Here is a 57,671-nt window from a genome sequence, read left to right as displayed (position 1 = left end):
CCTGGCGCGCGCGGTCGACGGTGCAGACGTGGTCATCAACCTCGCGGGTAAGTCCGTGAACTGTCGCTACACGGACCGCAATCGCGCCGGCATCCTGAACTCGCGGGTCGAGACGACGCGAGCGCTGCGCGAGGCCATTGCGACGGCGGAGCGACCGCCGCGGGTCTGGATGAATGCCTCCACGGCGACGATCTACCGTCACTCCACCGATCGACCAAACGCCGAGTCGGACGGTGAGATCGGCTCGGGGTTCTCGGTAGATGTCGCAACGTCGTGGGAGCGCGAGCTCTTCGCCGGCTCGCTTCCCGACACACGCCGGGTTGCGCTGCGGATGGCGATCGTCATCGGCGACGGTCCGGCGACCCGGATGCTGCTGAACCTCGCCCGGTGGGGGCTGGGCGGCACGCAGTTCGACGGATGGTGCCCCCCGCACCACCGCTACCGCGGCATCGGTGACCAACCGACCGGCCCGGCGCGGGCGCCCTGGTACCGCACTCGCGGACGCCAGAGATTCAGTTGGGTGCACATCGACGATGTCGTTGCGGCCGTGCGCTTCATCCGTGACGACCCGCGCATGTCGGGTCCCGTGAACGTCGCCTCGCCCCATCCGAGCGACAATCGCACCCTCATGCGAACGCTGCGCAGCGTGGTCGGTGCGCCGGTCGGGCTGCCCGCCCAGCGCTGGATGCTGGAAGCCGCGATGTGGGTGCTGCGCACCGAGCCCGAGCTGGTCCTGAAGAGTCGGTGGGTCGTGCCGCAGGCCCTGAGCGATGCCGGCTTCACATTCGGGCACACCGACCTGCGAGCAGCGCTCGTCGACGCGAAGGAGGCGATCGATGCCAGCTGAGGTTCGACACACGAAGGGTGAGCGCACCCGTGAGCGCATCCGCTCCGCGGCGCTGCGATCATTTCGCGAGAACGGGTACGACGCGACGACGATCCGGGGGCTGGCCGACGAGCTGGGGATGTCGGCGGGGGCGACGAACTACCACTTCGCGTCGAAGAATCACCTCATCCAGGAGCTGTACCTCGACGTGCAGGAGCGGCACCGGGCCGCGGCTCAGCCGCTCCTCGGCGACGCAACCGACCTCATCGAGCGGCTGCGGATCGTGTTCGAGACCGGACTCGATCAGCTCGAGCCGTACCGTGCCCACGCGGGAGAGTTCCTCTCGGCTGCGGTGTCGCCCCGGTCGCCGATCAACCCACTATCGGTCGAATCGGCCCCGGCCTTCGCAATCGTCGAGGGGTTGTTCGCGGAGGCGATCGACGGCGCGGCACCGACGCGGCTCACCGACGACGTGCGGGAGCGGATGCCGGATGCGCTCGTTCTCGCGCACCTTCTGCTCGCGCTGTTCTGGGTCTACGACACCTCAGAGGGCCGCCAGCGCACGAGGCTCCTGCTGGATCGAGCGTTGAGGCTGCTCTCGGCGGTGCTGCCGCTGGCCCGTCTTCCGCTCGTTCGCGGGGCGGTAGCGGAGGTGCTCGCCCTGGTCGGCAGCATCCGCGCCTGAGGGCCGCCCGTCGGCGGTGCGAGCTATCGTGGGAGCGGCCACGAGCAGGAAGAGCGCGCAATGACTGACTTCGCCCGGCGCATGAACGCCATCACGATCGAGCAGCTTCGTGCCACCGGCGCGACGAAGTGGTCGGCAACGGATGGCTCGATCGGGGCCTTCGTAGCCGAGATGGATTTCGGTGTCGACCCGGCCATTACCGCCGCCCTTCATGCGGCGGTCGATGATGGCGCCTTCGGGTACATGCCGCAGCGCATCGCCGCTGATCTGTCGGATGCGACGGCGGGCTTCCTCGAGCGCCGCTACGGCTGGAATGTTCCGGCAAGCGACGTGTGGGGCATCCCAGATGTGATCATGGGCCTCGAACTCGCGATGGAACATTGCTCGGAGCCGGGGTCGAAGATCATCGTCCCCACCCCGTCATACATGCCGTTCCTCATGGTGCCTCCGATGCGCGGTCGCGAGGTCATCGAGATGCCTCTCGCGATTCGCGACGGACGCTACGAATTCGACCTCGACGCGCTGCAGCGGGCGTTCGACGAGGGAGGCAACCTGCTGCTCCTGTGCAACCCGTACAACCCGGTGGGTCGCGTGTTCGCGAGAGACGAACTGATCGGGATCGCCGAGGTCGTCGACCGAAACGGCGGGCGCGTCTTCTCAGACGAGATCTGGGCGCCGCTCGTCTTCTCGGGAGCCACCCACATCCCGTACGCGACAGTGACCCCCGCCGCTGCCGAGCACACCATCACTGCCATGAGCGCCTCGAAAGCCTGGAATCTCCCCGGTCTGAAGTGCGCGGAACTCGTGCTCACGAGCGACCGTGACCGCGAGACGTGGGAGCGCATCGGGCGGTTCTCGGGGCACGGCACGAGCAACCTCGGCGCGATCGCCAACGCCGTCGCTTTCCGCAGCGGGGATGCGTGGCTTGCCGACCTCGTGCCCTACCTCGAGGGCAATCGTGATCGGCTGCTCTCGCTCCTTGCCGAGCATCTTCCGGGGGCATGGATGCCGAAACCGGAAGGCACGTACGTCGGGTGGATCGACTTCCGCGGCGCCGGAATCGACGACCTGCCCGCGGAGTACTTCGCGCGGGAAGCCTCCGTCACTCTCACTGAGGGGACGATGTGCGGCCAAGCCGGGGCAGGGTTCGCGCGCCTCATCTTCGCGACCCCCACGCCCGTGCTCGATGAGATCGTTCGCAGGCTCGCCGCAGCGACGCCAGCGCGCTAGACCGGCTCGGGAGTGACCGCTCCGAGACCCCGATGCTGATCCCGGAGGTACGCCGCATAGCCGCCGGGAGTACGTCCGACGAACCGCCCAGAGGTGATGACCTCGGCCCCGTCGCTGGCGACGACGTGCGCTCCCGCCGCGCGGCAGCGATCGACCAGCATCACGTCTTCGTGCTCCGAGGCATCGCTGAAGCCTCCGGCCGCACGATAGACATCGGCCCGCACACCGAGGTTCGCCCCGTGCACGTGCCGATTCGGACGGCCCGGCTCATGTGTGTCGAGCCACAGCTGCCGGTGCTGCGGGGTGAGGTCGGCGAAGTCCGGCCGCACGGTGCCGATGACCAGGTCGGCACCCTCGCGGGCAAGGTCAAGCTGAAGGGTGAGCCAGTTCGGTGGCACGACCGAGTCCGCGTCGGTGTTGGCGATCCAGGTGTGCCGGTCGATGGCGGGCGCCAGGCTTGTGAGCGCGGCGGTGACCCCGACCGAGCGGGCGGCGCCAACGGAGCCCGCTCCGATCTCGATGACGGCGAACGGATGCCGCCGCGCGACCGCTACCGACCTGTCGGTGCTGGCATCGATCACGACGACGACCGCGCACGGCACGCGGACCCGCGCGACGGCGGCTTCCAGCGCGTGCAGACACCGGGACAGAAGCTGTTCTTCGTTGTGGACCGGGATTACGACGGCAAGTGCGCGGATGCTGGAGCCGATCACGCCAGACCCTCCCGCGCGGCCACCGACTCGACATCCGCGCCGCCGAAGACCTCGAGTACGAAGTCGTCCTCTTCGTGGAGCACGATCCTGCGCCATCCGGGCACCCGTCGCAGCGTGTGGTGCACACGATCGCCGGTGGACGGGTATTCCGCGACCGGATGCCGCCAGTGGCACGCGACGACGATGCCGTCCGCGGTGAGCGCAGCGTCGATTCGACGGATGAGCGTATCCAGATCGGCCGCGTCGAAGTAGTAGCCGACTTCGGAGAGCACGACGGTGTCGAACTCTCCCTCCGGCCACTCTGTCGGCACATGCGCGCGCGAGATCGTCACGTGATCCGCGCCGGCCAACCGGCGGCTCGCGCGATCGACCGCGCGGGCTGACGCGTCAACGGCGATGACCCGGTCGGAGCGAGCCGCAAGCGACGCGGTCAACAGACCCGTGGCGCATCCGATCTCAAGAACACTGCCGAGGTTCGGGGCCGGCAGCGCTGCAAGCAGGACTGCGCGCTTTCGCTCCTCGTACCACCGTGCCTCGAAACCCCACGGGTCGTCGTGACGCGCGTAGAAGTCCTCGAAGAACCCCGACCGGAGAGTTGCCCGGTCACCGGGGTCCTCGGCGAGGAAGACCTCTCGGTCGCGGGTGAAGTGAGCGTGGAATCTCGGCGGCACGATTGCCTCGTCGCCCGGCTCGTTCGAGAGGGCCTTCACCTGAGACGTGTGAGCTCGCAGGGCAGCACCCTTACGTGTCAGTTCGTCCTCGGTCAGCTGCACCGCGAGCGCCAGAGACCAGGGAACATCCTCGGGAGTGCCCCAATGCCACATCCAGATCGGATACCCGAGCTGACGCACACCGCGAACTGACGCGACGTTGCGCACGGCACCGGCAGCTTCCCGGTGATCGCGGTGTCCGTCTCCCGACCAGGGGGCGACGACCAGCGTCTGGGCCGGCGCGGCATCCGTCGCATCCAGCGCCGCCGCGACGGCATCCTCGACGACGCTCGCGTGCGTGCCCACCTCGCCATCGGGGATCGACAGGAACTGCACGCGTGCTCCAGGAGCCAGAAGCGATAGCGCTTCGATGACCTCGAGACGCCGCTTTGCGCGGAGGGAATCGGGGGAGTGCGTTCTCGATCCCGGGTGAGAGCCCTCACCGTCGGTGGCGACGATGACACTCACCCGGCCTCCCTGGCCTGCAACGCGGGATATCAGTCCGCCGGCACCGAGCGTCTCGTCGTCGGGGTGGGCGGCGACAACGACGAGCTCGTCGGGGAGGGACTCCAGCGGCGGCGCGGAGATCAGGCGAGTATCGGCGAGCCACCGTTCCTCGGCGGTGCCATCGTCGAGGTGACTGAAGGTCACCACGCGGCACGCTGCCGAGCTGCTTCGCGACCGATCCGCGCCACATCGCGGAGCCCGTGATGCTGCTGGATGTAGAGGTGAAGGTCGGCGCTTGACCGGGCGAACTGCTCGTCACGGGTGAGGGGGCTCGGACCGAGAGCCTCGGCGGATTCGGTGAGGGTGAGAGCGGCGGCATCGACCACGACGGCGCGCACGCGTTCACTCAACAGTCGCTCGCCCACTCGGGTCGAGCGGCCATCGTCCAGGAGCTCGGCTGCTTCGGTGAGCACGGCGCGGGCCGACCAGAGGGACGCATCGACGCGGCCGAGATGGACGAGTGCGAGCTGGTCGGCATCCGCCGATTGTGCGGGAGTCAGGAGCCGTCGGGCGATGCCGGACGCCGCCCCCCACCAGCACGCCGCTACGGACATCCCGCCCCAGGCGAAGCCCGGGCGCTCCAGATACCAGCCCGGTGGTCCGATGGGGACAGTCGGAGCATCGTCGAAGTCGACGGGTGCGCTCACGACCTGAGTCAGCCCGCGCGCCACCCACGGCCCGTCGTGGGCTCGAACACCATCCGCGCGAAGGTCGACCGCGAACAGTGCGCGTCGCCCGTCGTCGAGGGATGCCGTCACGAGCGCGCGGGACAGGTGTGACGCGAGCGAGCACCACGGCTTAGAGCCCCGCAGGGTCCACCGTGCCCCTGACTCCTCGGCGCGGAGGCGATGATCGGGGCTCTCGGCCGCGAACACTCCCCACGTGTCCTCGGGTCGGACCAGATCTGACCTGTCGGCCTGATTCAGGATGGTCAGTGCGTCCAGGTGCGGCTCCAGAATGCGCGCCGCGCCCACGTCTATCGCAGCGGTGGCAGCAAGAAGCTCCCACAGCTCTGCCGTCCGCCCCTCGCCGACGCGCGGCGCCCACTCCCCGACGTCCACGCACCAGTCGAGAGTCGCGTCGAGGTCCATGCCGAACCCACTGATCTCGGCCGCCGACGCGAGAGCACGACCAACCTGCGCGGTCGTTGCGCTCGGGTGCGGACTGAGAGTCACGTGCCGGACGTCACCCGAGCGCGCGACCGGGTGAGTCGCGATGTCCGAATCGATGATGATGGTCAACCTCCAGCGGGGAGCCTAGACGGGATGCCTGCCCGGCGAACGAGGCTTGACATCGGATGACGCGAACGGAATGTGTTCCGACGAATGCGGTCGGCGACTTCGCGAAGCTCGCGAATGCGACACAGCGACGGGGCCCGTCCGTCTGGACAGGCCCCGTCGGATGTTGGCGCAGAGCGTCAGGACAGTGCATCCTTTGTCTTCTCGCCAGCCTGCTTGACGTCGGCCTTGGCCTGGTCGGCCTTGCCTTCGGCCTCGAGGCTCTCGTTGTCAGTCGCGTCGCCGACGGTCTCCTTGACCTTGCCCTTGGCTTCTTCCGCAGCGTTCTTGATCTTGTCGTCCATACCCATGATGGCTCTCCTCACATAGATTGCTGGGTGGTTGTCGGCAAAGTTAGGCGCATGACGCGAACTCGACAAAGGGGCTTGACGAGTCGCCAGTCGCCTGTCTACTCGGGCTGGTTGAACGGTTCATGCCGCTGAGAGGCCGCGGTCGAGCAATCGACGGTGGTGGCGACGGACGGCCAGCATGTCAGCGAACCCGCCGAATCCAATGAGTCGGGAGCGCGGCACGAGCCCTACGCCGTGCTCGCGTGGCGTCGCCGGCAGCGGGCGCGTGCTCCGCCGGTTCGAGATTGTGGGAAGCGGTTCAGTCTGCGGGAGCGGCTCGTTTGACGGTCTGGCACCGGTAGCAGTGGTCACGTTTTACCTCCAATGTCAGGAGAAATCTCAGGATGTGTCTCAGTTGCTATAAAGCACAGTAGCAAAATAGTACAGCAAGTGTGCAATATGGTGTGTGGCACAGAACGTGTTGGGTATCATGAGACGGAAGCACAATGGAAGTGATCGAGACCTCGTCGGCACTGACGGTGGAAACTCTGGGGACTGCGCGCGCGAACACCGCGGTGTGGTACGAAGTCGACCGGGGATTCTGGGTGGGTAGCGCCGTCGGCGAGTTTCTCGGCACGATCGAGCGACGTGCACGTGACTCGTTCGTTGCCAGGGGCGCCACAGGATCTCACGTCGGGCAATACGAAACGATGGATGCCGCACGGGCCGCCATCACAGGAACAAAGCGCTACGAAGTCATCGGAGGTAGGCATGCCCAGGACGGTGGTTCGCCACGAGGGTGAACACCTCTACGCAACACAGCCGTCGTCCGACGCGGGGAGACGGCTAAGCAGCGCCGTGCTGCACCTTCGTCGAAGCGAGCGAATCCAGGCCGACCGCGCGGTGCGGTCCTCCGGTCTTTCAAGCCTCGACCTTGGCGCGCTGCGATACCTCGTTCAGGCACGGCGCGACGATCGCAAACTCAGCCCCAAAGACCTCATCGTGATGCTCGACACCTCGAGCGCGACAGTGACGAACGTCGTCGAGCGGCTTGTCACACGCGGTTACCTCGTGCGCGAGGAGCATCCGACTGACCGGCGCGCTCACTATCTCGTGCCGACGGATGCAGCCATCGAGAGGGTTGACTCTGCCTACGCCTCCCGGGATGGGGCTGTGGTCAGCGTGATCGACGGTCTGTCCGAGGGCGAGGCTGAGGTGGCAGCCCTCGTCATCGACCGACTCGCGCGGGCTCTCGATGCTCTCGAAGCTGCGAGCCAGGAGCGGTAAAACTCCCCGAGCCCGGTCAGGGCTCGGAGTCTGTCCGGCCCTGCAGGTACTGACAGAGCAGGGAGAGCAACGTCAGATCCGCAGCCAACGCTTCGGTCTGTTCACCGTCGAGATCAAGCCCCTCCTCGCGCGGATCGAAGTGGACCCGCCAGGTAGGAGCACCGTCCTCCACGACCGGTTGAATCGATGTCACGGTGGTCGCCGTGCGCAACTGTACGACGACCAGGCCCGAATCGGGCCCCTCGGCGTAGTACTGATCCACGACGGAGATCTGAGGCGAGACCCCAGGGTGACTGTTCGCGAAGTCCGTCACCCACGACTGAACCTTCGCTTGATCTCGGTATGACATTGTGCTCCGCATCTTCGTGATGCGTGTGCATCTGTGAGGATTCTATCTTCGGCCGGGGCGGATGAGCCGGGCCATCCGCACTCACGGCTATGGCGTAGTCGGTGCAGAGTCAACAGATGACCCGGCCAGCCGCATCCAGGTCTCAACGACCGTGTCGGGGTTCAGGGAGATCGATTCGACACCCTGCGCGAGCAGCCACTCGGCAAGGTCAGGATGATCGCTCGGCCCCTGACCGCAGATGCCGACGTACTTGCCCTGCGCGCGGCACGCCTGAATGGCCATCGACATGAGCTGCAGCACGGCGGGATCGCGCTCGTCGAAGGTGTTGGCGACAAGGCCGCTGTCGCGATCGAGTCCCAGGGTCAGCTGGGTCATGTCGTTCGAGCCGATCGAGAAGCCGTCGAAGAACTCGAGATACTGATCGGCCAGCAGCGCGTTGGTCGGCAGCTCGCACATCATGATGACCTTGAGGTCGTTGACGCCGCGACGCAGGCCATTCTCGGCGAGCATCTCGACGACGGCGTGCCCCTCGCCGACGGTGCGCACGAACGGGATCATGACCTGGACGTTGGTGAAACCCATCTCGTCGCGCACGTACCGCAGCGCCTCGCATTCCATGTCGAAGCAGGCGCGGAAGTCGGGGGAGATGTAGCGGGATGCCCCGCGGTAGCCGAGCATGGGGTTCTCCTCGTGCGGCTCGTAGCGCTCGCCGCCGATGAGGTTGGCGTACTCATTCGACTTGAAATCGCTCATCCGTACGATCACCGGTTCTGGCGCGAACGCTGCAGCGATCATCGAGATCCCCTCCGCGACACGCTGCACGAAGAAGTCACGCGGCGACGGGTAGGCGGCGACCCGCTCGTCGATCTGGGCTTGCAGCTCGGCGGGTAGGTCGCCCTCGAGGAGCGCACGGGGATGGATGCCGATCTGCCGGTTGATGATGAACTCGAGCCGCGCCAGCCCGACCCCCCGGTGGGGAAGGCGCGAGAACGAGAACACCTGGTCGGGCGTGCCGACGTTCATCATGATCTTGACGGGCAGTTCCGGCATCCGATCGAGGTGCGTCTCCTCCTCGGCGAATTCCAGCAGGCCCTCGTAGACGAACCCGGTGTCGCCCTCGGCGCACGAGACTGTGACGTCTTGTCCATCGCTCAGGATGCGGGTGGCATCGCCTGCACCGACGACGGCCGGGATGCCGAGCTCGCGCGCGATGATCGCCGCGTGACAGGTGCGTCCACCGCGGTTGGTGACGATCGCTGCGGCCCTCTTCATGATCGGCTCCCAGTCGGGGTCGGTCATGTCGGCCACCAGAACATCGCCCGCGCGGAACGAGTCCATCTGAGCCAGATCGCTCAGCACCCGCACGGAACCCGAGCCGATGCGCTGGCCGATGGCGCGACCTGCCGCCAGGACCGTCCCCGATTCGTGCAGGCGGAAGCGGCGGATGACCTTCGCCGACGCGCGAGAGACGACAGTCTCGGGCCGGGCCTGCAGGATGTAGAGCCGCCCGTCGACGCCGTCCTTACCCCATTCGATATCCATCGCCCGGCCGTAGTGCTCTTCGATGACGAGAGCCTGCCTGGCCAGTTCCTCGAGTTCGGCATCCGTCAGCGAGAACCTGGCGCGATCGGCGAGTGGAACATCGACGAAGGCCGTGCTCGCGCCCGCGGCACGACTGTCGGTGTAGCGCATCGCCACCGCTTTCTCGCCGACCGACCGCTTTAGCACCGCCGGGCGCCCCGCGCGCAAAGCCGGCTTCGAGACGTAGAACTCGTCGGGGTTTACCGCGCCCTGCACGACTGCTTCACCCAGTCCGTAGGAACTCGTGACGAACACCGCCTGATCGAACCCCGACTCCGTGTCGACGGTGAACATGACGCCGGCGGCACCCACATCCGAGCGCACCATGCGCTGCACGCCGGCAGACAGCGCAACCTCGGTGTGATCGAATCCCTGATGCACGCGGTACGCGATCGCGCGGTCGTTGTAGAGCGAGGCGAAGACCCGACGGATCGCGGTCAGGATGTTCTCGATTCCCCCGATGTTGAGGAACGTCTCCTGCTGCCCCGCGAAGGAGGCGTCGGGCAGGTCCTCGGCCGTCGCCGACGACCGGACCGCCCAGGTCACGGCATCCGGATCGGCGTCGTCGTGCAGCAGCCGGTCGTAGGCGGTGCGGATGTCGATCTCGAGGTCCTCGGGCAGCGGGTGCCGCTCGATGCTGGCGCGGATCTCGCCGCCGACGCGCGTGAGGGCTGCGACGTCGTCGGTGTCGAGATCGCGCAAGAGGGCTGCGATCTGGTCGCCGAGACCGTCGTGGGCCAAGAAGCGGCGGTAGGCGTCGGCTGTGGTGGCAAACCCGCCGGGAACCCGCACGCCGAGCGCTGACAGATGAGAGACCATCTCGCCGAGCGAGGCGTTCTTGCCGCCGACGGCTGGCAGATCGGTCATGCCGATCTCGTCGAACCAGAGGACGTTCTTCATGGGTGCTCCTTTGTGAGGGCCGGGAAGGGCTGGGGTGTCAGGCGCGAAGCTTCAAGGTCTGCAGGATGATTGCCGACATCTCCTCGACGCTCTTGGTCGAGGAGTTCAGGAACGGCACGCGCGTGCGGCGATACAGCTCTTCGGCGCGTCGCAGCTCGAGGGTGCATTGCGCGAGGCTCGCGTAGCGCGAATCCGGGCGTCGCTCGTGGCGCACCTGGCTCAGGCGCAGGGGCGTCGTGGTGAGGCCGAAGCAGCGCTCGGCGTGCGGGGCGACGAGCCGCGGGAGTCCATCGGTGGGAAAGTCCTCGTCGGTGAGCGGGTAATTCGCGACCAGGAGGCCGTACTGCAGCGCGAGGTACATGGTCGTCGGGGTCTTGCCGCAGCGCGAGGGGGCAATGATGATGACGTCGGCGAACTCGAGCGCCCGCGAGCTCTGCCCGTCGTCATGCTCGATGGCGTACTCCACAGCGCGCATCCGCGCGAAGTAGGCCTCGGTGTCACCGAGGGTATGGAATTGCCCGAGCTGTTCGGATGCCGTCGTGCCGAGCGTTCGCTCCAGATCGGTGAGGTGGCCACCGAGAAGGTCGATGCGCGGCGCCGGCGCGGTATCGAGCACGCGTCCGACAGTCGCGTTCTTCATCGTCGAGAAGACAATGGGCGCCAGGCCCGCGGCATCCGCACCGGTGATCGTCTGCACCACCGCCGCTGCCGCTTCGGCGGTGTCGACGAACGGAATCGTGTGGCGATCGAACCGGAATCCGGGAAAGTTCGCCAGGAGCGCGTTGCCCAGGGTTTCGGCAGTGATGCCGGTGCTGTCTGAGACGAAGAACACGGCGCGGCTCGGGAGCGCGTGGTCGCTCAGGGCAGGATGCATGCCTCGAGGTTAGGGAGATTTACCCCTGCTTTTCGCCGAAGAGTGCGTCAAGATTCAGGCTTCTTTACGCATGGGCAAGCATCGTGATGCCGGCCTCGCTCACCCGGCGAGCTGGTCGAGGTCGCGGAGGTGACGGTAGGAACCCTTGAAATAGAGCAGCGGTTCCTCGCGGTGCCACTCGGCCGGACTCATCCCCACAACCGACCCGATGACGATCAGGTGGTCACCGGCCTCGTGCTCTGCCCACGCTTCGCAATCGACCCACATGAGGGTGTCGGCGATGATCGGGTTACCGGAGGCTGCGGGGTTCCAGGCGACGCCCGCCCACTTGTCGGTGCCCCGCCGGGCGAACTGGTTGGCGATCTCGTGCTGGTCGTGGGCCAGGACGTTCACGGCGAACCTGCCGGTGGCGGCTATCCGGGGGTACGTCGTCGAGGTCTTCATGACGCTGAACGAGATCAGTGGCGGCTCGATGGACACCGAGAAGAACGACTGGCACGTGAAGCCGATGGGTTCGCCATCGTCGATGCCCGACACGATCGTGATCCCCGATGCGTAGTGCCCGAGGGTGTCACGGAACTGACGGGGAGAGAAGGGCACATCGGGTGCCGAGTACTGAGACATGGGTTCGCTTTCTCTTCGCCGTCGGTTCAGGATGCCGGGACGCCGGCGCGGAGGGCGCCGGCCAGGGACGCGACCTGTCGGATGTTGGTGGCATACTCGGCGACCGCCGCGTCAAGGACCTCGTCCACGCGCTCCAGTTGGCTGAGGGCCAGATAGAAGCCGCGTCCTGGCACTGTCGCCCCGAGTTCCACCAGGAGGGGAGACAGCGTGAAGGTCGGTCCCATCGAGTGGGTGAAGTCGGCGCCCGTGTGAACCGGGATCGCGGTGACACCGGCGAGCCCGTTGGCCGGATACCGGTCGAGGAAGGCTTTCAGCAGCCCCGTGTAGGTGGCCTTGTAGGTCGGTGACGCGAAGATCGCGAGGTCGCTGTCGGCGACCACGGCGTTCAGCGACCCCATGACCTCCGACGGCCAGGCGAAGATCTCGTTCGTGTAGTCGGCCAGGTCGATCACCTGGGCCTCGTAGGTTCCCTGGTCGAGAAGCTTCTCGACCAGGAGCTCGGCGATCTTGCGGGTGCGCGATGCCGGCTTCGGGTTGCCGACGACAACCGCGACTTTGAGTGACATGACTCTCTCACTTCCATACCGATGAACAGGAAGGGATGAGTCGCCGCACCACACCGCGAGAGGGACGTGGAGCGAACGACATCTCCACACGCCCCGGGGTCTTGTGGCCCAGTGCGCCCGCAACGGCTTACGCTGCACACCCATTGTGCACACGCTCGTGTTTCGGTCGCGTAAACCGCGGCTCAGAGCGCTCGGGTGAGCCGATCCTGGGGCGCCATGAACCACGTCACGGCGTCCGGGAGAACCGGCCCCCCGTCGGAGTGAGCCTGATCACCTCAGAAGGTTGCGGCAGCTTCCTCGACCTTCGCGAACGCGGCGGCCATGATCTCATCCGAGCGGGCCGGGTCGTGGTCCATGCCCTCGGCGGCGATCTCCGTGTAGTCGTCGATGCCGATGAATCCGAGCATCGTGCGCAGGTACTGGCTCGCGGGATCCTGGGAGTTGAACACTCCGCCGGCGGCCTGGATGTGCAGCGCCTTCTTGCCGTGCACGAGGCCGACCGCCTCGCCCTGTTCGTTGTAGCGGAAGGTCTTGCCCGCCACACAGATGCAGTCGATCCACGCCTTCAGTCGGGTGGGTACCTGGAGGTTCCACAGCGGGTTGGCGATCACGATCTTGTCCATGTTGAGGAACTGGGTCGTGTAGCCCTCAAAGAGGGTGAGCTTGCTCTGCTCGGCCTCGTGGAGGCGGACGAACGGCATGCCTTCGCGCAGCTTCCCCCATGCGCTGAACAGATCCAGATCGATCTCGGGGATCGCGATGTTGTACAGGTTCTGGTCGATGACGTCGTCGTCGGGGTGCGTCTCGACGTACGTCTTGAGGAACGCATCCGTGAGTCGCATCGACTTCGAGTTCTCTGAGGTCAGAGGGTGGGCGCGGATAACCAGCAGCTTGGACACGAGGTCCCCTTCTTCATCGTGTCGGAATGTCCGACCCCTCAACTGTGCGCCGGATCCGACCGTCGGCGGCAGGGACCAAAGACCCTCACTGTGGCGGCCGACGGGGCTGACCGCCCGCTGCATCCCGTGCAAGACTGGCCAGTCATGGGCATCCTGGCAACTGTCGTGAACGTCTTCGTCGATGAAGCCGGCGAGCACGGCAATCCGCTCGGAATCGTGTGGGCGTCGACCGCCACTCGCGGGCATGAGCAAGACATCGCCGCTGACCTCGGGTTCAGCGAGACGGTGTTCATCGACGAGGTGGACGGGCGCACTGTTCGGGCGCGGATCTTCACCCCGAAGCAGGAGCTGCGCTTTGCCGGGCATCCCACGGTGGGACTGGCAGCCTGGCTGCGCGCGGCAGGCGACGACATCCGGCATGTCGTCGTGCCGGCGGGCTCGGCCCGGGTCCGTGCCGACGGCGACCTCACGTGGATCAGTGCCGACGTCGATTGGGCCCCGGAGTTCGAACTCGAACGACTCGACTCCCCTGGTGAGGTCGATGCCGTCGATCCGGATGCCTACACCGAGGGTATGCACTACGTCTGGGCCTGGCTCGACGAGGAAGCCGGGCGCGTGCGCACGCGCATGTTCGCGCCGGGCCTCGGGATCCGCACCGATGAGGCGACCGGGTCTGCAGCGATCCGGCTGACCGCCGCGCTCGGTCGTGACCTGCAGATCGAACAGGGAGCAGGGTCGAGGCTGGTCACGCATCGCCGGAACCTCGGCCGGGAGGTTGAGATCGGCGGCCGTACGACCCCGGGGCGCGACGTCGAGCTGGCGTGAGCTTTCAGTACAACTGGAACAGTTGAGACGCGATCGCGCCCAGATCGGTGTTGGCCTGGATGACCGCTTGCACCTCGGTGATCGGTACGTCATTGACGAACACCGCGAAGGCGAGACGCCGCCCGGATGCGGCATCCAGATATCCGGCGAGCGCCTTCGTCTCGAGCACGTAGGGGGTGTCGGTTCCCGGACCGACGAGCGTGCCGGTCTTCGCGTGGGCAGAACCGATCGCGGGGTCACCGTCGGGCAGCACGGTTGCCAGGGACCCGTCCACCCCGAGGATCGGTGTGGATTCGAGGAAGGTCTCGAAGTACGGGGCGTCCGTCAGCGACACCAGGTAGGAGGTCATCGCTGCCGGAGTGATGCGGTTCCCCGGCAGCCCTTGACCATCGGTGATCACGACGTCGTCGGGCCCGAGTCCCGCCGCTTCGAGCACGCTCATCTGTCTCGCCAGCCCGGCGTCGAGGGTTCGCTCACCCGCCTGCGCCGCCAGCAGCAGCGGCAGTTGATTGGCGCCGAGGTTGTGGCTGACCTTGTTGATCAGTCGGGCGGTCTCCGAGAACGGCGGGGAGGTGAACGTGGCGACCGGGATCGCGCCGTCGAGGTCCGCCACCGGCGGCAGCTCGCTCGAGCTCGGCGTCCGCGGGTCCGCCGTGACGGTGACGCCCGCGCGCTCGAGCGCCTCGATGAACAGGATGCGGGCCCACGCTGCCGGATCAGGGACCTGATAGGGCTGCACCACCGGTTCGGCGCCCAGAGGGATCGTTCCGGTGGCGGTGAGGATGCCGCCTTGCTCGGTGATCGTGACGTCGAACCCGCTGTCGGCATCCGCTGTGCTCACCAGATTCTCGACGGTGTACGCCGAGCTCTGCGGCCGCCAGCTCGCGGTCGTGGGGTCGCCGACCGCCGCGCCGGGGGTGATGACGATGTCCACCAGGTTGTCGTTGACCACGATCGGTGAAATCGGTACGCCGTCCAGGACGACGGGATCCCAGAGCCTGTCGTCGACGAGGACGTCCCCGCCCACCGTGTGGATTCCGGATGCGGCGACCTGCTGAGCGAGATCATCGAGGCCGGTCAGCGGATCCTCGGGAGTGAGCGTCGCCAGGCCCGGGAGGACGTTCGCGTCGTAGTGGTCGAAGATCGGCACATCGAGGGTGCCATCGGGCATCGTTCGACCGCCGAGGGTGAGGTCTCCCGAGCCGCGCAGAATGAGATCTCCCTCGAGGGTGCCGTTCGAGACCTCGCCGACGGCGACGACCGGGGTCGTGAACGTCGCATCCGCGCCGAGCAGGTCGAGGGCTGCGGTGACAGAGAGGATCTTCGCCGTGGACCCGGTGAGGAACTGCTCGTCGGGGTTGACGGCGATGAGGGTCTCGCCGCTGTCGATGTCGATCACCGACATCCCCCAGCGGCCGCCCTCGTAGGTGGGCTGGTCCATGATGGCCGCGATCGTGGGTGGCACATCAGTGGGCGGACCGGGCGGGGCGGCGGTGCACGAGATCAATCCCGCTGACGCAGCGATGATCGCTGCAATGGTCACCGGTCGTCGGGTGCGGCGGAGCATGGGACGGAGTCTAGTGAGGCGCCCTCTGTGCCTCGGCCCGCAGGCCGTGCGGGGAAGGTACGATTTACATGTACTAAGACATGGAAAACGTCGGACGGGAGAGCGCGGATGAGCATGGTGCGCGGAGGCTTCGGCGGGGGGCTCACTCGAGGGGCCGACGAACGGACGCAGCGTGAGCGGAACGCGGAGGCGCCCCACATCCCTCACCTCGGGCGCCGCATCGTCGCGCTGTTCTCGCCGTACCGTGGGCGGCTCGCGGTCACCGCGGTTCTCGTCGTCCTGAGCGCGGCGCTCGGCGTCGTGCCCGCGCTGTTGGTCGAGCAGGTCTTCGACCTCGCCCTGTTCCCGGCATCCGGGTCCCCGGACATCCCGCTTCTGATCGAACTCGTCGCGCTGATGATCGGACTGTTCGTGGCATCCGCGGGACTGAACGTGCTCCAGACGTGGCTGACCTCGTCAGTGGGTAACCGTGTCACCGGTGATCTGCGGGTTCGGCTCTTTCGGCACCTCCAGTCGATGGAGCTCGCGTTCTTCACACGCACGAAGACGGGAGTGATCCAGTCCCGCCTCCAGAACGACGTGGGCGGGGTCGCGAGCGTCTTGACCAACACTTTCACCTCGATCCTCGGCAACAGCGTCACCGTCATCGCGTCGCTCGTGGCGATGATCATCATCGACTGGCGACTGACGCTCGTGGCAGTCGTCATGCTGCCGGTGCTCGTGGTCATTCAGCGCCGCGTCGGCCAGGTGCGCGCTCGCATCGCGGCGCAGGCCCAGGAATCACTGTCGACGCTCACCGCTATGACCCAGGAGTCGCTCTCGGTCTCGGGCATCATGCTGACGAGCTCGTTCAATCGCGCGGACTACGAGACCAGCCGCTACGCCGACGAGACCTCGCGTCAGGTCTCTCTGCAGATCCGGCAGGCGATGAGCGGGCAGGGCTTCTTCGCGGTCGTGGGTGTCATCATGTCGGCAGTCCCGGCGGTCATCTACCTTCTCGCGGGTGTGTTCATCGCGGGCGGTGTCGACATCACAGCCGGCGCGATCGTGGCTTTCACCGCCGTGCAGGGGCGCCTGCTCTTCCCGCTGATGGCGCTCATGAGGGTCGCGCTCGACGTTCAGACCTCGATGGCGTTGTTCGCCCGCATCTTCGAGTACCTCGACCTCAAGCCCGCGATCGTCGACGCACCGGATGCGATCGACGTCGGCGTGGCGCCGGGGCCGGTCGGCCGCGTCGAGTTCCGTGACGTCTCGTTCCGCTACCCGGGCGCGGGAGAGGATGCGGCGACCCTGCATGATGTCTCCTTCGTTGCGGAACCCGGTCAGCACATCGCCTTCGTCGGCTTCAGCGGCGCAGGCAAGACGACGATCCTTTACCTCGCGCCGCGGATGTATGAGGCATCATCGGGTGCCGTGCTCTTTGCCGGCGCCGACGTTCGAGACCTCCGCCGTGAGTCCCTGCTCGACAGCGTCGGAATCGTCGCGCAAGAGACCTACCTCTTCCACGCCTCGATCCGCGAGAACCTGCTGTACGCGAAGCCGGATGCCTCTTCCGACGAGATCGAGGAAGCATGCCGCGGCGCGCATATTCACCACGTCATCGAGTCCTTCCCGGACGGCTACGACACGATCGTGGGTGAGCGGGGCTATCGCCTTTCGGGTGGCGAGAAGCAACGAATCGCGATCGCACGGGTACTGCTGAAGAACCCACCGGTCCTGCTCCTGGATGAGGCAACCAGCGCGCTCGACACCGTCTCGGAACGGACAGTGCAGCAGGCGTTGGATGCCGCGGCACAGGGGCGCACGACCCTGACGATCGCGCACCGCATTTCGACGATCGTCGGCGCCGACGTCATTCACGTCGTGGAGGCGGGACGCATCGTCGAAAGCGGCACGCACTCCCAGCTCCTCGCGGCGGGCGGTGCGTATGCGGGACTGGTCGCGCACCAGCAGGAGAGCGCCCTTTCAGCGATCTGACGGTTGCTGCCGACCTCCCGCGCTGGGAAGCTGAGAGCACGCGCGTTTGGGTGCGCGCCTCGCCGATGGAGGAACACACGATGGCTGGCAAGTTCGATCTGAACACGACCACTCTCGGGCAGTTGCTCGACGACCCGGAGGCGCGGGCGATCATCGACGAGTTGGTTCCCGAGCTTCCGACCCATCCCATGGTTGGAATGGCGAAGGGCATGCCTGTCAACACGGTGCTCACCTTCGCGGGTGGACAGGTCGACCCTGAGATCGTGGCGCAACTGAAAGCGCGCATCGGCGCACTCTGACCGCCCCGACGCTCGTCGTCGCTGGGCCCAGCGCAGCAGTACGCTGAGGGCCCATGAGCGATGTCACCCGTCCGGCGCGTCCTGCCGGGGTGCGCGAGGTCGCCCGCCTGGCGGGGGTGTCGACCCAGACGGTGTCGCGGGTCATCAACAACTATCCGAACATCCGACCCGAGACACGGATGCGTGTGCTCGAGGCCATGCGAGCGCTCGACTACCGGGTCAACAACGCCGCACGAGCGCTCGGCACGGCATCCACGCGCACCATCGGTGTCATCGCGACGGATGCCACCCTCTACGGCCCCACGGTCGGAATCGCGGCCCTCGCTGAAGCCGCGCGGGAGGCGGGCCTGTGGATCGCGACTGCTTACGCGGATGCCGGCGATCCGGCCGCGATCGACGGATCGATAGCCCACGTTCTCGCACAAGGCATCGACGGGCTGGTGCTCGTCGCACCGCACGCCCGCACGATCGAACGGGTCCGGCAGAGCGCGGCGGATGTTCCCGTCGCATCGCTGCACGCCGATGAGGGGGCCGAAGCCCAGCGCGCCGGGGCCGCCCTGGCCGTCGCGCACGTGATCGAACGCGGGCACACCCGTATCGCCCGACTCGCGGGACCCGAGGACTGGCTCGAAGAAGCCGCGCGCGCCGAGGGCACGACGCGCGCGCTGACGGCTGCGGGGCTGCAGGAGACGCGGCGGTGGCGTGGTGACTGGTCTGCCCGATCCGGCTACGCCGCTGCGGCGGAGATCGCCGCGGCGGTCCGCGCCGGTGAGGTCACGGCGATCCTCGCGGCCAACGACCAGATGGCCCTGGGGTTGATGGCGGGGCTCGATGCCGCCGCCATCCGTGTCCCCGATGACCTCGTCGTCGTCGGTTTTGATGACAACCCCGACGCAGCCTTTTATGCCCCGGCGCTGACGAGTGTGCGCGTGGACGTCCTCGGCGATGCCCGGAGGTGCGTGGCAGCCGTGGTCGGGGCGCCATCCTCCGCGGATGCTGCGGTGGGGGCCTCCGCTCCGCAGATCATCGTGCGGGCGTCTTCCCAGCCGGCTTCTGCCTAGGGCGGGAGCTTCTCACCCGCCGCCCTGCGTCGGATCGATCGGGTCGAAGTCGTCGTACACGCGCAACGCCAGGGCGATCTGCAGCGCGTCCCCGCGGAACCCCGCCCGGTCGTTCTCGAGTTTCGCGATGCGTTGACGCACGGTGTTGCGGTGAAGCCCCAGCGCTTCCGCCGTACGCACCGCGTTCTCGCCCTGGGCGTAGTAGGTCGCGAGCGTCTCGCGGGCGATGCGGTTCTGCTCGCCCGCGTCGGCCAGCGGGCCGAGCACCTCCCGGATCCAGATCCGGGTCGCGGCGGCATCCTTCAGCAGGAGGGCGACGAGGGCGATGTGCGGGTCGGCGTGGGACACCACTGCTGTGCCACGGTAGCGAGGGGAAGTCAAGGCCACCAGGCGGGCGGTGACAGCCTGCTCGTGCGAGCGCCGGAACCCGTCCCAGCCCGCACCGGTGTCGCCCAGGGCGAGGCGCACCCCGGGATGGGAGGCCACCAGGGCCGCGATATCGGCGTATGACTGCTCCGTCATGACCGGAGCGGCGACCCACGCCCAGGCGGTGGATCGGTCGGCGGCGGCGACCAGCGGCGGCGCCGAGGAGTGGAGCAGCGCCGCGACCTTGCGGAGCAGCTGGTCGATTCCGCGCTGCTGATCCTGGTCGTCGGAGGAACTGTCGGTCCAAGCGACCAGGGCGACGTGCGTCTGCGTGAGGCTGTACCCGGTCTCCGACTCGAAACCACGCGCGGGGAGCGTGTCCCCGCGCAGCACCTTGAGGATGATGCCGGCGTTCAGGCTGGCGCGGTTGTTCCACCAGCGCCGCCGCTCCTGATCGTGGACGCTCGTCACGAACTGCAGAATCCAGTCGATGTAACGGTGCACGACGTCGGCGATGGCACGCACGACGTCGATGCGGATGCCGTCGGGGATGTCCAGACGTTCGATCTCGTCCATGCCCAGCCGCAGGAACATGCTCTGCCCGAGGTAGTAGGCCCGTGTGAGAGCGGCGAGGGGCACATCCCGCTGCGCCAGCCGGGCCGCGTACTCGACGGCAGCGGTGGTGGGTTGGAGGCTGTCCAGATCGATGTCGTTGGCCAGGATGTGGCAGATCGTGGTGACGTTTCCCTCGATGCTGGCTTGCAGCATTTCCACCAGGTGGGGGTCGCCGCCCAGGTCGGTGATCCGCGAGGCGAGCAGGTCGCGCATCTCCCGCACGATCTCGGGGATGCGCACATCGAGGTGCCGCGCGACGAGGGCGAGCAGCTCGCTGATATCGAACTCGGGTTCGGACGCTTTCACGCGGCGGCATCCTGGTGTGGGCGTCGCCGCGATCTCTCGACGTGCAGCGCTCGCTGTGCCGCGTTCACACCGCACATGCCGTGCACGCCGGGTCCGGGCGGCGTTGCCGCGGAACAGATGTAGGAGCCCGGCACTCCCGTGTCATAGGGGCGTGCGCTCAGGCGCGGACCCAGGGTGAACTGCAGGGGCGACTTCGCGCCGGTGAGGATGTCACCGCCGACGAAGTTGGGGTTCGTACGGCTCAGCTCGGTGGAGGTCACGACACGCATCGTATGGATGCGATCGCGGAAGCCGGGCGCGAACCGCTCGAACTGCGCGATGATCGCCTCGGTGGCGTCGCCGCGGAACCCGCCCGGCACGTGCGCGTACGCGTACACCGGGTGGATGTCTCCGGCGGATCGTTGCGGGTCGGCGACATACTGCTGTCCGACGAGCACGAAGGGGCGCTCGGGCATGCGGCCGGCGACGATCTCACGTTCGGCGGCCACGATCTCGGCTGCCGCACCGCCGAGATGCACGGTCCCGGCGCGGGAGACACCCTCGGCGAGCCAGGGCACACCGCCGTCGACGGCGAACTCGACCTTGAAGGCGGCGGGACCGGGACGGAAACGGGTGAAGGCGCGGCGGGAGCGTGCGGGCAGCGCGTCGCCGAGAATCCGGGCGACTTGGTGCGGATGCAGGTCGAACATCGCGATGTCGTGGGCGGGAAGTTCCCGTCGCTGCGTGATCATCCGACCGGTTTCGAAGGTGACACCGCGAGCGCGCAGACGCTCGATGACCGCCGAGGTCAGGGTGCCGGTGCCGCCGGCGACGACGGGCCAGCCGACGGCGTGACCGGCCGTGATGATGCCCGCACCGATGCCGGTGACCAGGGGGATGTCCAGGCGCTGGAAGGCATGTGCCGCGACGCCGAGGAAGAGTGCTCGGGTGCGTTCGCTGGCGAAGGCATGGGCAACCCAGGTGGGAGGCAGCGCCGCCACCGCCCCGAAACGGGCGAGCGTGAGCGGATGCCGCGGCATCCCGACCAGCGGCCGCATGATGTCTTCCGACAGTGCCGAGAACCGCCGTGACGGAGCGCCGAACAGTGCCGCCCACCGTCGCCCGTCGTCGCCGAGGTCCTCCGCGGTGCGGTCGATCGACTGGCTCAGCAGCGCGGCGTCGCCCCCGTCGAGCGGGTGCGCGCAGTCGATCTCGGCGCGGGCCCACGTGACACCAGGAAGGTCCAGCCCCGTCAGGTACGGGGAGCCGGCCGCCATCGGATGCACCGCGGCGCAGTGGTCTTGTACGAGCCCCGGCAGGAGGGGCGCGCTGTTGCGAGCCCCTCCGCCGAGTTCATCGGATGCCTCGATGACATGCACCTGGACACCGGCGGCGGACAGTTCGGCGGCCGCAGCCAGCCCGTTCGGTCCGCTGCCGACGACGACGGCGCGTGTCACCGGGGGACCTTCCGCGTTCGTGACGAGGCGACGGTGCGCAGGTCGTTCGTGACGGCAGTGTCGGAGCCTCCGGGAGAGGCCTTCCAGAACACGTCGAGCGGGATCGGACCATCCGGCAGCCAGGGCTGGGCGGCGACGGCATCCGCGACACGCCACCGGCCACGTTCGATCACGCCGAGAGCTGCATCGACCACCTTGTACTCCTGCGTCGCCTTGTGAATGGGTTGCGATTCCACCCAGACCACCACGAACTCCCCCGGCGCGAAGTGACAACGCGCCTGGAGTGCCCGGATGAGGTCTTCATTGTGCAGGTGTCCGTCGCCGAAGTTGAAGCCGATGACCGAGTTGCAGGCGAACTCCGCTTCCCGGATGGTGCGGGTCTCCAGGTCGGGCAGTGACCGGTAGAGCACCGAGAACAGGCCCCGGCCCTGGCTGTGCATCGACCGCCAGGCGAGCGTCTGCTGCATCGTGATCTCGGCCACCTCCGCCGGGTAGCCCATCTGCTGGAGCTGGTCGACCTGGTTGCGGGTGGGGCGCACGACGGCGTTGAGCTTCGCTTCAGCGCCCGGGGTGAAGGTCCACAGTGCCGAGGCCCAGTTGCCGGCGTACTGCCGCATCGACGGCAGGAACGACACCTTGTCGGGGCGCAGGTTGCCCAGCACCGGGAAGAAGATCAGCGCCGCGATGACGGCGGCGAGAACCCAGCCGGTGGAGATGTCGGTCAGGGCGTAGCCATCCCAGCCGGGGAAACCGAGGAAAAGGAAGATCGCTCCGTAGCAGAAGAGCAGGTTCCACTCCAACGGCACCGCGAGGGGGAAGGTCGAGACGATGAACAGGTGGAACCCGACGATCAGGACGACGCACGCCAGCGTCAGCCAGATGTTCTGCGAGAACAGCAGCACCAGCGGAGCGACGATCTCGACAGTGGTACCCATGACGTGCGCCATGAAGTGCGCGAACCGCGACGGCCGAATGTCTTCGGGGAAGCTTCGGTACATCGAGCGCTTGAACCACCGCGGCGGCCAGAAGGGAGTGTTGCTGAGCATCGGGGGGATGACGTTGACGAAGTGTCGACCGAGCTTGGAGACGCCCGCGCCGACCCACACCACGACGATGAGCAGCTTGAGCGCGATGATCATGTCGATGAACGGCAGCGCCACGAAGAACACCAGGGCTGGCAGGTACTGCTCGATCCGGGCGGCGATCGCGACGGTCTTGTCACGCAAGCCCGCGAGGATGAGGAACACGATGGCGGCGATGACCGGTGCCGGCTGCACGAGGCCGCTGGTGTTACCCGGGAGAGCGACGGCCAGCGAGGTCGAGACCGCGCCGGGAAGAACCAGGGCGAGGGTCAGGGAGACGAGCAGACCCAGGTAGAGCACCACATCGAACACCGTGCGGGTGTCGCCTGCGGTGCCGGGAACCCAGCTCCACGGGCGCAGCCGGATCGTCCCGGGGCGGGCCCAGAACAGGATGCCGCCGGTCATCGGCTTGAACTTGCCGGCGATCGGACCCCACGAGCCGGCAAGGCCGATCGCCTCGAGCAGCATGGTCCACACGATGGCCTTCTGATACACGATCGGCTGGTTCCACCACTGGTCCACCTGCCAGAACCATCCGACACCGCTGGTCGCGGTGATGATGAATGCGCCGACGAGAAGCCACAGCAGGGTGACTTTCAGGACGTAGGTCGTCGCGATGATGCGCGGTGACCCAAAGCCGTAATCGACCCAGTGCAGGGCGAGCGCTTTGACGCGTTCCCGCAGGGGGAGATGCAGGAAGGTCTGCGTATCGACGGGAGGAAAGTCTCCGGTGGTGAATCCCATGACAGCTCCTTTGGTGATGGGGTGGCGGTGAGCGCGCGTGCGCTCGGTCGTCGTCGACGCGGCGCCGACGCGACAGCTGGGGTGGTGTGGGTTACGCCGCGGGCGGCGGGTTGTCAGCGAGTGCGCGACGCATGGCCGGCTTGTCGACCTTCCCGACCGGGTTGCGCAGCAGAGCCTCGACGATGTGGATCTCGGCGGGGATCTTGATCTTGGTCAGGCCGGATCGGCAGTGTTCGGTCAGCTCGTCGGTGGTGACCTCGCTGTCGGGGTGCACGACGACATGGGCGATGGGGACTTCGCCGTAGACCGGGTGGGGTCGACCGACGACGGCCGACTCGAGCACGGCCGGGTGGGCGCCGAGATACGACTCGATCTCCTTGGGGTAGAGGTTCTCGCCCCCGCGGATGATCATGTCCTTGCTGCGGTCGACCAGGGTGAGGTAGGCATCCTCGTCGAGGAACCCGATGTCTCCCGTGCGCAGCCAGCCGTCGCGCAACGCTTCGGCGGTCGCTTCCGGCCGGCCGAGGTAGCCGCGCATGACGGTGGGGCCCGCGATGGCCACCTCGCCGAGGGTGCCGGGAGGGACCAGGGCGCCGTTTTCGTCGAGGATGACGATCTGCTGGCGGGGCAGGGCCCGCCCGACGGTCCCCGGCTTGCGCACACCCCACAGGGGGTTGCAGGAGGAGGCGCAGGTGGCTTCCGTCAGTCCGTAGCCTTCGATGATCGGGATGCCGAGCCGCTCCTCCGAGAGGGCGAGCAGCTCGCTGGTCGCCGGTGCGGCACCGCAGATGGCGAACCGCAGCGCGGTACCGTGCGGCATCCGTTCGGCCGGGAGTTCAGCCAGCCGCGCGAAGATCGCCGGAACGGCAGAGAAGTACGTCGGCCGGTAGTGCTCGATCGCGGCCAGGAAGGTGTCGGGTGCGAACCGTTCGAGGATCGACACGCTGCCCCCGGCGCTGATCGGTGCGAGGAAGCTCACGCACAGCGAGTTGACGTGGAACAGCGGCAGCACGAGCAGTGCCTGGTCATTGACCCCCATGCCGACGTGCGTGACGAGGGAGGATGCCATGGCGCTGAGGTTCGCGTGATCGAGCATCACACCCTTGGGCTGCCCCGTGGAGCCGCTGGTGTAGACCAGCAGGGCGATCGCATCGGGCCGGATGTCGGGGGTGGTGATCTCCGCCGCGGGCGTGGTTACGAACTCGCTCGGGCGCAGCTGGGGCAGGTCGTGCGCGGGGGCGTCGGCGGCGATCAGCAGAGCAGCACCGGAGTCGGAGAGCTGATAGGCGAGCTCGCGTGCGGTGAAGGTGGGGTTGATGGGGGTGACAGCGGCGCCGATACGCCAGGCGGCGAGCATCGCGACGAGCAGGGGGACGGAGTTGGGCAGCATGATCGCGATAACATCGCCGGCCCGGATGCCGAGAGTGCTCAACTGCTCCGCGCAGGCCGCTGCCCGGCGCTCGAGGGCGAGGTAGGTCAGCTGGACGTTGCTGTCGCGCACGCACGGTGCGAAGGAGCCCGCGGAGGGGCTCGTCCAGGGCAGATGCGTCAGGTCCGCGGCAGCATTCCTGCCCGCCTGGGTCTGCGTCACCCGGATGTTCGTATCGGTGCCAGACATCGTCACTCCACTTCTGCGCCCGCCGTCAGGGGGCGCACGACTTCTCTGTCGTCGAGTGCGGCGTGGTGCCGCCGCGCTGGACCCACGCTAGAAACCCGGATCGCGGGAGGCAGTGTTCGAGATGATGAACTTCCGGACCGCGTATGTGCACTCTGCATCGCGGTGACCCGAGGGGGATGTGCGCGAGAGGCGGGTGTCGGGGGGTGGCGTCCACGAAGTGTTACCGGTAACATTTCGAAGCGAACCCGGCTCGGCGCAGAGAGGCGCGACCGACAAGGGTGTCACGGGAGGAGTCATCCATGTCGGACCTCGAGGCCGCGATCGCGGCGGTACGTGCCGATGTCGCACGACTGCACGCCGAGTTGGTGCGCTACGGGCTGATCGTCTGGACAGGCGGCAACGTCTCCGGTCGCGTCCCCGGAGCCGACCTGTTCGTCATCAAGCCCTCGGGTGTCTCGTACGACGACCTCACCCCCGAGAACATGATCCTCTGCGACCTCGACGGCAACGTCGTTCCCGGCAGCGAGGGCAGTGACCGCTCGCCCTCCAGCGACACCGCCGCCCACGCCTACGTCTACCGTCACATGCCCGAGGTCGGCGGGGTCGTCCACACCCACTCGACCTACGCCGTCGCCTGGGCGGCGCGCGGTGAAGAGATCCCCTGCGTCATCACGGCGATGGCCGACGAGTTCGGCGGCCCGATTCCGGTCGGCCCGTTCGCGATCATCGGCGACGACTCGATCGGACGGGGCATCGTCGATACGCTGCACGGTCACCGCTCCCGGGGGGTTCTCATGCAGAACCACGGCCCTTTCACGATCGGCTCCAGCGCGAAGGATGCCGTGAAGGCCGCCGTCATGCTCGAAGATGTCGCCCGAACTGTGCACATCGCGAAGCAGGCAGGGCCGGTCATCCCGATTCCCCAAGAGGCGATCGACAGCCTCTACAACCGCTACCAGAACGTGTACGGCCAGTCGACGGACGACCGCCGATGAGCGCGCTGAGCACCGACGAGGCCCGCGAAGCGATCGTGCGTGGGCGCGCGAGCCTGGGCATCGAGCTCGGTTCCACCCGCATCAAAGCCTGCCTCGTCGACGAGAGCGGACGGGTGCTCGCGGTCGGCAGCCACGAGTGGGAGAACAGCTACGTCGATCGGGTGTGGACCTACTCCCTCGATGAGGTGTGGGCAGGCATCCAGTCTGCGTATGCGGCGCTCGGCATCCGGGTGAAGCACGCTTACGGGATCGCGATCGAGTCCCTCGCGAGCATCGGCATCTCGGCCATGATGCACGGCTACCTGGCCTTCGACGCGCAGGACCAGGTGCTCGTGCCGTTCCGCACCTGGCGCAACACCAGCACGGGCGCTGCTGCCAGCGAGCTCAGCGCCCTGTTCGGTGTGAACATCCCGCTCCGCTGGTCGATCGCGCACTACCGCCAGGCGATGCTGGATGCTGAGCCGCATGTCGGCGCGATCGACCATCTCACGACGCTTGCTGGATACGTACACACCGCCCTGACCGGCCGCCGCGTACTCGGGGTCGGCGACGCGTCGGGCATGTTCCCCATTGATCCGGCCACCGGTAGCTACGACGCCGACCTCGTGGCGCGGTTCGATGCCCTCGCCGCGGATGCCGCGCCACGCCCCCTGCTCGATGTGCTTCCCACCGTCCTGCCTGCCGGCGCCGAGGCGGGGGAGCTCACCGCCGAGGGCGCGGCCCTGCTCGACCCGACCGGAGCGCTCAGGCCCGGCGCGCTGTTCTGCCCGCCCGAAGGTGATGCCGGTACCGGCATGGTCGCGACCAACGCGGTCGCCCCTCGCACCGGAAACGTCAGCGCGGGCACGAGCATCTTCGCGATGATCGTGCTCGAGCGTCCCCTTGCCCGGGCGCACGACGAGCTCGATATTGTCACGACTCCCGCCGGTGACCCCGTCGCGATGGTGCACTGCAACAACGGCGCCTCGGAGCTTGCTGCTTGGGTGGGCGTCTTCCAGCGCTTCGCGGACCTCATCGGCTCCCCGCTGCCGCCCGACGCGGTGTACGAAGCCCTGTTCACCGAGGCGCTCACCGCCGCACCGGATGCCGGCGGCATCCTGTCGTACAACCACCTCTCCGGAGAGCCCATCGCGGGCCTCGATGAGGGGCGACCCCTGGTCATCCGCACCCCCGACAGCCAGCTCACGCTGGCGAACTTCCTGCGATCGCAGCTGGCCGGGGTGTTCGCGACGCTGAGCCTCGGGATGCAGGTGCTCGATGATGAGGGCGTCGAGGTCGACCGGATGCTCGCGCACGGCGGGATCTTCCGCACCGCGGGTGTCGCGCAGCGGGTGCTCGCGGCAGCGCTCGATACCGCCGTGTCGGTCGAGCGGCATGCCTCGGAGGGTGGAGCGTGGGGTATCGCGGTGCTTGCCGCGTATTCCGCAGCCCGCCACGCGGGTGCCACTGATGCCTCGCTCGCGGCGTACCTCGACGCCGTCGCGTTCGCCGACGCCGAGTTCGCGACGGTCGTTCCCGACCCCGCTGAGGTTGCTGGCTACACCTCCTACCTCGACCGTTACCGCGCGGGCCTTGCCGCTGAGCGCGCCGCCGTCACCGCCCTCTAGTTCCCCACCCCTCATCGAAGAAGGACCCCCATGACTTCTCTCAACACCTTCGCGACCCGCGAAGTCTGGTTCGTCACCGGCAGCCAGAACCTCTACGGCGAAGAGACCCTCCGACAGGTCGCCGAGCAGTCCCAGGCCGTCGCCGCCGGGCTGTCCGAGTTGCCCATCCGGGTCGTCTGGAAGCCCGTGCTGAAGGATGCCGACAGCATCCGCCGCCTCGCCCTCGACGTGAACGCCCGCGACGAGGTCATCGGGCTCATCGCGTGGATGCACACTTTCAGCCCAGCCAAGATGTGGATCGGCGGTCTCGACGCCCTGCAGAAGCCGCTGTTGCACCTGCACACGCAGGCCAACGTCGAACTGCCGTGGAGCGAGATCGACTTCGACTTCATGAACCTGAACCAGGCAGCCCACGGCGACCGGGAGTTCGGGTACATCCAGACCCGCCTGGGTGTTCCTCGCAAGACCGTCGTCGGGCACGTGTCGAACCCGGCAGTTCGCGACCAGATCGAGACATGGCAGCGCGCCGCTGCGGGCCTTGCCGCGATGCGCTCCCTGAAGCTCGCCCGCTTCGGTGACAACATGCGCTACGTCGCCGTAACCGAGGGCGACAAGACCGAGGCCGAGATCCGGTTCGGGGTGCAGGTCAACACCTGGGGCGTCAACGAGCTCGCAGATGCTGTCGCTGCGGCATCCGACGCGCAGATCGATGCACTCATCGACGAGTACGAAGAGCTGTACGAGATCGTTCCTGAGCTGCGTCGCGGCGGTGAGCGCCACCAGTCACTGCGCGACGGAGCGGCGATCGAGGTCGGGCTGCGCTCGTTCCTCGAGGCCGGCGGGTTCGGTGCCTTCACGACGAGCTTCGAAGATCTCGGCGCGCTCAAGCAACTGCCCGGCCTTGCCGTGCAGCGACTCATGGCCGAGGGGTACGGGTTCGGCGCCGAGGGCGACTGGAAGACCGCGATCCTCGTGCACGTCGCGAACGTCATGGGTGAGGGACTGCCCGGCGGTGCGAGCCTCATGGAGGACTACACCTACGACCTCGTGCCCGGAGACGAGAAGATCCTCGGCGCTCACATGCTCGAGGTCGCGCCCACCCTCTCCAGTGCCAAGGCGACTCTCGAGATCCACCCGCTCGGCATCGGCGGCAAGGATGACCCGGTCCGCCTGGTCTTCACCGCCGACCCTGGCCCCGCGGTCGTTGTCGCGATGAGCGACATGCGCGACCGGTTCCGCCTGGTTGCCAATGTCGTCGAGAACGTTTCTGCTCCCGACCTGCCGAAGCTCCCGGTGGGACGGGCGATCTGGAAGCCGGCGCCTGACTTCGCGACATCCGCGGCCTGCTGGCTGACGGCGGGGGCAGCTCACCACACCGTCATGTCGACGGCCGTCGGCATCGACGTCTTCCGCGACTTCGCCGAGCTCGCCGAGACCGAGCTGCTCGTGATCGATGAAGACACCACGGTCCGTGGCTTCCAGAAAGAGGTCCGCTGGAACCAGGCGTACTACCGCCTGGCGCAGGGTCTGTGACTCACCCTTCATCCGCGGTCAGGCAGACTGGCGATATGAACGATGAGTCTTCGGCCGTGATCCCGGCATCCGGAACGCAGTACACGATCACCGCTGGTGACTACGAGGCCACGATCGCAAGCGTCGGCGCAACCGTTCGGACCCTCACGTACCGTGGCCGGGACCTTGTCGTCCCGTTCGAGCCCGACATCGTGCGACCCGCCTTCCGCGGTGCCACGCTTGCGCCCTGGCCCAACCGCATCGTCGATGGACGGTACGTGTTCCGGGGACGTTCGTACGAGGTGGCTCTCACCGAACCCGGGCGCGGTCAGGCCCTCCACGGTCTCGCATCCTGGCTGGACTTCACGCCCGTCGAGACGGCGGAGAGCTGGGTCACTCTCGGAGCCACGATCGAACCGCAGCAGGGGTATCCCTGGCGTATCCGTGTCGAGACGACGTTCGCGATCGGTGCGGATGGCCTTACCCAGCGGGTGAAGGCGACCAATCTGAGTCACGACTTCGCGCCGTGGGGTACCGGTCCGCATCCGTATCTTGTCGCCCCGGGTGCCCTGGATGACTGGACCTTCACGCTTCCGGCGTCCCAGGTGCTCACGGTCACCCCCGACCGGCTCTCACCGGTCGGACTTCAGTCGGTGACTGCGGATGCCGAACGCTTCGATTTCCGTGAACCGCGGACCCTCGGCGCTGTCATGATCGATCACGCCTACACGGATCTTGTGCGCGACCGCGATGGGCTCGTGACAGCCCGGGTGACCGATGCCCAGGGTGCGGGCGCTTCGATCACGTGGGACTCGCGGTGCCCCTGGGTTCAGATCCACACGGCCGACCGGCCTGGCGGGCCGGCGGCTCCCGGGCACCGAGCGGGGCTCGCCGTCGAACCGATGACGTGTGCCCCCGACGCCTTCAACGACGAGAGCTACCCGTTCGACACGGGGCTCGCCGTGATCGCGCCGGGAGACGCCCACAAGGCGTCGTGGCGGATCGCTGCGCTTTCCTGAGAGTTAGCTGGAAGCGCAGGCCGCTTTCGCTCTAGGCTGTGGCCATGCTCGCAACTTCCATCACCGACCAGGCCAGTGTGTCCACCCTGTGGACGACGTCGCTCATCGGTCTTGCCATCTACGTCGTGGTCGCCATCGCTCTGTGGCGAGTCTTCTCGAAGGCGGGGTGGCCCGGCATCCTGGCGATCATCCCGATCGTGAACATGTTCATCCTCGTGAAGATTGCCGGATACTCCGCCTGGCTCGGTCTGCTGTACTTCGTGCCCATCGCCAACCTGGTGCTCGCAATCATCGTGGCGATCAAGGTTGGGGAGAAGTTCGGCAAGGGAGGCGCCTTCTCATTCTTCCTGCTGTTCCTGTTCCCATTCATTGGGTACCTGATCCTCGGTTTCGGCGACGCCCAGTACACCAAGCGCGCCTGAGTCCGATCCCACCACCCTTGCGGGCGCCGGCCACGGGTCGGCGCCCGCTCTCATGCCCCGATACCCTCTACCCAGGAGGTTGCGGATGGGCAGGACGGCCGATGCGATCGCCGAGGGCGTCATCATCGCCACCGCGGCGGCGCGCCTCAGCATCCGCAACCGGATTCTCGTCGACGCGATTCGCAACGACAGCGTCTTCTCGGTCGATGCCGTGAAGCCGTTCGCGCGGCAGACTCTCGAAGCGCTCGCCGACGAGCAGTCGGCAGCTGCAGATCGCGCCCGGGCCGACTGGCGTCGTGCGTGGGGGAAGCAGTCCGACCCGAGTGGGACTCACGATTATCGCGGGCGTGATTCCCGAAACCTGAGACGGCGTGCTCGGCAGTACACGGGGGTTGCCAAGGAACTCCGTGAGCGGGCGACCGACGATGCGGCACTCGAGCAGCTGATCGAGCAAGCACGCGATGCCGCGTGGGGTGATGTCGAATCGAACCTCGAGCGACGCCTGATCGTCGAGGCGATGCGGCCGGATCTCGACCCCGACTATGCGTCGATGCGCGCAGCGCGGATGCAATCGATCAGGCTCATCGACCTGCCTCGCCTCGCCTCTCACCAGCGCCGACTGAGCACCCCGGCGGCGTCGGCGCCGATCGTCGATGTCGAGGATGCCGGTCACGCTCCCGACGCTGATGAGGCCGGCGGCGAGTGAACCGCGGTAGGGCCGCCGACGATTCGCCGTGCAGGGCACTCGTGGGGTAATCTGGACGCTGGTTTGCTCGCGGAAACGCGAGGACCATGCGCCCGTAGCTCAATGGATAGAGCATCTGACTACGGATCAGAAGGTTGGGGGTTCGAGTCCCTCCGGGCGCGCACTGTGTTGAGACAGTGATGAGGTCCCTGAGCCCTGTGGCTCGGGGACCTTTTCGTTTCAGCGCGCGCTCACCGTGCGAAAGCCAGCGAACTGACCCTGCCAGATGTTGACGCGCCACGTGCCATCGGCATCCGGTTCCTCGTCGCCCCAGGGGTACTTCTTGTCCTCGAGCCCGCCCCGGGCCGCGTACTCCCACTCAGCCTCGGTCGGCAGGCGCCGCCCCGCCCATTCGCAGTACGCCATGGCGTCGTTCCAGGAGACGTGCACGACAGGGTGATCGCCGAGCCCGTCGATCGACGAGTGCGCTCCGCCCGGATGCCGCCAGTCGGCCCCGCGAACTCCGAACCACCAGGGGGTCGCGGTGGGCTGCCCCATGATGTCGCTCTCGGGAGCCTGCAGCGCCAGATGGAAGACGGCGGAGAACCCGAAGGTTTCGGCCTCCGTGAGATAGCCGGTGTCATCGACGAATCGCGCGAAATCGTCGTTCGTGACGCTCGTCGTGTCGATCTCGAACGCGCTGATCGAGACGTCGTGGCTCGGGGTCTCGCCGTCACCGACATTGGCGTCGCCGGAAGAGTCGCCCATGACGAAGCGGCCCGCGGGGATCTGCGCTTGGGGGATGCGGTGACGCGCACCCGACGAGGAGGAAGCGGCGGCGGCGGCGACCGGTGCCGTCCCGAGCGTCAGGAACTGCGATCGTCCCGGAGCGCCGCACGTGCACTCTGGTCCACATCCTCCCGCGGTTCTGCGTCGACATCCATGCGATCCTCCTCCAGCAGGCTACTGCGGCAACCGGGGCACCCACGCTCGATAGTGTTGTCTCACTCTCACCGGGAAGAGCGAGGAAGCGGATGCCTGGTCCGATGCCCCTGGACGGTGTCGTCGTCGCCGACCTCAGTCGCGTGCTGGCCGGGCCGCTGGCGGCATCCACCCTCGCTGACCTCGGTGCCGATGTGATCAAGGTGGAGCGTGCCGGGTCGGGCGATGACACGCGGCGGTGGGGTCCGCCGTGGACCGAGAACTCCTCGTCGTACTTCGAGTCAGCCAATCGGGGGAAGCGCTCCATCGCGCTCGACTTCGGTGACCCCGCCGATCTCGAACTGGCACACCGTCTCGTGTCACGGGCCGACGTTGTCATCGAGAACTTCCTGCCCGGCACTCTCGACCGCTTCGGGCTCGACTACGAGAGTGTGCATGCACGCAACCCCGGCGTGGTCTATGCCTCGATCACGGGTTTCGGGAGTCAGGCCGGTTCCCACGACGCGGGATACGACTTTCTCGTTCAGGCTGTGGGCGGGCTCATGGACATCACGGGCCCGCCCGGTTCCCCCTCCAAGGTCGGTGTCGCGATCGTCGATGTGCTGACGGCGAAGGATGCCACGGTCGCCATCCTCGCCGCCCTCTACGAGCGGGCACGCAGCGGGCTCGGCCAGCACGTCGAGGTTGCGCTCCTGTCGAGTCTGCTGGCGGCGCTCGTGAACCAGGGCTCGGGGTATCTTGCGACAGGCAGGTCGCCGCACTCGCTCGGCAATCGGCATCCGTCGATCGCGCCGTATGAGGCGCTCGAGACCGGCGAGGGAACACTTGCGCTCGCCGTGGGGAACGACGCGCAGTTCGCGCGGCTGTGCGAGATCGTCGGTGATCCCGACCTTGCCGGTGATCCCCGCTTCTCCACCAATGCGCAGCGCGTCGCCCACCGCGATGAGCTGGCTGCAGCCCTCGAAGCTCGGCTGCACGGCGACGCCGCGGCCTCGTGGGCGGCGCGACTGATGGATGCCGGGGTGCCCGCGGGCACGATCGGAAGCGTCGCCGACGGCTTCCTCCTGGCAGAACGTCTCGGCCTGGACCCGCGGGTCCCGGTCGCGGGTGGCATCGACCAGATCCGGTCTCCGCTGCGGCTCGAGCGGACACCGATCGGCCGGTACGAGCGCCCGCCGCGGCTTGACGAGCACCGCGACGAGATTCGCCGCTGGCTTGCCGCCGGCCCCGATCCGATCGGTCACGCGAGTGACCTGCCCGAAGGAGAAGCCCGTGGCATCCATGGATGACGTGATCGACGTCGCCGACATCGGCGCCCTGCTCAGCGAGGACGAGCGTGCCACGCGCGATGCCGTCCGCGCGTTCGTGGAGCGGCGCGTGAGCCCGTTCGTTGTCGATTGGTTTGAGCGGGGCGAGATCGATGATCTGCGCGGGCTCGCCAAAGACCTCGGACAGCTCGGGGTCCTCGGCATGCATCTCGAGGGGTACGGGTGTGCCGGAATGTCGGCCACCGAGTATGGCCTGGCATGCCTCGAGCTCGAAGCCGCCGATTCCGGCATCCGTTCGCTCGTGTCGGTGCAGGGGTCGCTGGCGATGTACGCGATCTGGCGCTGGGGGAGTGAGGAACACAAGCAGCGCTGGCTTCCCGGTATGGCTGCCGGTGACCTGATCGGATGCTTCGGTCTGACCGAACCGGATGCCGGCTCCGACCCCGCGAGCATGCGAACGCGAGCTCGCCGCGATGGCGAGGACTGGGTGCTCGAGGGCCGCAAGATGTGGATCACGAACGGGTCGGTCGCCGATGTCGCGATCGTCTGGGCGAACACCGATGGTGGCATCCGGGGGTTTGTCGTTCCGACGGACTCGGCGGGATTCTCGGCTCCCCAGATCCACCACAAGCTGTCGCTTCGGGCATCCGTGACCTCGGAACTCGTGCTCGATGCGGTGCGCCTGCCCGCGGATGCCGTGCTCCCCGAGGTGGTCGGGCTTCGCGGTCCGCTCAGCTGCCTCAACGAGGCGCGATACGGCATCACCTGGGGCGCGCTCGGTGCTGCGCGGTCGGCGCTCACGGCTGCCCTGACGTACGCGGGGGAGCGGATGCAGTTCGGCAAACCGATCGCGGCGTTCCAACTCACGCAGCAGAAACTCGTCGACGCCGTCGTCGAGTATGAGAAGGGACTGCTGCTCGCGCTCCATCTCGGACGTCGCAAGGATGCCGGCACGCTGACCCCGCAGCAGGTGAGCCTCGGCAAACTCAACAATGTGCGGGAGGCGCTGGAGATTTGCCGCACCGCCCGCACGATCCTCGGCGCAAACGGGATCTCGCTCGAGTACCCCGTCATCCGTCACGCCGCGAACCTTGAGTCGGTTCTGACCTACGAGGGCACCGTCGAGATGCACACGCTCGTCCTCGGCCAGGCGATCACGGGCATCCCCGCCTTCCGCTGAGCGCAGGATCCTGTTCGCCCAGAGCGAGGCATTTGCGCGCTCTGATATCTGGCACTCGGACGTTGAGAGTGCTAATCTGAACTCAGTTGAGTCGAGGTGACTCAACTTCTAGAACTCGGTCGGATGCCGCATCCGACCCCGCTCATAAAGGAGACGAGATGGCAACCTATGACCCGCTCCGCGAGATGGAGCGATTCGCGAACGCACTCTTCGACGGCAACCGCCGCGGACCGCGTCAGATGCCGATGGACCTCTACCGTGACGGCGACCACTACGTGCTCTCCGCCGACCTTCCGGGGATCGACCCCGGTTCGGTCGACGTGGATGTCGACGGCCAGCTGCTCACGATCCGCGCCGAGCGCACGCTCACCTCGCAGGAGGGCGTCAAGTGGATCACGCGTGAGCGTGAGGCCGGCAGCTTCCTGCGCCAGCTGAGCCTCGGGCAGGGGATCGACACCGAGGGCATCGCTGCCAGCTACGCGCACGGCGTGCTGACGGTCACGATTCCGGTGAGCCCGAAGGCCCAGCCGCGCAAGATCGACATCGCAACCGAGGCCCCGGCGACGATCACGGTCGACGAGTCCCACAGTGAAATCCAGGAGGCTGGCGCCAGCGCCTGACCTACTCTCCAGAAGCCCCCGGCCCGACAATGGACCGGGGGCTTCTGCCTGCTCGCGCGCGGCGGGACGAGTAGTCGCCGCGTCTAGGCTGAAGTGCGTGTCGACGACGACTCGTTTCCCCAGACAAGACTCCCGCAGTGAGATCACGGCTCCGGTCGAACTCACCCTTCCCGATGGTCGCCTGAACCCCGCCGCGGTCGGCTGGGCGCGCTCCCCACTCATCCGGACTGACGGGATCGGGCCGCGGCGGTCCTGGGGGCGGAACAAGCGGTGGGAGTACTGGAACGTCATGACGCCGCGATTCATCGTGGGCATCACGGTCTCCGCCATCGACTACGCCGCTGTGCACGAGGTCTGGGTGTTCGATCGGGAGACGAGCGAGGCCGTCCACCGTGCCGCCACCGTCGTTCCCGCACGCGGCGTGAGCCTGCCCGGGTCGCTCGGGTTGGGGCCCGCTTCGGCACGCGCCAAGAATCTTCGGATCGACATCGTTGACGACGCTCGCGGAGCCCGGATGCACGTCGAGGTGCCGCGCGCCGTCATCGATGTGTTTGCCGAGAAGCCTGCCGGGCACGAGAGTCTCGCCGTCGTCGTGCCGTGGACCGACCGTCGATTCCAATACACGGTCAAGGATGTCGCGCGTCCCGCGACCGGCATGATCACCGTTGATGGCGAGGTGTACGACCTGCCGACGGGGGAGTCGTGGGCGGTACTCGACCACGGCCGCGGGCGATGGCCGTACGACATCACCTGGAACTGGGGCGCGGGGTCTGGCCGCTACGAGGGCAGCGTGATCGGCATCCAGGTCGGCGGGAAGTGGACCGACCGCACCGGCGCTACCGAAAACGCGTTCTTCGTTGACGGTCGGATGCGCAAGATCCACGACGATCTGGCGTGGGACTACGACCAGGCGGACTTCCTGCGTCCGTGGTCAGTGCGCGGCGGCGGTCTGGACGCGCGATTCGTGCCGTTCTATGACCGTGTCGCGCGAACGAACCTGGGCATCATCGCGGCGGCGACCGACCAGTGCTTCGGCGCGTGGTCAGGCACTTTCACGACGGTCAGCGGCGAGGTTATCCCGTTCGAGGGCATCGAGGGATGGGCGGAGCACGTCCACAACCGGTGGTAGCGGCTCCCCCCGGATGCCGGCGTCAGCGGGAGTCCGGGCGCGGCTGACGCAGCTTCGCGGTGAGCGTGCGCAGCTGTTCGAGCTCGGCGTCGCTCAGGGTCGACATCCGTTCGGCGATGGCCCTGCCGTGGGCTGAGGCGACCTTGCGGAACAGGCTCGCGCCCCGATCTGTTGCGGTGACAACTGCGCCGCGGCCATCGTCAGGGTCTGAACACTTCGTCAGCAGCCCCGAGACGACCATCCGGTCGACCAGGCGCGAAACGCTCGGCTGGCTGATCAGCATGTTGGATGTCACATCGCGCAGGCGCGCCGACATCCCCGGCGCGCGGGTGACGGTGAGCAGGACGTCGTACTCGCCCTGCGTCAGTTCGCCGACGATGAAGTCGCCACTGATCTCGGCGAGCACTTCGTGTTGCGCGCGGAACAGACTCTCCCAGGCGTCGATCGCCAGTCGCCGGTCCGTCATGCACACCAGAGTACGACCATGGCGACACCCCTAGGCTGATCTCATGTCAGCCCGGATCCTGCTGCACCGGACCGTCGGCGCCGTCGCGACGCTCGCCATCGCCCTGGTCGCGATCGTCGCCTGCTCGGTGAGTGTGTCGTTCGGGGACGAGGCCGCGGCGGTATCGACCGACGTCGACGACTTCGTCTTCGAGAGCATGGATGCCGATTACACGCTCGGCCGTGCGGAAGACGGCACCAGCACGATGACGGTCGTGGAGACGTTCGTCGCGATCTTCCCCGAGTACGACCAGAACCGGGGGATGCGCCGCATCCTGCCCGATTCGTACCTGGGCGCGCCGCTGCACCCCCAGCTCGTGTCGATCACCGACGCCGACGGGGCCCCGAGGCCCGCCGAGGTCGAGAGCGAGGATGGCGTCTACGCCATGACCTCGCGTGCTGACGACTACGTCCACGGTGCGCAGGCCTACGTCTTCACCTACACGCTCGAGAACGTCGCCCGCTTCTTCGATGACACCGGCGTGGACGAACTGTATTGGAACGTCAACGGCGTCGACTGGGCCCAGCCCTTCGGATCGGTCTCGGCTACGCTGCACGTTCCGACCGAGCTCGCACCCGCGCTCACGGGGGCGGAGTCCTGTTACGTCGGTGCGGCAGGCGCTACCGACCAGTGCCCGATCGCCTCGACGACGGATGCCGCCGGCGCCGTGACGGTCACGGCATCCGCCACCGACCTGCAGCCGTACGAGACAGTCACGATCTCCGTCGCCTTTGACGTCGACACCTTCATGTCGTTCGACAGCTCCTATGTCGCCTCGCCGTTCGGGTGGCTGCAGGCTCTCGCTTTTCTCGGTGTCATCGGGTCGCTCGTGTGGGCGATCGTGTTCCGGGTCAGGATGCTGCGCGACGAGCCCGGACGACCGACGATCATCGCCGAGTACGCACCGCCGCCGCGCATTGATGCACTCGAGAGCGCGGTGCTGCTCGGCAAGACGACGAAGGCGATTCCTGCGGAGGTGCTCGAACAGGCGGTGGTCGGCAGCATCCGGATCGAGGAAGCGGGCCGCAAGCTCTTCGGCGGCCTGAAGCTCAAGGCGGTGCTGGTGGATCCGGCCCGCGCCGACGGTGACGGACTCCTGCTGCTGCAGGGGCTGTTCCCCACCATGGTGCCCGGAGATGAGTATGAGTTCGGGTCCAATGACACGCGACTCTCGTCGGCTGCGCGCCGCATCATCAAGGCGGCGGAGCGAGAGCTTGACACGCGCGGGCTTCGTCGCCGGGTTCCCCGTGGCTCGCGGTTCTGGCCGATGCTCGGGGCGATCGTGTTCGGCATCCTGACGATCGTGTTCGGGTTCCTCGCGCTTGGTGCGTACGTCGACGCCACCATCCCCGTGCTCCTGATGATTCCGGCTTTCGTGATGATCTTCGTGGTCGCCGGCCTCGTTTCCCGTAAGCCGCTCACGGCCGCCGGTGCCGAGACCCGCGATCACCTGAAGGGCCTGCAGGTCTTCATCGAGTGGGCCGAGGCCGACCGGATCCGAATGCTGCAGTCGCCGCAGGGCGCCGAGCGGATCGCGCTCGACGACAGCGGTGCGCGTGTGGATCCCGCGAACCCCCGCCAGATGCTGCGGATCTACGAGACGCTGCTGCCCTACGCCGTGGTGTTCGGCCAAGAAGAGGAATGGGCCGAACACCTCGCTGTGCTCTACGACCAGACCGGCGTCCCCGGCTGGTATGTCGGCACGGCGGGATTCAACGCTGCTGCCTTCTCCTCAGGGATCTCGACCCTCTCGACCACCACCACGTCGTCCACCTCGGGCGGCTCCAGCGGCGGCGGAAGCGCCGGCGGCGGTGGCGGGGGTGGTGGCGGTGGCGGGGTCTGAGAGGGAGCACCCACATTAGATTGTGCACAATTAAATTGTGTGCAATGCTTTTTCTGTGATCGCGAAAGAGAAGGTCCCAGAGCGCGCCCTCGACCGGATGCTGTGCTTCTCGCTCTACGCGGCACATCGCGCCACGACACAGGCCTATCGCCGCACCCTCAAGCCGTGGGGACTGACCTACCCGCAATACCTCGTGCTCGTAGAGCTCTGGGAGCGGGAGCCGCGTACCGTCACGGAACTCGGCGATGACCTGGTCCTCGACTCCGGCACGCTCTCGCCCCTCCTGAGCCGCCTGGAGGCTCTCGGATTCGTCGCGCGTGCGCGCTCCAGCGAGGATGCTCGCGTCGTGACGATTCGGCTCACCGATCGCGGCGCAGCCCTTCGGGAAGAGCTCGCCCACGTGCCCGGCGAGATCGCCCGGTGCATGGGCATACCTCTCGACATGGCGCAGTCCCTGGCATCGGAGGTGCGGGCATACACAGCCAGCGTCCAGGCCGGCAGCGCTTCGCACGTCTGACGCTTCCGACTCGCCGCCGGGGTGATTGCGATCACGCGTGCCCGCGAGCAGCCACGAATCCCCATACAGAAGGAGAACCCCATGGAAACCCTGTACACCGCTGAAGCCCTGGCCACCGGCGACGGCCGCAACGGTCACGTGGCGACGATCGACGGTTTGCTGGATGCCGACGTGCGCGTGCCGAAAGAGATGGGTGGCGCGGGCGGCGCGCTCAACCCCGAGCTGCTGTTCGCCGCGGGGTACGCCGCCTGTTTCCACAGCGCGCTGTTGAGTGTCGCGCGCCGCGAGAAGGTGCAGCTCCACGACACCAGCGTCGGTGCCCGCGTGGGTATCGGACCCAACGGTGACGGAGGGTTCGGCCTGGCTGTCGAGCTCGAGGTCGTCATCCCGGACGTTGCGGCCGATCAGGCGCAGGCGCTGGCTGACGCCGCACACCTCGTCTGCCCCTACTCCAACGCGACCCGAGGCAACATCGAGGTCATCGTCCGCGTCGTCGAGGACTGACCTCGAGCAGACGAACGACAGGGCCGGCGGAGAGGCATCCGACCGGCCCCTGCCGTTCACGCTGCTCACTGGGCGAGATCTGCCGCTGATAGAGTCCGTGCCACAACAGTTCATCAGCGGGCGGGCGACGCCATCCGGGTCGGGGGATGCGTCGGAAAGCGATTCCGTCTGTGACTGATCCGTCGTCGGGGCGTTCTGCCCTCGCCGCCTACCGCGCCCTGCCCTCTCTCGCTGGCTGGGGCTATCTCATTGCGACGTCGCTCGGGCGCCTGCCGGTGTCGATGGTCCCGCTTGCCATACTCACCCTCGCGACATCGGCGACCGGCTCCATCGCGGTCGGCGGAGTGGCCGCCGCCGCGACGGCGCTCGGCGAGGCGGTCGGAGCGCCCGTCGGCGGTGCCCTCTCTGATCGATGGGGCCAGCGCCGCGTGCTCCTGATCGGCGTCGTGACCAATGTCGCATCCGTCGTGGCATTCGTCCTCGCCGTCGGGCACGTGCCCGACGGGTTGGCTGTCGCGCTCGCCGGCCTCGCGGGCCTTTCCCTGCCACAGGTCGGACCCCTCTCGCGGGTCCGGTGGCTCGCCATGTCGCGCAATGACGTCTCGGCAGCCTTCGCGTTCGAGGGCGTCGTCGACGAGGTCGTCTACATCATCGGTCCGGCGCTGGTCGGCATCGTTGCCGTCGTGCTGTCGCCGCAGCTCTCGCTCCTGGCGGCCGCAGCGTTGATCGCGGTGTTCGTGACACAGTTCGCGCTTCACCGCAGTGCCGCGCTGGTGCCGCGCCGGGAGCCGACGACGGATGCCGACGTCGTCGCTGCCGCTGAGGGTGGACGTGCGCGTTCGGCAATGGCGGCTCTCGTCCTGGCGGGGATGCTCGCGATGGGGGTGTTCTTCGGCGCGAGCCAGGCGGGTCTCACGGCGTTCGCACGCACGCAGGGGGTGCCGGACGCGGGTGCGCTGTTCTACGCCGTCATGGCCATCGGGTCGGCTGTCACGACGATGGCGATGGTCGCGCTGCCGTCATCCATCGGCCCCTGGATGCGATGGATCGGCGCAGCCGTCGGCATGGCTCTCGGGGGCATCGGGATGACCCTAGCCCCGACCGTGCCCATCCTTCTGATGTTCGCGGTCTTCGCGGGCGCCTTCCAGGGGCCGGCACTTCTTACGCTCTATAGCGTCGCGGGATCCATCGCCGAACGCACTCGGGCGGGCGTTCTCATGACGCTCACCGGCAGTGGTGTGGTCTTGGGCGTCGGTATCGGTACCGCAGTCGGCGGTGCTGGTGCGGCGATCGGGGGTGCCGCAGCCGCTTTCAGCCTCGTCGTGGCGGCATCCGTTCTGCTCGCCCTGCTCGGCGGTGTCGCAGGGGTCCTCGGTCGCGAGCGGCGATGACGCCGAGGCATCGTTCGGGTACAAGTAAGGGCCGGTCGGAGAGGCTTCCGACCGGCCCTTGTCCCTTGCACCAAGAGTGTCCTGCAATCACATGTCGGTAGCTGCCACAGCAAAACAACTACCGTGCAAGCACTCTATAACGGTGAGGTAACGGAAGGGAAGACCTCACCGTTATCTTTTTGTGATTCATAGCCAGCGCATGATCCGGTCAGGATTCGTGGAGGTTTCGTTCAGGAAGAGCACCCAGACTCGGACACTTGTGTGCCGCCCGAGGCACACTTTTCCGGGCCCACTGGTGCTGCCCGCTTGATTCTCCGAACAGGAAGCCACTGAATTCGTGCGTCAACGTTCATCGTCAACTCCCCTCGTTTCCCGTCCCCGCGCTCGTGCTCTGACCGCAGCCGCGATGGGGCTCACCTTGCTGCTGGGGGTCTCATCGACTGCCGCCTTCGCACAGACGCCGGCTCTCGCGACCGTCCCCACCGCGCGGAGCGAAGCACCGCCGATTCCGGCATCCATCCAAACTGACGCCTCCTCCGTCGAGTCGCTCACCTCTGATGCCAAAGCCGCACTTGCTGCCGCGGCGACCGTTGCGGCGGATGCCACTGCTCTGAATGGGGAGGTCGCGGCATCCGGGCTGACGGTCGACGCCCCCACTACTGTCTCGGTGTCGGCTGTGGAAGCGGCAACCGCCGATTTGGATGGACTGGATCTTCTGCCGATCGTGCTGCTGCCCTCGCTCACCTCAGCGGTCACGGATGCCGTTGCCGACACGCAGGCCAAGATTGACGGGCTGCGCGAGCGACTGGCCGCTGCAGTCGCAGCTGAGGAAGCCCGCCGGGCTGCCGAGGAAGCTGCAGCCAAGGCCGCGGCTGAAGAAGCCGCGCGCGTTGCAGCTGAGGAGGCTGCGCGCGCAGCGGCCGCGGCAGCGCCGGCCGTTTCCGGGCCCGTGGCGTCCACGGGCGATAACTCCCCGGGTGCGGCGCAGGCTGCTGCCCGCGACATCATGGCGTCGCAGTACGGCTGGGGTGACGGTGAGTTCTCGTGCCTCGTGTCGCTGTGGAACAAGGAGTCCGGCTGGAACTATGCCGCCTACAACTCCTCGAGTGGTGCCGGCGGTATTCCGCAGGCGCTCCCCGCCAGCAAGATGAGCTCCGCCGGTGGCGACTGGGCGTCCAATGCTGTCACGCAGGTTCGCTGGGGGCTCGGCTACATCGCGGGCCGCTACGGCTCGCCGTGCAACGCGTGGAGCCACTCGCAGTCCACTGGCTGGTACTGAGCCGGGACACAAGTAAGGGCCGGTCGGAGAGGCTTCCGACCGGCCCTTGTCCCTTGCACCAAGAGTGTCCTGCAATCACATGCCGGTAGCTGCCACAGCAAAACAACTACCGTGCAAGCACTCTATAACGGTGAGGTAACGGAGGGGAAGACCTCACCGTTATCTTTTTGTGATTCGTCTCGGGCTCCACTGATCTGTTGTCCGACGCCACGCAAGTTGTCAGTAGCGCCAAGTGAACTGTCAGTAAAGCCAAGCGCGTGTCATCCGCGCCATTGAATCTGTCAGTCGTTCGGCGCGTCGCGCAACGCACCAGGCGCCCGCCGACGTAACTTGGCGCCGAGCACGTACCCGATGTACGCATTGTCAGGCTCACGATCCTCGACCACGAGAGACCTCGCACGGTGATCCTGACAACCTTCGCGCCATCCGGGCACACCGCCTCGGAACTCGCAGCTGGGACTGTCGAGGTGAAGTACGGCGGTCGGGTCTGTGATATCGGGCCCGATCAAGTAAGCGAACTTGAGCTGTCGCGGATCGATCCCATCCGAATCTCCAAGGCGTACCCGGGGCGGGAGAACTACTCCGGCGTGTACTGGTCGGCGACGACGGGACGCCACCATTGGTTCGAGTCGCTGTACGAGAAGACGGCGCTGTCAGTTCTCGATCGCGATCCTGCCGTGGTCGACATTGCCACGCAGCCATTCAAGCTTCGCTGGGGCAGTCTGGGCATGGCGCACTTCCCTGACTTCCTCATCCGCAGGTCGGACGGGTCGCGGCTCATCGTCGACGTTCGTCCCCGCCGACGGATCAAAGCGCGAGACGCCGAACTCTTCGCGATCACGGCGGCGTGGGCCGCCTCGCTCGAGATGGACTACCGCCTGTTTGCGGACCTCACGAAGGTTGAGGACTGGAACCTTCGTCTTCTCTCCGGCTACCGCCACCCCCGCTGGGCATGCCCTGCGCCGGTCGCGGAGATGCTCACCGCCCGCCGAGAGGAGGCGCGCACGCTCCGCGACTGGGCGTCGCGCTTCCGCGGCACCAGCAGCCCCACGCGCGGCTTGCTCCTCGCGGCGATCTGGCACGGCGCGCTCGAGGTGGATCTCAGTCGCCGACTCGAGTTCGAATCGGTCGCAGTGTGCACGGGGAGGGGATGGAGATGAATCTGGAGCTCGGAGACCGTGTGGTCTGGGACGGAGTGGTGTTCGAACTGATCGCGTACGACGCCTCGTCGGCTCGTCTGCGCGCTGTGGACGAGGGGTACGTTCGCGTGGTCCTCATCAACGAGATGCAGCGGGACCCATCGATCGAGTGGCCTCAACGAGAAGTTCGTCAGGTTCGCACGTTCGATCCGCAATCGCTGAAGGCGCTGCCGCTGCACCAACAGATGAAGATAGAACTGTGGTTACCGCACGTGACCCGACTTGACCGGTTCTTGAACTCAGCGCGCAGAGACGTGGAGGAGACGAACCGGATCATAGCCGAGATCGTGCGCAGTGTCGGCCAGCTGACGCCGGGTGGCTCCGTCGATCCGCGCACCGTATGGCGAAAGCTGCAGGCCTACCGGGACTTCGGCGCTCTGGGTCTCATTGACAAGCGCTACAGGGCGAGGGAGGCGAAGGGGCGCGACCCTCTTCTCCTCGAAATCGTTTCCGCTGTGTGCCGCGACGCCGACAAGCAATCCACAGGAACGCGTGGACGGATCGTCGACGACATCCTGTACGCCATCACTGATCGATACGGAGAGAATCCGCCGTTCGACGTCCCGAGTAATCGAACGCTGGACCGCATCGTGAGCGAGATGCCTCGAGCCAAGCATCTGACGAGATCCGCGAAGACGCGCGCCTCACTCGCGAACCGTCCGCAGCGCGAGTTTCGGCAACACCAGTCGCCCCGCCTCGGCGAGCACGTCCAGATCGACACGACCAAGTTCGACGCGGAGATCATGCTGGAGAACGGGCGAGTGACAACGCGGAACGGGGTCGAGCACCCGGAGATGACCATCCTGCTCGAGATCAGAAGCCGCACTCCGATGGCTGCGGTGCTGCGAGCCGGCGGGACGAAGTCCGTAGATCTCGTCACGCTGCTCGCCCGTGCACTCACGCCCTACGAGCGGCGACCTCAGGGTGCGCGAGAAACGCGGGAATTGGTGTCGGCGGCGTGGGCCGATCCGCACGGAATCACCCAACAAGAGCTAGATCGCCATCGGTCAGTGATGCCCGTGATTTTCCCCGAGAACATCACGGTTGATCACGGCAAGATCTTCACGTCCACGGCATTCACCGAGGCGTGCGAGAGGTTGGGAATCTCGATCATCGAATGCAACCCATACACACCCACGGGAAGCCGCATGTCGAGGCGAACTTCGGTTCGGTGGCGGAGCAGTTCGCTCAGTACCTTCGCAGCTATGTGGGGCGAAGTGTCGAGCATCGCGGCAAGGGGCAATCGCCGCATCCCGCTCCGACGCTCCTGCAGGCGCAGGAGTTGCTCGATGACTGGATCGCTGTTCACTGGATGAACAGGCCCCACGACGGGTTGCGAGACCCATTGCGTCCAAGCCGCGCGCTCACGCCGATGGAGATGGTCGACATGCTGCGGCAGATCACCCCGGACATTCCCATCCCATTCGGACGCGAGGAGTACATCAGCCTCCTTCCCCGAGAGAATCGGACGATCCAGGACTATGGCGTCAACATCGGTCGGCGTCGATATTCGTCGCCGCGGCTGCGGGACATTGTAGCGGTCACGCCGAATGCCGCTCGTCGAAAGTGGGCCATTCGGCGTGACCCGTTCAACCTGTACACCGTGTGGCTCGAGTATGGCGAGGAGTTCATTCCGCTGCACTGGAAAGCGGGCGATGCGGAGATGCCCTTCCGCGATGAGGTCCATCGCCAGCTCCGGTCGAGCGACGGAGCGCAAGGCACCGACGCGCGTCGGGTCTCGGCGGCGCTGAAAGAGGGCATTCGCCGCGGTCGGTTCGGCGACCCGACCGCGGTACGGGGGGACGCGCGTGCGCGCGCCGCAATGTCCGATCCGATGGCGCTGTCGAGCCCGCACGCGGAGGCGCCGACCGCCGAGGACGCCGCTGCCCCGACTGGGCTCTCCAACGGGCGGTTCCGGCGCACTGGCGGCAACGGCTTCCTCGAGATCGACGACGAGGGGCTGTGGGCTGAGTCGGGCGGATTCAGCAGCCAGACCGAAGACACACGAGGACGGCTCGATGATTGATCTGAGCGTCGGTTCGCTGAAGAAGCCCAACTGGCAGACGAAGGAGGGCTGGTCCGACTTCGTGGGCGAGCAACTCGTCGAGCCGGAGGTCATGACCCGCAACGACCTTGACGCACTCACCGAAGACGAGCGAACTACCTACTGCCTTCGACGTCTCGACTTCATGGCGAACGGCCGCATCTCTTTGACCGCGGAGGTCAAGGCGATCAGAGACGAGCTTCGACTGCGGATGGTGGCGAACGCTCGCAAACGCGGCGGCAAGTTCGGTCTCATCATCAACGGTGTCCCCAACGCGGGGAAGTCGACGACCGTCACCCGCCTTGCGAAGGAGTTCGAGATTCAGCGCCGGGTCCGCGGCAACCCGCACGGTCAACGGAGTGTGATCCCAGTGATCTACGTGTCGACACCGTCGGACTGCACACCGAAGTCGCTGCTCGTCGAGTTCCACCACTTCCTCGGACGGCCGACACGCCCTCGGATGACCGCCCCCGAACTACTCAACGGCCTGGCAGATGTCGTCGAGAGATGCGGCACGGAACTCATCATTATCGATGAGATCCACAACCTGAACCAGGAGCGGCAGGGCGCATCTGACGCGACGAACTATCTCAAGCAGCTGTCCGAGAAGTGTCAGGCGACCTTCGTCTACGTCGGCGCCAACGTCGAAGACACGGGGCTCCTCGACGGGGGTTGGGCAGCCCAGGTGGCGACCCGATTCAGGATCATGGACCTCGACGCACACCAGTTGAACAATCAGCGCAATCGAGATCGATGGTGCGCGCTTCTGGAGGACCTGGAAGCCAACGCAAAGCTCGTTGCTCAGGAGCCGGGATCCATCGTGGACGACGCCGAGCTTCTCTGGGAAGCCAGCCACGGCCGGGTCGGCGAAGTGGCAGGCATCATCGAGTTGGCCGTGATCGAGGCCATGGAGTCGGAATCGGAGCGCCTCAACTTCAGTCGCTTGCGCGCCGCGATGGATGACGAGCGCCGCCGTCGTGCACGGCGCCAACTTGACGAGGGGAGCGGTGAATGACCCGGCCTGTCGCGCTCCCAGTCTCCATCCGACCGCTTCCCGGAGAGACGGTCGTCGGGTATGTCGGCCGGCTTGCTCCCGCCAACGGTCTCACCTTTCGCGACCTGCGGCTTCACATCCGGGACCTCGGCAATCTGCCGGAGACGAACCCCGATGTCGAGAAGGTTCCGAGGCTCGTCGAGGCGCTCGGAGGGCTCACAGAGGGCTTTTTCGAGCTGCACGCAAGAAAGCACTGCATGTTCGTGAGGTGTAGCCACTACGGGTGGCGTCCGGGCAGGTGTCGGCGGTGCTCTCAACCCCAGACGCCGCGCTCGGAGTGTCTGCGATGCTCAGCTGGAACGCCGACCACAACTCGGAGGCGTGGGGCCGGAGTCTGTCTGCATCATCGACGCTGGCATCTCGACAGCCGTGACGTGGATGTGTCCAGGCACTCGGAGTTCGGCCGTGCAGAGAGATGGATGAGCGGAAGACTCTGGTTCCACGGCATCGCGCTCCACACTGGGGAACTGCAGCTCGCGGTGCGACTCCTCCTCGCCGCGCTTCGGGACTCACCCGACGCCGCGGAGCGAGCTCGAGAACGCGCCGACGAGTTCGGCGCCTCGCTGTACGGACCCTACGAGGATTCGCTGCTCTGCCTCTACCCCGAGGCGGTCGCACTCACCGGAATCCTCATCGATCCGGAGTTCCTGCGGTATCTGCTCAGTCCGCGATACAAGTCGTGGGATCAAGTCGAGATCATGCAGGCGGCTGTGGCAGGTGTTCTGGGAGGTACGGGCGGTCGGCATCTGCGGGAGATCTCCCGGCTAGTGGTCGAGCGAAGTCAGTATGCTGTCATGGCCGCGTACGGCGCCAAGAAGGCTTACGGAGTGAAGACCATCAGGTGCGGCCTGGACAAGGCGCTCTTCGCCTCGGCGCGTTCCAGCAGGGCGTGCCTACTTCGTCACCTCGATACGGTACGAATGCCGAGCAGTTGGGATGCACCACCATCGTGGGGAGCGCCGCGCAACTCCATCCTGAATCGAGCGCGCTTGCTCCCCGACGACCTCGATCTTCCGCTGCCTGCGCCGTGGCGCGGCTCAAGCGGCTCAGCTGATGTCGATGGAGAAGCCCGGTCGGATGACGGTGTCATGCCCGAACACGATGCTGATGGCGCCGGCACGCGCCCACGAGACGATGAGCCATTGGCGGACAAGCGCGAGCTGGTGCTGTCGCTCAGGGAGCGGGCGTGACGGATCGTCGATGACTTCGCGCCAGTCCTCGGGCTCGAACATTGCGGCCAGGAGTTCGTCACAGGTTGGCCCCTGTGCGTGCTCCTCCCACCAGGTCCGCGTGGTCTCGTACGCGTGTGCTGCGAGCGACGAACCATTGGGCTCGGCAAGAAGATTGAGCAGGGCGTCTAGGAATGGATCCGGCGTGAGAGTGCCGAAGGCTGGATGCTCCGCCAGTTCACGCATCATGAACGCAGATTGCCATACCGATTAGGCCATACGGAGCAAGCCTCGCCGTGAACCTGAGAAGGTGCGTAGCCCGTCGTCCTCGAGCCCGGATTGGGATGGCTACGCTCGGGCGATCGGTACGAACATCCAGCGTCAGCGCGTGGCTCGTGGCTACAGTCAGGACCGCGTTGCCTACGAGGCGAACCTGAGCAGGTACACGTACCAGAAGCTCGAGAAGGGTGAGTCAAGGCCGGGCACGCCCGCCAATCCGAGACTGATGACACTCCTCGCGATCGCGCAGGTGCTCGGTGTTGACCTTGGCGATCTACTGCCAGCCTCCGCTCCGGATCTCTCAGCCAGATAGTCGACTCTCCGGGCCCGAAACTTGCATCCACGCGCACCTCGCGCTCTCGTCGGAGTCGACGGGACTCGATAGCGGCGTGGACATCTCCGTCGTCAGATGCAAAACTACTCGGTTCGAAGTCGGGAGGTCGCCATGGGCGTCGAAGGCCAGTCAGAGGATTGGGAACGCATCATCCAGGGGATGATCGAGCGCGCCAGGGAGACGGCGCCATCCGAGCCCGGCGTCTACAAGATGCCGTGCGGTGAGTGCGTGGTCGACTTCTTCGTCACCGCGGAGGGCGAGGAGCGTTGGCTCGTCGCAGGCGACGGCCACTCCTATACGCGGGAGTCGGTCGTGGTCGCGCGTCACGGTGAGCATCCCTGGGTGCGTCTCTACTCGCTCGCCGACGCCGCAGCGGAGATCGCAAGGCTCGCCGCGTTGAGGGAAGGTGATCTGGATCGCGTAGTCGAGGACTTGACCGAGTCGATCGACGATCGCGAGATCGAGAGCGTTGTGCGTGAACGCGCCGGGATGCGCGAGGTGCCGCTCGCAGAAGTCGCTGATCGCTTCGGGATCGATCTGGACGACGAGCGAGACCCAACTCCCGACACGTGAGCGGAAGTCTGTCAGGAAGAAGATGGTGACCCTCACCGTTTGCCCGTTCGCCACGCGCGACGTCCATCCCGGACCACGTCCGCGCCTCGCGATAACGTGACATTCATTCCATGTAATGAGAGTCAGGAGCTACGGTGCTCCGTCGAGAGAGTGTGAGATGGCGCGAGTAGCGAAGCCGAAGCCCCAGAAGTCTCTGGAGCAGACCCTTTGGGAGGCGGCCGACAAGCTGCGGGGCAACCAGGAGCCGAGCGAGTACAAGCATGTCGTGCTTGGGCTCGTGTTCCTCAAGTACATCTCCGACCGCTTTGAGGAGCGCCGCAGCGCCCTCGAGGGCGAGCTGGTCGCGGAGGGGATCAAGTCGGAGCGGCTCGCCTCTTTCCTCGAGGACCGTGACGAATACACCAGCCACAACGTGTTCTGGGTACCAGAGCTGGCACGCTGGAGCCATATCCAGTCGGTGGCGAAGTTGCCTGAGATCGGGCAGGAGATCGACCAGGCGATGGATCTCATCGAGAAGGAGAACCCGTCGCTTCGCGGTGTGCTCCCCCGCAACTATGGGCGCGATGGTCTCGACAAGCGCCGTCTCGGCGAGCTCGTCGACCTGATCGGCGCAATCGGCTTCACCAGGGCCGACGACCACGGCGCCGATGACGTGCTGGGACGCGTCTACGAGTACTTCCTCGGCCAGTTCGCAGGCAAGGAGACTGGGAAAGACGCCGGAGCGTTCTACACACCCCGTTGGGTGGTGAAACTTCTCGTCGAGATGCTGGAACCGTACAGGGGGCGCGTTTACGACCCCGCGGCCGGATCCGGCGGCATGTTTGTGCAGTCCGCCGAGTTCGTGAAGGCGCACGGTGGTAAGCGCACCGACATCTCGGTTTACGGGCAGGAGTTTACGAACACGACTTGGAAACTCGCGAAGATGAACCTCGCGCTTCGCGGGATAGAAGCCGACCTCGGGCCTCGCTCAGCCGACTCGTTCACTGAAGACTTGCACCCAGACCTCCGCGCTGACTTCGTCATCGCCAATCCTCCCTTCAACGTCTCTGACTGGTGGGACGCAAAGCTGGCCGACGATCCGCGCTGGAGGTACGGAACTCCGCCGCAGGGGAACGCGAACTTCGCATGGGTGCAGCACTTCATTTATCATCTGAGCCCGAAGGGCACGGCGGGATTCGTGCTGGCTAACGGATCACTCAACTCGAAGCAGGGTGGGGAAGGAGAGATCCGGCGCAAGCTAGTGGAGGACGATCTCGTCGATTGCATCGTTGCGCTGCCCGACCGCCTCTTCTTCAATACAGGCATACCTGTGTCGCTTTGGTTCGTTAGCAAGGACAGGCACGGAAACGGACATCGTGAGCGTGAAGGCGAGGTGCTCTTCATCGATGCTCGCAAGATGGGTACTGACTTCACTCGCAAGGTTCGTCAGCTAACGGGAGATGAGATTGGTCGGATCTCGAATACATATCATTCCTGGCGGAATCATGGCGGCGGGTACCAGGATGTCCCCGGCTTCGCGAAAGCTGCCTCGATTGAGCGGATCCGTGAGCATGATTTCGTTCTGACCCCGGGGCGTTATGTCGGCACCGAGGTATCGGAGGTTGACGAGGAGCCGATCGACAAGAAGCTTCAACGCCTGATCGCGGACCTGACGAGCGAACTAGACAGGGCGCTCGATCTGGACGACAACCTGCGCAGACAGCTAGGTCGGCTCGAACCGTGAAGCGCGTGCTACAAGACCTGTGCGTTGCGATCGTCGATTGTGAGCATAAGACGGCCCCGATTGACCCCGCGGGAAACTACTTTGCGGTGGGAACACCGGCGATGCGCGGCAACCACATCGACTTCTCGCAAGCTCGCCGAATCTCCGAAGCGACGTTTAGTGCGTGGACTCGACGTCTGTTGCCGCGAGCCGGCGACCTACTACTAGCCCGCGAGGCCCCAGTGGGCCCGGTGGTACGGGTTCCGGATACGCGTAATGTGGCACCAGGGCAACGAACCGTTCTCATGCGACCCGATCCCGAGGTTGTGGACCCAGAGTTTCTTTATTACTTCTTGACGAGTCCCACACAACAGAGTCGGCTTGTTCAGCTCGCCGAAGGGTCGACCGTTCCCCACCTGAATGTGGCTGACGTGAAGTCTTTTCCGATCTCAAACCTTCCGGGGCTTCGCGATCAACGTGCTATCTCGGAGGTGCTCGGTGCCATCGATCGCATGCTCGAGTCGATTGCGCGTCGACTCCTGACGATTGAGGAGCTCCTGGCGGCACAGTACGAGAGGGTGGCAGCACATTCCGAGTCGGTCACCATCGGAAGCATCGCGGTCCAGGTGAGGCAACGAGTTGGAACCTCAGGTAGCGAGACGAGCGTTCCCGTCGTCCTTTCTGCCGTCTCAACGGGACACTTGAAGCGTTCGGACGATGTCTTCAACAAACAGGTTTACTCAAAGTCGCTCGCGTCTTACTTGGTCGTCCCCGAAGAGGCGATTGCCTACAACCCATCACGTGCGAACATCGGATCCATCGGGATTAATGAAGAAGGAGTGACTGGCGCTGTAAGTCCGGTCTACGTGGTTGCGGAGGTTGAACCGTCGTGGCGTCAATGGCTTCGGTCTGCGCTCCGAGCCCCGCAGACAAGAGCACAGATCGATGCGCTCTCCTCGGGTTCCGTGCGGCAAGCGCTTAGGTTCGATGACTTTGCGTCGATCATGATCCCCGCACCAGGCCGCGTTGGACTTGATGAGTACTCTCGCGTTGCCACCACTCTCCGGACGAGATCCCGCGCATTGCAAGAGGAAGGAGCCGTTCTGCGGCGGACCCGTGACACCTTGCTTCCGGAACTTCTGTCAGGTCGGGTTCGCGTGGCCGATGAGTACAAGATGGAGGTCGGCTCGTGAGCGCGTTCAACGAGAACGTTGTCGAGTTGGCGGCGCTCGAGTACTTCGCGGAGTTGGGCTACCGTACGATCCACGGCCCGGACATCGCGCCCGGGGAGGCCGGCGCAGAGCGCGAGTCCTATGAGGACGTTTTCCTCTGGGGACGGCTGCGCGACGCGATCCGGCGGATCAACCCTGGTACGTCTCCGGAGCTGATCGACGAGGCAATCAAGCGAGTGCGGCGCGCCGAGTCGCAGAGCCCGATCGACGAGAACTACCGACTGCATCAGCTCATCAGGGAGGGCGTGCCGGTCGAGCACCGCGACGCGGACGGGATGCTGCGCACGACGCGTCTGTGGCTGGTGCACTTCGATCAGCCTGATAACAACGACTGGGTGGCGGTCAACCAGTTCACGATCGTCGAGAATGGCAAGCATCGCCGGCCCGACATGCTGGTGCTGGTTAACGGGATGCCGCTCGCGCTTCTGGAGCTCAAGAATCCGGCTGCCGAGCACGCGACACTTAGGTCGGCGTGGAATCAGGTGCAGACGTACCGCAGGGACATCCCGTCGGTCTTCGTCCCGAACGCGGTGACGCTCATCTCCGACGGTACGTCGGCGGCAATGAGCAGCTATACGGGTGCGTTCGAGCACTACGCGCCATGGAAGACTATCGAGGGCCGCGAAGTAGTGAGCAACCGCCCAGCACTCGAGGTGCTCCTGAAGGGGGTTTTCGAGCCGAAGCGCTTCCTGGACCTGCTCCAGAACTTCATTGTGTTCAGCGACGAGACCACGACTGACAAGGCCACCAAGCAGCCGACCCGAGCGCTCGTCAAGCGCGTGGCGAAGTACCACCAGTACTGGGCGGTGAACGCTGCCGTGGAGCACACGATGCAAGCGTCCCGACCCGACGGTGACCGTCGAGGCGGTGTCGTCTGGCACACCCAGGGCTCGGGCAAGAGCTTCGAGATGGTGTTCTACGCCGCAAAGATTATGCGCGATCCTCGGATGGCCAATCCGACGCTGGTGTTCATCACCGACCGCAACGACCTCGACGATCAGCTATTCGGGGAAACCTTCGCTCCCGCTCGCATCTTGCCGGAGACGCCGGTGCAGGCGGCGACGCGTTCCGACCTGCGCGCCAAGTTGAAGCGCGCCTCCGGCGGCATCGTCTTCACGACCCTGCAGAAGTTCGCACCCGGCGAGGACGGCGACGCAAACCCTGTGCTCACCGACCGCCGCAACGTCGTTGTCGTGGCTGACGAGGCGCACCGTAGTCAGTACGGCTTCGGGGAATATCTCGACCGCCAGGGGCGTCTCAAGGCTGGTCTCGCGAAGCACATGCGCGATGCGCTGCCTGGTGCGACCTATCTCGGCTTCACCGGTACGCCGATCGAGTCCGGCGATAAGAGCACGCGCTCAGTGTTCGGCGACTACATCGACGTCTACGACCTCACTCGGGCCGTCGAGGACGGCGCGACGGTCAAGATCTTCTACGAGTCGCGCCTCGCCAAAGTCGACCTGTCCGACGCCGACCTCGAAGCGCTGGACGAGCTGGCCGAGGAGATCACCGAGACCGTCGAAGAAGACGCGGCCACTACTGCGAAGTCCCGCTGGTCCAGGCTGGAGGCGATCGTCGGCGCGGACTCTCGCCTCGACCTCATCGCCCAGGACATCGTGGGCCACTGGGGGAAGCGGCGCGAGGCGCTGTTCGGGAAAGCCATGATCGTCACGATGAGTCGCCGCATCGCCGTGCGCCTCTACGAGAAGATCGTGGCCCTTCGACCGGACTGGCACTCCGACGACCCAGCCAAGGGCAAGATCAAGGTCGTCATGACCGGCTCAGCCGCAGACCCTGCCGAGTTCCAGCCGCACATCCACTCCAAGGACGTCCGCAAAGATCTGAAGCTCCGCGCCAAGAACCCGGACGACGAGCTCGAGCTGGTGATCGTGCGGGACATGTGGCTCACCGGCTTCGACGCGCCGAGCATGCACACGATGTACGTCGACAAGACGATGCAGGGCGCCGGACTGATGCAGGCCATCGCCCGGGTCAACCGCACCTTCCGTGATAAGCCGGGCGGACTCATCGTCGACTACATCGGAGTCTTCTCGAACCTGCAAGCGGCGCTCGCTGAGTACTCGCCTTCCGACCGCGACCAGGCCGGCGTGCCCATCGACGAGATGGTCTCGGTCATGCTGGAAAAGCACGACATCATCCGCGGGCTACTGCACGGCGTCGAATATGATTCGTCGCCGACGCTCTCGGCGTCCCAGCGCCTGGCCGAGTACGCCAAGGTGCTCGACTTCGTCATGGCTGACCCCGACCGCACGGCTCGCTTCAACGATCAGGTGCTCGCGCTCGCCAAGGCGTTCGCCCTCGCTGGCGCCCGCGACGAAGCTGCTGCGATCCGCAACGACGTGCGCCTCTTCACCGACGTGCGCGCAGCCATCCTCAAGATTCAGAACCCCGATTCCGGACGCGGTGGCTCCGGAGCCGTCGAGATCGACACTGCACTTGGTCAGCTCCTCAACGAGGCGGTCGCCGCCGACCAGGTCGTCGACATCTATAAGTTGGCCGGCGTCGATACCCCAGAGCTGTCGATCCTCAGCGACGAGTTCCTCGACTCACTGGCCGACAAGGAGAAGCCGAACCTCCAGATGGGGCTGCTGCGGCGCCTACTCAACGACCAGATCCGCACCGTACAGCGCACCAACCTGGTGCAGGCGCGGAAGTTCTCCGAGCTCCTCGACGAGGCGATTAATCGCTACACGAATCGATCCCTCACGACGGCGGAGGTCATCGCGGAGCTGGTGAAGCTCGCCAAGCAGATGCGGGACGACGCGAAGCGCAATGAGCGCTTGGGTCTGTCCGCGGCCGAGGTTGCCCTCTACGACGCGATCGCTCAGAACGACGCCGCAGTGCTGCAGATGGGCGATGAAACGCTGAAGAAGATCGCGGTCGATCTCGTCTGGGCGGTGCGGTCAAGCGTGGTTATCGATTGGGACCAGAAGGAGAGCGTCCGCGCAGCGATGCGCTCCAAAGTGAGACGCCTTCTCGCCCGCTACGACTATCCGCCGGACGCAGAGGCGAAAGCTGTCGAGCTGGTGCTTGAACAAGCGGAGCTGTTTGCGAGCAATAGCGCGGACTCATGATGGCGAGTGGTCGAGTGGATGTGCGGTCACCAATTCGCCACCAGGTTGAGGTGCGCCCGTGGGATCCGTCGTCACCAAACGCTGAGGACGAGTTTCAGAAGGTCGTCGAGCTTCACCGGTCCAACAAGGCGACATTGGGGCATCTGCCGTTTTCTGCGTTTCGCGAGGCGGGCAAGCGCGCGCACCTGCTGCTGGGGGTCGTCGATGGCGCAGTTCGCGGGTATCTGCTCTACAGCACTCCTCGGCATCAGACCCTCAAGCTGGTCCATGTCTGCGTGAGTAGCGACGCACGGGGCTACGGCTTGGCGAGAGCAATGACCGTCGCGGCCACAGAAGCAAACCCGGCGCGCGCGATCATGACCGCGCATTGTCGTTCTGACTATGGCATCGACGGCTTCTGGCGGTCCCTGGACATGACTCCCGTCGGTCAACGCCGAGGGAGGGCAGCCGCTGGCTCGACGCTAACAATCTGGATGCGCCGGATCGGCCAGCTCGACCTTCTCGAGAGTGCACTCAATGACTCATCACGAGCTCTGGCGGTGCTCGACTCAAACGTCGTAATCGACCTGTACTCGTCCGAAGCCTTGGAGCGACCCGACCGCCAGGAGTCGATGGGTATTTCGGCAGATTGGCTTGATGACCTTGTCGACTTGGCTGTGTCGCCCGAAGTGGGGGTCGACCTCAACAATCTCCAGCCGCCCATTGAACGTCAACGAGTTCAGAGTGGAATAGCCGCGCTCGTTTCGCTGCGGCGGGATGACTCAATGCGAGACACCGCAGAGGAGTTGATCGCGCGGATGCCCCGTGAGCTCGTGCAGAAGGATCCGAGCTTGCGCGACGACGCGAAGCATCTGGCGGATGCGATCCTGGCGGGCGCTGACTACTTCGTCACACGCGACCAGAACCTCCTGGACGCGACGCACGGGTGGGCTTTCGCGGAGCACGGCATCGAGGTCGTTCGTCCGGTTGAGGTGATTCAGCGCTTCATGCCGCCGGTTGCGATCTCTACGTTCCGTTCGGAGCAGCTCGAGTCGGTCGGGCTGCGATGGGTGCACGTCGCTGACGTGACACGCGAACTCGAAGAGGCGTTCCTCGACTCCACTACAGCGGAGAAGGGCACGGCTTTCCGCAAGCAACTACAGGCGGCCCTCGCACATCCCGCCGTAGCTCGAATCGAGGAACTCGTTGATGAGCGCGGGCGACGATGGGCTCTTCTCGGAACTGAGGTGGCAGACGAGACGTTGTCCGTTTCGACCGTTCGTGTCGGTCGAGGACGGCTTGGCGCGACAATTGCCTTCCAGCTGGTTAGGTACATCCGCGCCCTAGCACTCGCACGGGGCGCACGCACGATCACCATTGCGGAACCAGCGATCGGCGCAACGGTGAGTGAGGCGCTGAAGGCTGACGGATTTGCGGGGGAGCCACTGAGTGTGTCGCTTGCACGATTCCCGAAGGAGTCGGCTGTGGCGGCGGTTGTGAACGCAGAGGAGGTTGCCGCGTATGAGCGCCGGAACTGGCCGCAGGTGATCCAGGGGCGCGACGTCCCTGTCTGGATCGTTCCGATTCAACCCCGGTTCGCGCGGGAGCTGATCGGCTTCAACGACACGCTTCTGCAAGCTCGGGAGAAGCCGGCGCTGGGGCTTGCCCGTGAGTTCGTCTACTTCGCCGCCCCGAAGGTCAAGCGCTGGCAGCTGCCGGCTCGCGTGCTTTGGTACGTGACGAAAGACGATCACGCCCACGAGCGGCGATCAATCCGTGCGGTAGCCGCCTTCTCGCGAGTCGTAGACTCAGCCGTCATGAGTGTTGAGGACGCCGTAGAACAGTATCGAGCTCTAGGCGTCCTCCGTGAGCGAGAGATTCGCGCGCGTGCACACAATGGTGAGGTGCTCGTCTTGCGGTTCGAAGACACGCATGAGCTCTCTCGCCCAGTTGGGCGGAGGACGCTCAACCAGCTCCTGAAGAAGCACCAGATCACCACGTCGCTGATTACTATGCGAGCTGCCAAGCCGGGGCTCTTCGACGACATCCTTGATCTACAGCAGGATGGGTCTGAACGATGACCAGGGCAGTTCTCCTATCGGTCAAGCCCCGCTTCGCGCGCGCCATTCTGGACGGTCGCAAGACCGTTGAGGTGCGAAGAAGGTTCCCGCAGGTCCCCACAGGGACCACCGTTGTGCTGTACTCCAGTTCGCCTGAGCGAGCGGTTCTCGGGACGGTACGGCTCAAGCGTGCGATCCGGGTTGACCCTAAGGCGGTCTGGGAGACCTACTCGGGGGAGATAGGCATCGATGAACATGCGCTGGAAGACTACTTGGCGGGCGCGGACGCGTCGACGGTGCTCCAGGTCGAGGCGCCAGA

53 protein-coding genes and 1 tRNA gene (2 of these 54 only partly in view) are annotated in these 57,671 nt (G+C 66.2%); 37 read left to right on the top strand and 17 right to left on the bottom strand.

The genetic code is table 11. From position 1 onward, the window contains the following. The 3 genes in view from AADH62_RS05920 to AADH62_RS05910 are tightly spaced (at most 60 nt apart) and all read left to right on the top strand, a layout consistent with a single transcriptional unit that may run on beyond the window. A protein-coding gene (locus tag AADH62_RS05920; protein ID WP_228178425.1) for an epimerase crosses the window boundary here: on the top strand, positions 1–847 show its 3' portion. 146 nt of this gene lie to the left of the window's left edge; 847 of the gene's 993 nt are visible here — the last part of the coding sequence; its start codon lies beyond the left edge, outside the window; the stop codon is at positions 845–847. Next, positions 837–1,511 carry a TetR/AcrR family transcriptional regulator gene (locus tag AADH62_RS05915; RefSeq protein ID WP_341578687.1) on the top strand — a complete coding sequence of 225 codons (675 nt, stop codon included), beginning with the start codon at positions 837–839 and terminating at the stop codon, positions 1,509–1,511. The genes AADH62_RS05920 and AADH62_RS05915 overlap by 11 nt, the downstream gene beginning before the upstream one ends. Before the next feature lie 60 nt (positions 1,512–1,571). Then, positions 1,572–2,741, top strand: coding sequence for a MalY/PatB family protein (locus AADH62_RS05910; RefSeq protein WP_341578686.1), 1,170 nt, complete (start codon positions 1,572–1,574; stop codon positions 2,739–2,741). Here the strand turns inward: AADH62_RS05910 and AADH62_RS05905 are convergent. The 4 genes from AADH62_RS05905 to AADH62_RS05890 form a co-directional block, all read right to left on the bottom strand. Further along, complete coding sequence (locus AADH62_RS05905) at positions 2,738–3,454, bottom strand: glycosyltransferase (RefSeq protein WP_341578685.1); 717 nt, start codon at positions 3,452–3,454, stop codon at positions 2,738–2,740. The genes AADH62_RS05910 and AADH62_RS05905 overlap by 4 nt on opposite strands. Continuing rightward, entirely contained in the window at positions 3,451–4,815 is a 1,365-nt protein-coding gene (locus tag AADH62_RS05900; protein ID WP_341578684.1) for a bifunctional PIG-L family deacetylase/class I SAM-dependent methyltransferase, read from the bottom strand. The genes AADH62_RS05905 and AADH62_RS05900 overlap by 4 nt, the downstream gene beginning before the upstream one ends. Next, positions 4,812–5,846, bottom strand: coding sequence for an acyl-CoA dehydrogenase (locus AADH62_RS05895; RefSeq protein WP_341578683.1), 1,035 nt, complete (start codon positions 5,844–5,846; stop codon positions 4,812–4,814). The genes AADH62_RS05900 and AADH62_RS05895 overlap by 4 nt, the downstream gene beginning before the upstream one ends. Positions 5,847–6,088: 242 nt before the next feature. Then, positions 6,089–6,259: a CsbD family protein gene (locus AADH62_RS05890; RefSeq protein WP_228178431.1), complete on the bottom strand. Its 171-nt coding sequence runs from the start codon at positions 6,257–6,259 to the stop codon at positions 6,089–6,091. 485 nt (positions 6,260–6,744) lie between these two features. Between AADH62_RS05890 and AADH62_RS05885 the strand changes: the two genes are divergently transcribed. Together AADH62_RS05885 and AADH62_RS05880 are read left to right on the top strand one after the other, a co-directional pair. Next, on the top strand, positions 6,745–7,041 hold the full coding sequence (locus AADH62_RS05885) for a hypothetical protein (RefSeq protein WP_341578682.1): 297 nt from the start codon (positions 6,745–6,747) through the stop codon (positions 7,039–7,041). Between the two features lie 55 nt (positions 7,042–7,096). Beyond that, a complete protein-coding gene (locus AADH62_RS05880) occupies positions 7,097–7,525 on the top strand; it encodes a MarR family winged helix-turn-helix transcriptional regulator (protein ID WP_341578681.1) in 429 nt (142 codons plus the stop codon). 16 nt (positions 7,526–7,541) lie between these two features. Here the strand turns inward: AADH62_RS05880 and AADH62_RS05875 are convergent, their stop codons facing one another. The 6 genes from AADH62_RS05875 to AADH62_RS05850 all read right to left on the bottom strand — a co-directional run bounded on the left by AADH62_RS05875 (position 7,542) and on the right by AADH62_RS05850 (position 13,318). Further along, positions 7,542–7,787: a hypothetical protein gene (locus AADH62_RS05875; RefSeq protein WP_341578680.1), complete on the bottom strand. Its 246-nt coding sequence runs from the start codon at positions 7,785–7,787 to the stop codon at positions 7,542–7,544. Between the two features lie 174 nt (positions 7,788–7,961). After that, on the bottom strand, positions 7,962–10,355 hold the full coding sequence (ppsA, locus tag AADH62_RS05870) for a phosphoenolpyruvate synthase (RefSeq protein WP_341578679.1): 2,394 nt from the start codon (positions 10,353–10,355) through the stop codon (positions 7,962–7,964). 37 nt (positions 10,356–10,392) lie between these two features. Continuing rightward, entirely contained in the window at positions 10,393–11,229 is an 837-nt protein-coding gene (locus AADH62_RS05865) for a pyruvate, water dikinase regulatory protein (RefSeq protein WP_292727590.1), read from the bottom strand. A 99-nt stretch (positions 11,230–11,328) separates the two neighbouring features. Next, positions 11,329–11,853 (bottom strand): flavin reductase family protein, encoded by a 525-nt coding sequence (locus AADH62_RS05860; protein WP_292727591.1) that lies wholly within the window; start codon positions 11,851–11,853, stop codon positions 11,329–11,331. 26 nt (positions 11,854–11,879) lie between these two features. Then, on the bottom strand, positions 11,880–12,419 hold the full coding sequence (locus AADH62_RS05855) for an NADPH-dependent FMN reductase (protein ID WP_292727593.1): 540 nt from the start codon (positions 12,417–12,419) through the stop codon (positions 11,880–11,882). Between the two features lie 275 nt (positions 12,420–12,694). Then, positions 12,695–13,318 carry an FMN-dependent NADH-azoreductase gene (locus AADH62_RS05850; protein WP_341578678.1) on the bottom strand — a complete coding sequence of 208 codons (624 nt, stop codon included), beginning with the start codon at positions 13,316–13,318 and terminating at the stop codon, positions 12,695–12,697. 90 nt (positions 13,319–13,408) lie between these two features. Here AADH62_RS05850 and AADH62_RS05845 point away from each other — a divergent pair, with 90 nt between their 5' ends. Next, positions 13,409–14,143 carry a PhzF family phenazine biosynthesis protein gene (locus AADH62_RS05845; RefSeq protein ID WP_292727597.1) on the top strand — a complete coding sequence of 245 codons (735 nt, stop codon included), beginning with the start codon at positions 13,409–13,411 and terminating at the stop codon, positions 14,141–14,143. A gap of 4 nt (positions 14,144–14,147) precedes the next feature. On the opposite strand, the gene dacB is transcribed toward AADH62_RS05845, so the two are convergent. Then, positions 14,148–15,710, bottom strand: coding sequence for a D-alanyl-D-alanine carboxypeptidase/D-alanyl-D-alanine endopeptidase (gene dacB, locus AADH62_RS05840; protein WP_341578677.1), 1,563 nt, complete (start codon positions 15,708–15,710; stop codon positions 14,148–14,150). Positions 15,711–15,818: 108 nt separating this feature from the next. On the opposite strand from dacB, the gene AADH62_RS05835 reads away from it, so the two are divergent. The 3 genes from AADH62_RS05835 to AADH62_RS05825 all read left to right on the top strand — a co-directional run bounded on the left by AADH62_RS05835 (position 15,819) and on the right by AADH62_RS05825 (position 19,047). Next, positions 15,819–17,687, top strand: a complete 1,869-nt coding sequence (locus AADH62_RS05835; protein WP_341578676.1) for an ABC transporter ATP-binding protein — start codon at positions 15,819–15,821, stop codon at positions 17,685–17,687. An 80-nt stretch (positions 17,688–17,767) separates the two neighbouring features. Next, complete coding sequence (locus AADH62_RS05830; protein ID WP_292707755.1) at positions 17,768–17,986, top strand: hypothetical protein; 219 nt, start codon at positions 17,768–17,770, stop codon at positions 17,984–17,986. 53 nt (positions 17,987–18,039) lie between these two features. Then, on the top strand, positions 18,040–19,047 hold the full coding sequence (locus AADH62_RS05825) for a LacI family DNA-binding transcriptional regulator (RefSeq protein WP_341578675.1): 1,008 nt from the start codon (positions 18,040–18,042) through the stop codon (positions 19,045–19,047). Between the two features lie 12 nt (positions 19,048–19,059). Here the strand turns inward: AADH62_RS05825 and AADH62_RS05820 are convergent, their stop codons facing one another. The 4 genes from AADH62_RS05820 to AADH62_RS05805 all read right to left on the bottom strand — a co-directional run bounded on the left by AADH62_RS05820 (position 19,060) and on the right by AADH62_RS05805 (position 25,214). Continuing rightward, the gene (locus AADH62_RS05820; RefSeq protein ID WP_341578674.1) at positions 19,060–20,334 is read right to left on the bottom strand and encodes a PucR family transcriptional regulator; all 1,275 of its coding nucleotides are present in this window, start codon (positions 20,332–20,334) and stop codon (positions 19,060–19,062) included. Next, complete coding sequence (locus tag AADH62_RS05815) at positions 20,331–21,770, bottom strand: NAD(P)/FAD-dependent oxidoreductase (protein WP_341578673.1); 1,440 nt, start codon at positions 21,768–21,770, stop codon at positions 20,331–20,333. The genes AADH62_RS05820 and AADH62_RS05815 overlap by 4 nt, the downstream gene beginning before the upstream one ends. Then, entirely contained in the window at positions 21,767–23,596 is a 1,830-nt protein-coding gene (locus AADH62_RS05810) for a DUF3556 domain-containing protein (protein WP_341578672.1), read from the bottom strand. The genes AADH62_RS05815 and AADH62_RS05810 overlap by 4 nt, the downstream gene beginning before the upstream one ends. Positions 23,597–23,687: 91 nt before the next feature. Then, on the bottom strand, positions 23,688–25,214 hold the full coding sequence (locus AADH62_RS05805) for a class I adenylate-forming enzyme family protein (protein ID WP_341578671.1): 1,527 nt from the start codon (positions 25,212–25,214) through the stop codon (positions 23,688–23,690). A 299-nt stretch (positions 25,215–25,513) separates the two neighbouring features. Here AADH62_RS05805 and AADH62_RS05800 point away from each other — a divergent pair, with 299 nt between their 5' ends. The 7 genes from AADH62_RS05800 (at position 25,514) to AADH62_RS05770 (ending at position 31,636) form a co-directional block, all read left to right on the top strand. After that, positions 25,514–26,209 (top strand): L-ribulose-5-phosphate 4-epimerase, encoded by a 696-nt coding sequence (locus tag AADH62_RS05800; protein WP_341578670.1) that lies wholly within the window; start codon positions 25,514–25,516, stop codon positions 26,207–26,209. Continuing rightward, on the top strand, positions 26,206–27,816 hold the full coding sequence (locus AADH62_RS05795) for a xylulokinase (protein WP_341578669.1): 1,611 nt from the start codon (positions 26,206–26,208) through the stop codon (positions 27,814–27,816). Before AADH62_RS05800 ends, AADH62_RS05795 begins: the two co-directional genes overlap by 4 nt. A 30-nt stretch (positions 27,817–27,846) precedes the next feature. Then, a complete protein-coding gene (gene araA / locus AADH62_RS05790) occupies positions 27,847–29,349 on the top strand; it encodes an L-arabinose isomerase (protein WP_341578668.1) in 1,503 nt (500 codons plus the stop codon). A gap of 35 nt (positions 29,350–29,384) precedes the next feature. Then, positions 29,385–30,347 carry an aldose 1-epimerase family protein gene (locus tag AADH62_RS05785; protein WP_341578667.1) on the top strand — a complete coding sequence of 321 codons (963 nt, stop codon included), beginning with the start codon at positions 29,385–29,387 and terminating at the stop codon, positions 30,345–30,347. 44 nt (positions 30,348–30,391) lie between these two features. Continuing rightward, a complete protein-coding gene (locus AADH62_RS05780; RefSeq protein WP_300590701.1) occupies positions 30,392–30,769 on the top strand; it encodes a DUF5684 domain-containing protein in 378 nt (125 codons plus the stop codon). An 85-nt stretch (positions 30,770–30,854) separates the two neighbouring features. After that, positions 30,855–31,475 (top strand): asparagine synthase, encoded by a 621-nt coding sequence (locus AADH62_RS05775; protein ID WP_341578666.1) that lies wholly within the window; start codon positions 30,855–30,857, stop codon positions 31,473–31,475. 88 nt (positions 31,476–31,563) lie between these two features. Then, positions 31,564–31,636, top strand: a tRNA-Arg gene (locus tag AADH62_RS05770). Positions 31,637–31,694: 58 nt separating this feature from the next. On the opposite strand, the gene AADH62_RS05765 is transcribed toward AADH62_RS05770, so the two are convergent. After that, the gene (locus tag AADH62_RS05765; RefSeq protein ID WP_341578757.1) at positions 31,695–32,243 is read right to left on the bottom strand and encodes an SUMF1/EgtB/PvdO family nonheme iron enzyme; all 549 of its coding nucleotides are present in this window, start codon (positions 32,241–32,243) and stop codon (positions 31,695–31,697) included. A 245-nt stretch (positions 32,244–32,488) separates the two neighbouring features. On the opposite strand from AADH62_RS05765, the gene AADH62_RS05760 reads away from it, so the two are divergent. From AADH62_RS05760 to AADH62_RS05745, 4 genes are all read left to right on the top strand, one after another. Beyond that, a complete protein-coding gene (locus tag AADH62_RS05760) occupies positions 32,489–33,685 on the top strand; it encodes a CoA transferase (RefSeq protein WP_341578665.1) in 1,197 nt (398 codons plus the stop codon). Then, entirely contained in the window at positions 33,678–34,844 is a 1,167-nt protein-coding gene (locus AADH62_RS05755) for an acyl-CoA dehydrogenase family protein (RefSeq protein ID WP_341578756.1), read from the top strand. Before AADH62_RS05760 ends, AADH62_RS05755 begins: the two co-directional genes overlap by 8 nt. Positions 34,845–35,002: 158 nt before the next feature. Beyond that, positions 35,003–35,464 carry an Hsp20/alpha crystallin family protein gene (locus AADH62_RS05750; RefSeq protein ID WP_341578664.1) on the top strand — a complete coding sequence of 154 codons (462 nt, stop codon included), beginning with the start codon at positions 35,003–35,005 and terminating at the stop codon, positions 35,462–35,464. A 97-nt stretch (positions 35,465–35,561) separates the two neighbouring features. Further along, the gene (locus tag AADH62_RS05745; RefSeq protein WP_341578663.1) at positions 35,562–36,593 is read left to right on the top strand and encodes a DUF2804 domain-containing protein; all 1,032 of its coding nucleotides are present in this window, start codon (positions 35,562–35,564) and stop codon (positions 36,591–36,593) included. 22 nt (positions 36,594–36,615) lie between these two features. Here AADH62_RS05745 and AADH62_RS05740 read toward each other — a convergent pair whose 3' ends face one another. Further along, the gene (locus tag AADH62_RS05740; RefSeq protein WP_341578662.1) at positions 36,616–37,059 is read right to left on the bottom strand and encodes a MarR family winged helix-turn-helix transcriptional regulator; all 444 of its coding nucleotides are present in this window, start codon (positions 37,057–37,059) and stop codon (positions 36,616–36,618) included. A gap of 43 nt (positions 37,060–37,102) precedes the next feature. Between AADH62_RS05740 and AADH62_RS05735 the strand changes: the two genes are divergently transcribed. The 17 genes from AADH62_RS05735 to AADH62_RS14570 all read left to right on the top strand — a co-directional run. Further along, entirely contained in the window at positions 37,103–38,941 is a 1,839-nt protein-coding gene (locus AADH62_RS05735; RefSeq protein ID WP_341578661.1) for a DUF2207 domain-containing protein, read from the top strand. Between the two features lie 97 nt (positions 38,942–39,038). Next, on the top strand, positions 39,039–39,458 hold the full coding sequence (locus tag AADH62_RS05730) for a MarR family transcriptional regulator (protein ID WP_341578755.1): 420 nt from the start codon (positions 39,039–39,041) through the stop codon (positions 39,456–39,458). Between the two features lie 81 nt (positions 39,459–39,539). Beyond that, positions 39,540–39,962 (top strand): organic hydroperoxide resistance protein, encoded by a 423-nt coding sequence (locus tag AADH62_RS05725; protein WP_292707794.1) that lies wholly within the window; start codon positions 39,540–39,542, stop codon positions 39,960–39,962. Between the two features lie 170 nt (positions 39,963–40,132). Next, a complete protein-coding gene (locus tag AADH62_RS05720; RefSeq protein ID WP_341578660.1) occupies positions 40,133–41,353 on the top strand; it encodes an MFS transporter in 1,221 nt (406 codons plus the stop codon). A 406-nt stretch (positions 41,354–41,759) separates the two neighbouring features. Beyond that, complete coding sequence (locus tag AADH62_RS05715; RefSeq protein ID WP_300591308.1) at positions 41,760–42,632, top strand: hypothetical protein; 873 nt, start codon at positions 41,760–41,762, stop codon at positions 42,630–42,632. 401 nt (positions 42,633–43,033) lie between these two features. After that, positions 43,034–43,792, top strand: a complete 759-nt coding sequence (locus AADH62_RS05710; protein WP_341578659.1) for a TnsA-like heteromeric transposase endonuclease subunit — start codon at positions 43,034–43,036, stop codon at positions 43,790–43,792. After that, a complete protein-coding gene (locus AADH62_RS05705) occupies positions 43,783–45,147 on the top strand; it encodes a hypothetical protein (protein ID WP_341578658.1) in 1,365 nt (454 codons plus the stop codon). The genes AADH62_RS05710 and AADH62_RS05705 overlap by 10 nt, the downstream gene beginning before the upstream one ends. Before the next feature lie 71 nt (positions 45,148–45,218). Then, on the top strand, positions 45,219–45,857 hold the full coding sequence (locus tag AADH62_RS05700) for a Mu transposase C-terminal domain-containing protein (protein ID WP_341578657.1): 639 nt from the start codon (positions 45,219–45,221) through the stop codon (positions 45,855–45,857). Next, positions 45,850–46,890 carry a TniB family NTP-binding protein gene (locus tag AADH62_RS05695; protein ID WP_341578656.1) on the top strand — a complete coding sequence of 347 codons (1,041 nt, stop codon included), beginning with the start codon at positions 45,850–45,852 and terminating at the stop codon, positions 46,888–46,890. Before AADH62_RS05700 ends, AADH62_RS05695 begins: the two co-directional genes overlap by 8 nt. Positions 46,891–47,348: 458 nt before the next feature. Further along, complete coding sequence (locus AADH62_RS05690; RefSeq protein WP_341578655.1) at positions 47,349–48,119, top strand: hypothetical protein; 771 nt, start codon at positions 47,349–47,351, stop codon at positions 48,117–48,119. Positions 48,120–48,408: 289 nt separating this feature from the next. Continuing rightward, positions 48,409–48,690 carry a helix-turn-helix transcriptional regulator gene (locus AADH62_RS05685; protein ID WP_341578654.1) on the top strand — a complete coding sequence of 94 codons (282 nt, stop codon included), beginning with the start codon at positions 48,409–48,411 and terminating at the stop codon, positions 48,688–48,690. Between the two features lie 132 nt (positions 48,691–48,822). Beyond that, positions 48,823–49,284: a zinc ABC transporter ATPase gene (locus AADH62_RS05680; RefSeq protein WP_341578653.1), complete on the top strand. Its 462-nt coding sequence runs from the start codon at positions 48,823–48,825 to the stop codon at positions 49,282–49,284. A 157-nt stretch (positions 49,285–49,441) separates the two neighbouring features. Next, a complete protein-coding gene (locus AADH62_RS05675) occupies positions 49,442–51,007 on the top strand; it encodes a class I SAM-dependent DNA methyltransferase (protein ID WP_341578652.1) in 1,566 nt (521 codons plus the stop codon). A gap of 101 nt (positions 51,008–51,108) precedes the next feature. Continuing rightward, entirely contained in the window at positions 51,109–52,179 is a 1,071-nt protein-coding gene (locus tag AADH62_RS05670; RefSeq protein WP_341578754.1) for a restriction endonuclease subunit S, read from the top strand. Continuing rightward, positions 52,176–55,313 carry a type I restriction endonuclease subunit R gene (locus tag AADH62_RS05665; RefSeq protein WP_341578651.1) on the top strand — a complete coding sequence of 1,046 codons (3,138 nt, stop codon included), beginning with the start codon at positions 52,176–52,178 and terminating at the stop codon, positions 55,311–55,313. Before AADH62_RS05670 ends, AADH62_RS05665 begins: the two co-directional genes overlap by 4 nt. After that, on the top strand, positions 55,313–57,373 hold the full coding sequence (locus tag AADH62_RS05660; RefSeq protein ID WP_341578650.1) for a hypothetical protein: 2,061 nt from the start codon (positions 55,313–55,315) through the stop codon (positions 57,371–57,373). Before AADH62_RS05665 ends, AADH62_RS05660 begins: the two co-directional genes overlap by 1 nt. Beyond that, positions 57,370–57,671, top strand: partial view of an ASCH domain-containing protein gene (locus AADH62_RS14570; RefSeq protein WP_425355649.1) — the beginning only. It continues 310 nt past the right edge of the window; only the first 302 of its 612 coding nucleotides appear in the window; it begins with the start codon at positions 57,370–57,372; its stop codon lies off the right edge, out of view. Before AADH62_RS05660 ends, AADH62_RS14570 begins: the two co-directional genes overlap by 4 nt.

Origin of the sequence: Microbacterium schleiferi (assembly GCF_038150145.1) — a bacterium.
In the GTDB taxonomy this organism is placed as follows: domain Bacteria; phylum Actinomycetota; class Actinomycetes; order Actinomycetales; family Microbacteriaceae; genus Microbacterium; species Microbacterium schleiferi_B.
Note: the sequence above shows the minus strand (reverse complement) of the source record. Positions and strands in the feature narration are given on the sequence as shown.

Bases quoted from the DNA above. Each gene is read 5' to 3' on its own strand.
- AADH62_RS05915 (WP_341578687.1), top strand. From the start codon at position 837: ATGCCAGCTGAGGTTCGACACACGAAGGGTGAGCGCACCCGTGAGCGC.
- AADH62_RS05910 (WP_341578686.1), top strand. From the start codon at position 1,572: ATGACTGACTTCGCCCGGCGCATGAACGCCATCACGATCGAGCAGCTT.
- AADH62_RS05890 (WP_228178431.1), bottom strand. From the start codon at position 6,259: ATGGGTATGGACGACAAGATCAAGAACGCTGCGGAAGAAGCCAAGGGC.
- AADH62_RS05885 (WP_341578682.1), top strand. From the start codon at position 6,745: ATGGAAGTGATCGAGACCTCGTCGGCACTGACGGTGGAAACTCTGGGG.
- ppsA (WP_341578679.1), bottom strand. From the start codon at position 10,355: ATGAAGAACGTCCTCTGGTTCGACGAGATCGGCATGACCGATCTGCCA.
- AADH62_RS05865 (WP_292727590.1), bottom strand. From the start codon at position 11,229: ATGCATCCTGCCCTGAGCGACCACGCGCTCCCGAGCCGCGCCGTGTTC.
- AADH62_RS05860 (WP_292727591.1), bottom strand. From the start codon at position 11,853: ATGTCTCAGTACTCGGCACCCGATGTGCCCTTCTCTCCCCGTCAGTTC.
- AADH62_RS05855 (WP_292727593.1), bottom strand. From the start codon at position 12,419: ATGTCACTCAAAGTCGCGGTTGTCGTCGGCAACCCGAAGCCGGCATCG.
- dacB (WP_341578677.1), bottom strand. From the start codon at position 15,710: ATGCTCCGCCGCACCCGACGACCGGTGACCATTGCAGCGATCATCGCT.
- AADH62_RS05835 (WP_341578676.1), top strand. From the start codon at position 15,819: ATGAGCATGGTGCGCGGAGGCTTCGGCGGGGGGCTCACTCGAGGGGCC.
- AADH62_RS05830 (WP_292707755.1), top strand. From the start codon at position 17,768: ATGGCTGGCAAGTTCGATCTGAACACGACCACTCTCGGGCAGTTGCTC.
- AADH62_RS05825 (WP_341578675.1), top strand. From the start codon at position 18,040: ATGAGCGATGTCACCCGTCCGGCGCGTCCTGCCGGGGTGCGCGAGGTC.
- AADH62_RS05810 (WP_341578672.1), bottom strand. From the start codon at position 23,596: ATGGGATTCACCACCGGAGACTTTCCTCCCGTCGATACGCAGACCTTC.
- AADH62_RS05805 (WP_341578671.1), bottom strand. From the start codon at position 25,214: ATGTCTGGCACCGATACGAACATCCGGGTGACGCAGACCCAGGCGGGC.
- AADH62_RS05800 (WP_341578670.1), top strand. From the start codon at position 25,514: ATGTCGGACCTCGAGGCCGCGATCGCGGCGGTACGTGCCGATGTCGCA.
- AADH62_RS05795 (WP_341578669.1), top strand. From the start codon at position 26,206: ATGAGCGCGCTGAGCACCGACGAGGCCCGCGAAGCGATCGTGCGTGGG.
- araA (WP_341578668.1), top strand. From the start codon at position 27,847: ATGACTTCTCTCAACACCTTCGCGACCCGCGAAGTCTGGTTCGTCACC.
- AADH62_RS05785 (WP_341578667.1), top strand. From the start codon at position 29,385: ATGAACGATGAGTCTTCGGCCGTGATCCCGGCATCCGGAACGCAGTAC.
- AADH62_RS05780 (WP_300590701.1), top strand. From the start codon at position 30,392: ATGCTCGCAACTTCCATCACCGACCAGGCCAGTGTGTCCACCCTGTGG.
- AADH62_RS05775 (WP_341578666.1), top strand. From the start codon at position 30,855: ATGGGCAGGACGGCCGATGCGATCGCCGAGGGCGTCATCATCGCCACC.
- AADH62_RS05760 (WP_341578665.1), top strand. From the start codon at position 32,489: ATGCCTGGTCCGATGCCCCTGGACGGTGTCGTCGTCGCCGACCTCAGT.
- AADH62_RS05755 (WP_341578756.1), top strand. From the start codon at position 33,678: ATGGATGACGTGATCGACGTCGCCGACATCGGCGCCCTGCTCAGCGAG.
- AADH62_RS05750 (WP_341578664.1), top strand. From the start codon at position 35,003: ATGGCAACCTATGACCCGCTCCGCGAGATGGAGCGATTCGCGAACGCA.
- AADH62_RS05740 (WP_341578662.1), bottom strand. From the start codon at position 37,059: ATGACGGACCGGCGACTGGCGATCGACGCCTGGGAGAGTCTGTTCCGC.
- AADH62_RS05735 (WP_341578661.1), top strand. From the start codon at position 37,103: ATGTCAGCCCGGATCCTGCTGCACCGGACCGTCGGCGCCGTCGCGACG.
- AADH62_RS05730 (WP_341578755.1), top strand. From the start codon at position 39,039: ATGCTGTGCTTCTCGCTCTACGCGGCACATCGCGCCACGACACAGGCC.
- AADH62_RS05725 (WP_292707794.1), top strand. From the start codon at position 39,540: ATGGAAACCCTGTACACCGCTGAAGCCCTGGCCACCGGCGACGGCCGC.
- AADH62_RS05715 (WP_300591308.1), top strand. From the start codon at position 41,760: ATGGGGCTCACCTTGCTGCTGGGGGTCTCATCGACTGCCGCCTTCGCA.
- AADH62_RS05705 (WP_341578658.1), top strand. From the start codon at position 43,783: ATGGAGATGAATCTGGAGCTCGGAGACCGTGTGGTCTGGGACGGAGTG.
- AADH62_RS05700 (WP_341578657.1), top strand. From the start codon at position 45,219: ATGCTGCGGCAGATCACCCCGGACATTCCCATCCCATTCGGACGCGAG.
- AADH62_RS05695 (WP_341578656.1), top strand. From the start codon at position 45,850: ATGATTGATCTGAGCGTCGGTTCGCTGAAGAAGCCCAACTGGCAGACG.
- AADH62_RS05690 (WP_341578655.1), top strand. From the start codon at position 47,349: ATGAGCGGAAGACTCTGGTTCCACGGCATCGCGCTCCACACTGGGGAA.
- AADH62_RS05680 (WP_341578653.1), top strand. From the start codon at position 48,823: ATGGGCGTCGAAGGCCAGTCAGAGGATTGGGAACGCATCATCCAGGGG.
- AADH62_RS05675 (WP_341578652.1), top strand. From the start codon at position 49,442: ATGGCGCGAGTAGCGAAGCCGAAGCCCCAGAAGTCTCTGGAGCAGACC.
- AADH62_RS05670 (WP_341578754.1), top strand. From the start codon at position 51,109: ATGCGCGGCAACCACATCGACTTCTCGCAAGCTCGCCGAATCTCCGAA.
- AADH62_RS05660 (WP_341578650.1), top strand. From the start codon at position 55,313: ATGGCGAGTGGTCGAGTGGATGTGCGGTCACCAATTCGCCACCAGGTT.